52 protein-coding genes and 2 pseudogenes (1 of these 54 running past the window's edge) are annotated in these 57,671 nt (G+C 53.8%); 44 read left to right on the forward strand and 10 right to left on the reverse strand.

The features are described from left to right. Positions 1 to 715, forward strand: a pseudogene (locus VGM55_RS09150) (hypothetical protein); the annotation flags it as partial. Positions 716 to 717: 2 nt separating this feature from the next. Further along, positions 718 to 1,290 carry a tail fiber assembly protein gene (locus VGM55_RS09155; RefSeq protein ID WP_331635292.1) on the forward strand — a complete coding sequence of 191 codons (573 nt, stop codon included), beginning with the start codon at positions 718 to 720 and terminating at the stop codon, positions 1,288 to 1,290. 446 nt (positions 1,291 to 1,736) lie between these two features. On the opposite strand, the gene VGM55_RS09160 is transcribed toward VGM55_RS09155, so the two are convergent. After that, positions 1,737 to 2,273 carry an RNA polymerase sigma factor gene (locus tag VGM55_RS09160; RefSeq protein ID WP_331635293.1) on the reverse strand — a complete coding sequence of 179 codons (537 nt, stop codon included), beginning with the start codon at positions 2,271 to 2,273 and terminating at the stop codon, positions 1,737 to 1,739. A 658-nt stretch (positions 2,274 to 2,931) separates the two neighbouring features. On the opposite strand from VGM55_RS09160, the gene VGM55_RS09165 reads away from it, so the two are divergent. The 8 genes from VGM55_RS09165 (at position 2,932) to acpS (ending at position 12,585) form a co-directional block, all read left to right on the forward strand. Beyond that, positions 2,932 to 5,493 carry a dermonecrotic toxin domain-containing protein gene (locus tag VGM55_RS09165; protein ID WP_331635294.1) on the forward strand — a complete coding sequence of 854 codons (2,562 nt, stop codon included), beginning with the start codon at positions 2,932 to 2,934 and terminating at the stop codon, positions 5,491 to 5,493. 616 nt (positions 5,494 to 6,109) lie between these two features. Then, positions 6,110 to 7,909 carry a translation elongation factor 4 gene (lepA, locus tag VGM55_RS09170; RefSeq protein ID WP_331635295.1) on the forward strand — a complete coding sequence of 600 codons (1,800 nt, stop codon included), beginning with the start codon at positions 6,110 to 6,112 and terminating at the stop codon, positions 7,907 to 7,909. A gap of 14 nt (positions 7,910 to 7,923) precedes the next feature. After that, positions 7,924 to 8,898 carry a signal peptidase I gene (lepB, locus tag VGM55_RS09175; RefSeq protein WP_154187934.1) on the forward strand — a complete coding sequence of 325 codons (975 nt, stop codon included), beginning with the start codon at positions 7,924 to 7,926 and terminating at the stop codon, positions 8,896 to 8,898. A gap of 173 nt (positions 8,899 to 9,071) precedes the next feature. Beyond that, complete coding sequence (gene rnc / locus VGM55_RS09180; RefSeq protein WP_154187933.1) at positions 9,072 to 9,752, forward strand: ribonuclease III; 681 nt, start codon at positions 9,072 to 9,074, stop codon at positions 9,750 to 9,752. After that, complete coding sequence (era, locus tag VGM55_RS09185) at positions 9,749 to 10,657, forward strand: GTPase Era (RefSeq protein ID WP_154187932.1); 909 nt, start codon at positions 9,749 to 9,751, stop codon at positions 10,655 to 10,657. The genes rnc and era overlap by 4 nt, the downstream gene beginning before the upstream one ends. 4 nt (positions 10,658 to 10,661) lie before the next feature. After that, the gene (gene recO / locus VGM55_RS09190; RefSeq protein WP_154187931.1) at positions 10,662 to 11,399 is read left to right on the forward strand and encodes a DNA repair protein RecO; all 738 of its coding nucleotides are present in this window, start codon (positions 10,662 to 10,664) and stop codon (positions 11,397 to 11,399) included. 74 nt (positions 11,400 to 11,473) lie between these two features. Next, a complete protein-coding gene (gene pdxJ, locus VGM55_RS09195) occupies positions 11,474 to 12,205 on the forward strand; it encodes a pyridoxine 5'-phosphate synthase (protein ID WP_154187930.1) in 732 nt (243 codons plus the stop codon). Beyond that, entirely contained in the window at positions 12,205 to 12,585 is a 381-nt protein-coding gene (acpS, locus tag VGM55_RS09200; protein ID WP_154187929.1) for a holo-ACP synthase, read from the forward strand. Before pdxJ ends, acpS begins: the two co-directional genes overlap by 1 nt. Here acpS and VGM55_RS09205 read toward each other — a convergent pair. After that, positions 12,582 to 12,842 (reverse strand): YfhL family 4Fe-4S dicluster ferredoxin, encoded by a 261-nt coding sequence (locus tag VGM55_RS09205; protein WP_331635296.1) that lies wholly within the window; start codon positions 12,840 to 12,842, stop codon positions 12,582 to 12,584. The genes acpS and VGM55_RS09205 overlap by 4 nt on opposite strands. A 263-nt stretch (positions 12,843 to 13,105) precedes the next feature. Between VGM55_RS09205 and VGM55_RS09210 the strand changes: the two genes are divergently transcribed. The 7 genes and pseudogenes from VGM55_RS09210 (at position 13,106) to VGM55_RS09240 (ending at position 17,180) form a co-directional block, all read left to right on the forward strand. Next, complete coding sequence (locus VGM55_RS09210; RefSeq protein ID WP_331635297.1) at positions 13,106 to 13,852, forward strand: helix-turn-helix transcriptional regulator; 747 nt, start codon at positions 13,106 to 13,108, stop codon at positions 13,850 to 13,852. Positions 13,853 to 14,210: 358 nt separating this feature from the next. After that, a complete protein-coding gene (locus VGM55_RS09215) occupies positions 14,211 to 14,546 on the forward strand; it encodes an antitermination protein N (RefSeq protein ID WP_331635298.1) in 336 nt (111 codons plus the stop codon). 52 nt (positions 14,547 to 14,598) lie between these two features. Continuing rightward, on the forward strand, positions 14,599 to 14,898 hold the full coding sequence (locus VGM55_RS09220) for a hypothetical protein (protein WP_154187926.1): 300 nt from the start codon (positions 14,599 to 14,601) through the stop codon (positions 14,896 to 14,898). Next, on the forward strand, positions 14,898 to 15,389 hold the full coding sequence (locus VGM55_RS09225) for a lysozyme (RefSeq protein WP_154187925.1): 492 nt from the start codon (positions 14,898 to 14,900) through the stop codon (positions 15,387 to 15,389). The genes VGM55_RS09220 and VGM55_RS09225 overlap by 1 nt, the downstream gene beginning before the upstream one ends. After that, positions 15,386 to 15,844, forward strand: a complete 459-nt coding sequence (locus tag VGM55_RS09230; RefSeq protein ID WP_154187924.1) for a lysis protein — start codon at positions 15,386 to 15,388, stop codon at positions 15,842 to 15,844. The genes VGM55_RS09225 and VGM55_RS09230 overlap by 4 nt, the downstream gene beginning before the upstream one ends. Positions 15,845 to 15,894: 50 nt before the next feature. Then, on the forward strand, positions 15,895 to 16,773 hold the full coding sequence (locus tag VGM55_RS09235) for an esterase/lipase family protein (RefSeq protein WP_154187923.1): 879 nt from the start codon (positions 15,895 to 15,897) through the stop codon (positions 16,771 to 16,773). A 153-nt stretch (positions 16,774 to 16,926) separates the two neighbouring features. Beyond that, a pseudogene (locus tag VGM55_RS09240) lies at positions 16,927 to 17,180 on the forward strand (bacteriocin immunity protein). A 37-nt stretch (positions 17,181 to 17,217) separates the two neighbouring features. On the opposite strand, the gene VGM55_RS09245 reads toward VGM55_RS09240, so the two are convergent. Next, complete coding sequence (locus VGM55_RS09245; RefSeq protein WP_154187922.1) at positions 17,218 to 18,066, reverse strand: MurR/RpiR family transcriptional regulator; 849 nt, start codon at positions 18,064 to 18,066, stop codon at positions 17,218 to 17,220. A 209-nt stretch (positions 18,067 to 18,275) separates the two neighbouring features. Here VGM55_RS09245 and yfhb point away from each other — a divergent pair, with 209 nt between their 5' ends. After that, on the forward strand, positions 18,276 to 18,914 hold the full coding sequence (gene yfhb / locus VGM55_RS09250; protein ID WP_154187921.1) for a phosphatidylglycerophosphatase C: 639 nt from the start codon (positions 18,276 to 18,278) through the stop codon (positions 18,912 to 18,914). 96 nt (positions 18,915 to 19,010) lie between these two features. Continuing rightward, positions 19,011 to 19,481 carry a tRNA adenosine(34) deaminase TadA gene (gene tadA / locus VGM55_RS09255; protein ID WP_414648233.1) on the forward strand — a complete coding sequence of 157 codons (471 nt, stop codon included), beginning with the start codon at positions 19,011 to 19,013 and terminating at the stop codon, positions 19,479 to 19,481. Here the strand turns inward: tadA and mltF are convergent. Continuing rightward, complete coding sequence (gene mltF / locus VGM55_RS09260; protein WP_414648234.1) at positions 19,372 to 20,976, reverse strand: membrane-bound lytic murein transglycosylase MltF; 1,605 nt, start codon at positions 20,974 to 20,976, stop codon at positions 19,372 to 19,374. The genes tadA and mltF overlap by 110 nt on opposite strands. Before the next feature lie 194 nt (positions 20,977 to 21,170). Between mltF and purL the strand changes: the two genes are divergently transcribed. The 6 genes from purL to glnB all read left to right on the forward strand — a co-directional run bounded on the left by purL (position 21,171) and on the right by glnB (position 30,266). Then, positions 21,171 to 25,058 carry a phosphoribosylformylglycinamidine synthase gene (gene purL, locus VGM55_RS09265; RefSeq protein ID WP_331635300.1) on the forward strand — a complete coding sequence of 1,296 codons (3,888 nt, stop codon included), beginning with the start codon at positions 21,171 to 21,173 and terminating at the stop codon, positions 25,056 to 25,058. 169 nt (positions 25,059 to 25,227) lie between these two features. Next, entirely contained in the window at positions 25,228 to 25,734 is a 507-nt protein-coding gene (locus tag VGM55_RS09270; protein ID WP_154187918.1) for a DapH/DapD/GlmU-related protein, read from the forward strand. A 602-nt stretch (positions 25,735 to 26,336) separates the two neighbouring features. Further along, positions 26,337 to 27,773 (forward strand): sensor histidine kinase, encoded by a 1,437-nt coding sequence (locus tag VGM55_RS09275; RefSeq protein ID WP_414648231.1) that lies wholly within the window; start codon positions 26,337 to 26,339, stop codon positions 27,771 to 27,773. Beyond that, positions 27,766 to 28,527 (forward strand): two-component system QseEF-associated lipoprotein QseG, encoded by a 762-nt coding sequence (gene qseG / locus VGM55_RS09280; protein ID WP_331635301.1) that lies wholly within the window; start codon positions 27,766 to 27,768, stop codon positions 28,525 to 28,527. The genes VGM55_RS09275 and qseG overlap by 8 nt, the downstream gene beginning before the upstream one ends. Continuing rightward, positions 28,524 to 29,861 carry a two-component system response regulator GlrR gene (gene glrR / locus VGM55_RS09285; protein WP_331635302.1) on the forward strand — a complete coding sequence of 446 codons (1,338 nt, stop codon included), beginning with the start codon at positions 28,524 to 28,526 and terminating at the stop codon, positions 29,859 to 29,861. Before qseG ends, glrR begins: the two co-directional genes overlap by 4 nt. A 66-nt stretch (positions 29,862 to 29,927) precedes the next feature. Continuing rightward, positions 29,928 to 30,266 carry a nitrogen regulatory protein P-II gene (glnB, locus tag VGM55_RS09290; protein ID WP_002438074.1) on the forward strand — a complete coding sequence of 113 codons (339 nt, stop codon included), beginning with the start codon at positions 29,928 to 29,930 and terminating at the stop codon, positions 30,264 to 30,266. Positions 30,267 to 30,395: 129 nt separating this feature from the next. Here the strand turns inward: glnB and hmpA are convergent, their stop codons facing one another. Further along, a complete protein-coding gene (gene hmpA, locus VGM55_RS09295) occupies positions 30,396 to 31,586 on the reverse strand; it encodes an NO-inducible flavohemoprotein (RefSeq protein WP_331635303.1) in 1,191 nt (396 codons plus the stop codon). A 328-nt stretch (positions 31,587 to 31,914) separates the two neighbouring features. Between hmpA and glyA the strand changes: the two genes are divergently transcribed. After that, positions 31,915 to 33,168: a serine hydroxymethyltransferase gene (gene glyA, locus VGM55_RS09300; protein WP_154187913.1), complete on the forward strand. Its 1,254-nt coding sequence runs from the start codon at positions 31,915 to 31,917 to the stop codon at positions 33,166 to 33,168. Positions 33,169 to 33,445: 277 nt separating this feature from the next. Here glyA and VGM55_RS09305 read toward each other — a convergent pair whose 3' ends face one another. Next, positions 33,446 to 33,868: a DoxX family protein gene (locus tag VGM55_RS09305; RefSeq protein WP_154187912.1), complete on the reverse strand. Its 423-nt coding sequence runs from the start codon at positions 33,866 to 33,868 to the stop codon at positions 33,446 to 33,448. A gap of 102 nt (positions 33,869 to 33,970) precedes the next feature. After that, positions 33,971 to 35,164 carry an ROK family protein gene (locus VGM55_RS09310; RefSeq protein WP_331635304.1) on the reverse strand — a complete coding sequence of 398 codons (1,194 nt, stop codon included), beginning with the start codon at positions 35,162 to 35,164 and terminating at the stop codon, positions 33,971 to 33,973. 115 nt (positions 35,165 to 35,279) lie between these two features. On the opposite strand from VGM55_RS09310, the gene VGM55_RS09315 reads away from it, so the two are divergent. The 4 genes from VGM55_RS09315 to VGM55_RS09330 all read left to right on the forward strand — a co-directional run bounded on the left by VGM55_RS09315 (position 35,280) and on the right by VGM55_RS09330 (position 42,121). After that, on the forward strand, positions 35,280 to 38,552 hold the full coding sequence (locus tag VGM55_RS09315) for a DUF5107 domain-containing protein (protein ID WP_331635305.1): 3,273 nt from the start codon (positions 35,280 to 35,282) through the stop codon (positions 38,550 to 38,552). A 65-nt stretch (positions 38,553 to 38,617) separates the two neighbouring features. Beyond that, on the forward strand, positions 38,618 to 40,057 hold the full coding sequence (locus VGM55_RS09320) for a sugar porter family MFS transporter (RefSeq protein ID WP_154187909.1): 1,440 nt from the start codon (positions 38,618 to 38,620) through the stop codon (positions 40,055 to 40,057). Further along, a complete protein-coding gene (locus VGM55_RS09325; RefSeq protein WP_331635306.1) occupies positions 40,057 to 40,878 on the forward strand; it encodes an aldose 1-epimerase in 822 nt (273 codons plus the stop codon). Before VGM55_RS09320 ends, VGM55_RS09325 begins: the two co-directional genes overlap by 1 nt. A 103-nt stretch (positions 40,879 to 40,981) precedes the next feature. Further along, a complete protein-coding gene (locus VGM55_RS09330; protein WP_331635307.1) occupies positions 40,982 to 42,121 on the forward strand; it encodes a 3-phenylpropionate MFS transporter in 1,140 nt (379 codons plus the stop codon). On the opposite strand, the gene csiE is transcribed toward VGM55_RS09330, so the two are convergent. Continuing rightward, positions 42,118 to 43,398, reverse strand: coding sequence for a stationary phase inducible protein CsiE (csiE, locus tag VGM55_RS09335; RefSeq protein WP_331635308.1), 1,281 nt, complete (start codon positions 43,396 to 43,398; stop codon positions 42,118 to 42,120). The genes VGM55_RS09330 and csiE overlap by 4 nt on opposite strands. Positions 43,399 to 43,559: 161 nt before the next feature. Between csiE and VGM55_RS09340 the strand changes: the two genes are divergently transcribed. Both VGM55_RS09340 and VGM55_RS09345 read left to right on the forward strand, forming a co-directional pair. Next, positions 43,560 to 44,171 carry a DUF1007 family protein gene (locus VGM55_RS09340; RefSeq protein ID WP_331635324.1) on the forward strand — a complete coding sequence of 204 codons (612 nt, stop codon included), beginning with the start codon at positions 43,560 to 43,562 and terminating at the stop codon, positions 44,169 to 44,171. Next, positions 44,162 to 45,142: a nickel/cobalt transporter gene (locus tag VGM55_RS09345; protein ID WP_331635309.1), complete on the forward strand. Its 981-nt coding sequence runs from the start codon at positions 44,162 to 44,164 to the stop codon at positions 45,140 to 45,142. The genes VGM55_RS09340 and VGM55_RS09345 overlap by 10 nt, the downstream gene beginning before the upstream one ends. A gap of 102 nt (positions 45,143 to 45,244) precedes the next feature. On the opposite strand, the gene suhB is transcribed toward VGM55_RS09345, so the two are convergent. Further along, positions 45,245 to 46,051: an inositol-1-monophosphatase gene (gene suhB / locus VGM55_RS09350; protein ID WP_144244060.1), complete on the reverse strand. Its 807-nt coding sequence runs from the start codon at positions 46,049 to 46,051 to the stop codon at positions 45,245 to 45,247. Positions 46,052 to 46,170: 119 nt separating this feature from the next. Between suhB and trmJ the strand changes: the two genes are divergently transcribed. The 11 genes from trmJ to sseB all read left to right on the forward strand — a co-directional run bounded on the left by trmJ (position 46,171) and on the right by sseB (position 54,979). Continuing rightward, positions 46,171 to 46,908 (forward strand): tRNA (cytosine(32)/uridine(32)-2'-O)-methyltransferase TrmJ, encoded by a 738-nt coding sequence (gene trmJ / locus VGM55_RS09355; RefSeq protein WP_038483263.1) that lies wholly within the window; start codon positions 46,171 to 46,173, stop codon positions 46,906 to 46,908. A 129-nt stretch (positions 46,909 to 47,037) separates the two neighbouring features. After that, positions 47,038 to 47,526: a Fe-S cluster assembly transcriptional regulator IscR gene (gene iscR / locus VGM55_RS09360; RefSeq protein WP_038479956.1), complete on the forward strand. Its 489-nt coding sequence runs from the start codon at positions 47,038 to 47,040 to the stop codon at positions 47,524 to 47,526. Between the two features lie 115 nt (positions 47,527 to 47,641). Further along, entirely contained in the window at positions 47,642 to 48,856 is a 1,215-nt protein-coding gene (gene iscS / locus VGM55_RS09365) for a cysteine desulfurase (RefSeq protein ID WP_038479958.1), read from the forward strand. 42 nt (positions 48,857 to 48,898) lie between these two features. Continuing rightward, positions 48,899 to 49,285: a Fe-S cluster assembly scaffold IscU gene (gene iscU / locus VGM55_RS09370; RefSeq protein ID WP_038479961.1), complete on the forward strand. Its 387-nt coding sequence runs from the start codon at positions 48,899 to 48,901 to the stop codon at positions 49,283 to 49,285. A 75-nt stretch (positions 49,286 to 49,360) separates the two neighbouring features. After that, the gene (gene iscA / locus VGM55_RS09375) at positions 49,361 to 49,684 is read left to right on the forward strand and encodes an iron-sulfur cluster assembly protein IscA (RefSeq protein WP_038479966.1); all 324 of its coding nucleotides are present in this window, start codon (positions 49,361 to 49,363) and stop codon (positions 49,682 to 49,684) included. An 84-nt stretch (positions 49,685 to 49,768) separates the two neighbouring features. Beyond that, positions 49,769 to 50,284, forward strand: a complete 516-nt coding sequence (gene hscB / locus VGM55_RS09380; protein ID WP_154187902.1) for a co-chaperone HscB — start codon at positions 49,769 to 49,771, stop codon at positions 50,282 to 50,284. Between the two features lie 35 nt (positions 50,285 to 50,319). Next, positions 50,320 to 52,170, forward strand: coding sequence for a Fe-S protein assembly chaperone HscA (gene hscA / locus VGM55_RS09385; RefSeq protein WP_331635310.1), 1,851 nt, complete (start codon positions 50,320 to 50,322; stop codon positions 52,168 to 52,170). 1 nt (position 52,171) lies between these two features. Next, positions 52,172 to 52,507, forward strand: coding sequence for an ISC system 2Fe-2S type ferredoxin (gene fdx / locus VGM55_RS09390; RefSeq protein WP_008459424.1), 336 nt, complete (start codon positions 52,172 to 52,174; stop codon positions 52,505 to 52,507). An 11-nt stretch (positions 52,508 to 52,518) separates the two neighbouring features. After that, entirely contained in the window at positions 52,519 to 52,719 is a 201-nt protein-coding gene (gene iscX, locus VGM55_RS09395) for a Fe-S cluster assembly protein IscX (protein ID WP_038479976.1), read from the forward strand. Between the two features lie 66 nt (positions 52,720 to 52,785). Continuing rightward, positions 52,786 to 54,072, forward strand: coding sequence for an aminopeptidase PepB (pepB, locus tag VGM55_RS09400; RefSeq protein ID WP_331635311.1), 1,287 nt, complete (start codon positions 52,786 to 52,788; stop codon positions 54,070 to 54,072). Between the two features lie 130 nt (positions 54,073 to 54,202). Next, positions 54,203 to 54,979, forward strand: coding sequence for an enhanced serine sensitivity protein SseB (sseB, locus tag VGM55_RS09405; RefSeq protein WP_331635312.1), 777 nt, complete (start codon positions 54,203 to 54,205; stop codon positions 54,977 to 54,979). A 52-nt stretch (positions 54,980 to 55,031) separates the two neighbouring features. On the opposite strand, the gene sseA is transcribed toward sseB, so the two are convergent. After that, positions 55,032 to 55,877, reverse strand: a complete 846-nt coding sequence (sseA, locus tag VGM55_RS09410; protein ID WP_154187899.1) for a 3-mercaptopyruvate sulfurtransferase — start codon at positions 55,875 to 55,877, stop codon at positions 55,032 to 55,034. A gap of 239 nt (positions 55,878 to 56,116) precedes the next feature. On the opposite strand from sseA, the gene VGM55_RS09415 reads away from it, so the two are divergent. After that, positions 56,117 to 57,671, forward strand: partial view of an alpha-2-macroglobulin gene (locus VGM55_RS09415; RefSeq protein WP_331635313.1) — the start only. It continues 3,413 nt past the right edge of the window; only the first 1,555 of its 4,968 coding nucleotides appear in the window; the start codon lies at positions 56,117 to 56,119; its stop codon lies beyond the right edge, outside the window.

Raw genomic sequence — 57,671 nt, forward strand, 5'->3', positions numbered from 1 at the left:
GTGGCCTGGCGGTGGTGCCTTTCAGGGCCAGCTGGCTGACAGGCGAGCCCTGTTTTATTCCGCCGGTTACAGCGCCGGCGGGAACGTGTATCTGCCCATGACCAAAGCGACCGTGCAGACGTCGGGTACCGGGTATCAGGCCGCCATCAGCTACGGGGTGCTGGTCTCCGGAAAAAATGATTTTCCCTCTGGCTGTATTCATATTCTCGATGACCAGGGACGCGACCATATCTGGATGTTTAACCCCAATGATAACTCCTTTACCGCGAACGGCTCCATTCGCGCAGGCGCCAGCGTTTATGCAGGCAGGGCGATTTTCGAGCCTGGCGGTAATATCAATGGCGAAATCTGGGGTGGCTGGCTGAGCACATGGCTCGCTAATCAATTTACCGCGCGGGATAACAACATCAATACCCGTGCCACATGGGACTGGGCAAATGGTCAGCTTGCCGCACGGGATGACAATATTAACACCCGCTCGACATGGCAATGGGTGAATCAGCGTATAGATGAAGTTCAGAGCTGGACGCTACAGAACTTTGTATCCAGCGTGCAGCTGGGCGCGGTGATTTCCACCTGGTGGCCGGCCGCGGGCGGTGACGCGCCTGCGGGTTACGTGCTGACCGGCGGGGATTTTAATGAAGACCAGTCTTATGTTCGCTACAAACCGGTTCAGTTCTGGACACGTGGCGGGTGGGTGAATGCGCAGGGGTAAACATGCAAAATATTAAAAATTTCAGGGTTAAACAGCCCACTAAGAAAGACACTGAAAAGTACGGTGCTGCCGCTGCCGGCATTCGTTTTTTCGAGTCAGAAGACGGGCAGGACTGGTATGAGTGCCAGTCCCGGTTTGCGGATAACACGATAAAAATCATGTACGACAGCGAGAATGTGATTCGCTCCGTCATCGATAAGCCGGTGCCGGAGCGTGGCAACATTCATGCGGTTTCCATGTTTAGCCCCGAGGGGATGAGCGTTGCAGAAATCAGCGAGACGTTACCGGAGGGCTTCAGCATTAACCACGGGGAATGGGTATTCGACGGTAAAAAAGTTGTCCCGCGCAGCTGGTCGAAAGAGGAGTTAATTGCGCAGGCGCAGAAAACAAAATCAGCACTGCTTGATGAAGCCGCAGATGCGATAGCGCCGCTGCAGGATGCGGTGGATATCGAGATGGCAACGGCGGAAGAGTTGCAGGCGCTCAGGGCCTGGAAAACGTACCGCATCATGCTGAGTCGTGTGGATGTCAGTGCTGCGCCGGATGTTCAGTGGCCGGAAAAAATGAGCGGCTAAATACGCGAAAGGATCCCCCTCCACACATTTTGTACCGGAGGCTATATTTATTTCTTTTTTCTTCCCTGGCGAAAGAAGTAACGATCAAGACGGAGATATATCCCTAATGCGACGCATATAAACAGGGTAAGGAGAACGGGGACCAGCAGGCTTTTATCCGACATGGGCGAATGACTCCGGAACACTAATCAAGAAAATAGCTTAATCTGTCTGCTCTGATAGTTTCCAGAGCGTCACCAGGAGATAAAGCCCCTGCGAATTTAAGTTTATAACATACTGAGTATCAGATGGTTCTGGGTTTGTTTCAGATTATTCTGGTGATCCTGACCGCCGATTTTAGCCCACATTTTAAAAAATGAGTATGCATACTCTCACCCCGCCCATTGGTATTCATCAATCCACCGATAAAAGTGGATTGATGAACTTCTTACGGTTTCTGTGCTTATCTAAAGCATCTTATTCTTAATCAAAGCCCGGGAGCGGGAGAGGCGCGAACGGATTGTACCAATAGGTATTTTCATAACCTGAGCGACATCCTGGTAAGAGCTCCCTTCTTCCAACATAATCTTGAACATTTGCCGATTTTCCTCAGTAAGATTTTCAATTTCGTTTAAAGTTTTGCACACTAGCTCATTCTGAATATAAACGTCCTCTGGACAAAAGAACAAAGTATTTTCAAGGTCGTTGTCAAATGAGGAGAAAATGGTACCTTTTTTCTTTTCTCCATAGTAGTTTCTGATGAGGTTTAGCGCGATGCTGAATATCCATGTGGCAGGTTTCGAATGTCCTGCATAGTTGCAACGACAGAGTAGTGTTTTTAGACAGGTCATCTGAAAAATATCATCGGCATCAGCATAGTTGCTTACCCGACGACGGATAAAAGAATAAAGCTTGTTGAAAATTTCCTTAAGGGTTTCTCCCCAGACTCGATCGCACTCTTTCCTACAGCCTGGTAATTGACTGTCTATTCCCAAATAACACATGTACGCCTCCGGCGATATTGTTTATGTCCCGCATGTATTAGGGCAATTATCATGCCAGAGGTAATAACCAGATAAATCAGTTAATTAGAAATTGCAAAGGATGTTTTTGTGCAAGCTTTGATTCACAGAGACAGTGTGTCAATGAATAAACTTGCACAAAAAACTTATAAGGAGTTTTTCTCCGAACTCCCTACGTAAACATAAGGATCGTTTACAGTTGAAGGATGCGACCAGATGTATACATTGCAGACTCTGATCTCGGCATTGTTTTTCCTCGAGCTGAAATAGAGTAATTTTTTATATGCAATACATGTGGTTATTTGAAATAACACTTTGCCGCATCAAAGAAAAGGAACTGTGTCAACAAAAAAAGTACAAAACTAATACAATCAAAGAACATTTACCAAACACTCAAAGGTAAAAAATGAACATTCTAGCTACGCAATACTCAATATACTTCAGTCATAAATAATCGATCAAATCAGCCATATGGAGACAACATGTACACCTTTGATATGAACAGGTAAAATTTAATAGGATTTTAAATGCTCAAGTATGCAGATAGCTTATTTGATTAACATAAAGGTCAAAATTCTTAAGATCCGCTTCCAGAGTTTCACCCTAGAAAAGGCGTTGACCAATTTTAACGGAGAAAGTTATGTCATCATCGATTACAACAGTTGGAAACTCAGGTGTATCGTTTATAGGTCAGGGGTCAGAAGTTGAAAATATACCGGTAAAACAGCCTTTAACCAAGGAAGTTAATGCAAATTATATTAATGACATTGCAAAAAGAGAAACATTAAAGCTGGTTAACAAATTAAACTATGTTAAGGAGAAAACACCAAACCTTAGAGCGATAGCAAAGGAACTTCTTAAAGAACAGATAAAAATCAAAACTGGTATTGATGTTGATCCTGATAAACTGTGGCTTCACTCTTTCAATCAGGGGCAGTCATCCTCAACCAGTTTCACCGGCTGGGAGCACCTCTATGAAAAACCTACACATTCATTTACTTTAACTGATATGGTATTGAGGAATTTTAGCGCAAAAGAACAAATGGCATTGCCTGGTGGCTTAAATGCTTTAAAAGGGATTTATAGTGATGGGCCTGATAAAAGTAACTACGGGACACATAATGAATTCCGAATGACACCTGAACAGTTAAAAAATATTATATGGGATATGAATTTTCAAAAGAAAGTTAATGATAAGTTAAAAGACTTTTGGGGTGAAAATTCACTCGATGTTCAGGCATTAGCGAAAGCACAATTTTTGCTGGCAGCAAGAACAGCCAAAGCTTCAGGAGCAATAACCGAAGAGGATTATGGTATTGTCATGGCTGGTGCAGCATCCGATGTTTCAGAAACGGACCCTTTAAAATTTAATATATTCTATAGTAAGGCAAAGCAATCATTACCTGTCAAAGTGATGGTTTTTAATATTAACGGTCATGATGCAACAGATATTTTTTATTTTCAGAAAGGAGAGAAAATAATTTTATATATACCTGGGGAGGAGGATCCGTTTCATGTTTTTAAAAATAATCTTGCATTAAATCAATGGATTGATGAGCAAGGATCTGAACCGAATAAAATTAATAAACTTGCTAAGCATTTTTCTCTTAAGGATCGCCAGAATGGCATTTTAATGGGGGTTGATAGAGCGCTAAAAAAAATAGGCGAAGCTAAGCTTACCACTGCTAAATATTCTATAAACAAGATTTCTGGAGATGTGTTTACCCATGTTATGGAAGCTATGAGGCAGAGGAGTTACACAGATGCCGAGACTAAAATCACATCAAACAATGAAATTTTACAGAACATCTGGCTAAATGATTTGCGAGGATTTAATACCATTATCTCGCCATTATTAATTCTCTCTCCCAGTGGCGTATTTGGTTTTATTCTAGGTTCATTAGGTGCTCTGGGTGAATTAGGGATTAATATTAATAAGTCTATAAATGCTGACAGTGAAGAAGAGCGTAAGCAAGGATTTGCTAACAGTCTTCAATCTCTTTTTAATATTGTACTTTTTCATTCTATTTCATATGCATCGTCTAAATTACGAGGAGAGACTGTCAACCATGAGGTTCAACCTACTTCTCAACGTAACGGCAGTGAAAACTCAGAAAGAGGTGAATACCTGGATAGGATAATTGAAAGCTTAGATAAAGAAAATAAAATATTAGCAAAAAAAATAGATTCAGAAAAAAATAAAGGAGATAATAGTGAGGTTAGAGAACAGAAAGAAATTTTACAGCACAATAATATTGTGAGGCGTAAGCTCGAAAAAGATCGCGTAAAAATAATGATGCAACAAAATGGATATGAAATAACAGACGTGAAGGGACCAGTGGATGGATTTAAAGTATATGATATTTATGCAAAAAAAACACAAGGAAGTGATAATCTTTACGAACTCTTTTACTGGGATGAAATTCGATCCGGTATTTTCCCTTATGGGAGTGCAATTAAAACCCCTCAGTCTGGATGGATAAAGGTTGGGTTGGAAGGTGGTGGGAAATCACAGTCAAGCCTAAAGCCGAACCGACATGAGGAAATTGAAATGCAAGAAATCACAAAAACAACAACCAGCGATGTTCATAAAGAGACAATTAAATTTCCTGGAGTAAGCAACATAGAAACACAAAATAGGTTACGTAGCTTAGAGGCTAGGTTGAAACACCAAACCAGATATGATAATGAAAGCAAGCAGTATTACATTGAAACGACTTTTAAAGAGGGTGAAAATGAGCCTGGACGATTTGTAAATACTTTCTCAGAGAAAGAGTGGAATTTTGACTCAAACTATAAAAATCCTGGCAGTAATCGTCAAAGACAACCTGCGCATCAATATCAGGCGAGTGATATCGCTATTATTCAATACAATAAAGTTTCAGCAGAAAATGGTTTCTACGGTGAACTTCCTGAAAAAATTATTCGAAACAATGTTGTGAACCTAGAATTTTATACAGATTATGGAGATGCCGAATATGGTTTTAACAAAGAATTCATAGAAAGGGAAGGAGAGGATGTGGATGGTAATCATATTACTTTAATTAAAAAAGATAAATTTTTGGGTACAACAACAGGCAGGCATACGAAAAAAATCATGGACTACTTTGGGCTAACGGCCACTCAAATAAGAGTAGAGTTTGCTGACGACAGACCTACATTCATTATAGATGTAAGCGTGCAGAATGAACGGGTAGTGTGATTGTTGGCATTAATTCCCCCCCTTTCTCTCCAGCGGTTCTCCTGGCAAAATGACGGCAACAAAAAACCGGCTGGGTGGTCGGGTTGGATGTCTCATAAGTGAGAGGCGATTAGTGCAAGATTCTTCCAGCATAAGAAGAACATAATAATTGAAATTAATGGATACGCTAAATTTAGCAAAATAATCACGTAATAAACTGAAATGTGTAGTATTTTTTCTTGCCTGATCTCTCATGCTCAGGGAGAGAGATAACCCGCCATTTTCCATCCCAGAATCCAGGAACGCAGCAACGATCGCCAGTAGTGCCTTTAATCGCAAACGTGCGCATATCTGCAGACGGAACCGGAAGCTTTTCGCTAGGCCGAGGGAAGTAAATCCTCACGCCGGATATGAGATATGCTATTTATGGGATTTTTCGTTGTGCCGAGTGTTTCCTTCCCATCATCAATCAACCAGTAGTTAGTGGTAAAGCCTTTAACCCTATGACGTGGTGACGAGTTAGTCACTACCGTGTAATATGCAGGCCATTCGTTGGTGGGGTGGTTATCGTGGAGTGTCCACCGCCGTGTCCATCAAAAAGAAACAATTCGCATAGCGAGATGATAAATTCATATTTATGAAGAAGATAAGAAATTTTTCTATTATTGCCCACATCGACCACGGTAAATCGACGCTGTCTGACCGTATCATCCAGATTTGCGGCGGCCTGTCCGACCGTGAAATGGCCGCGCAGGTCCTCGACTCCATGGATCTGGAACGCGAACGTGGTATCACCATCAAAGCGCAGAGCGTTACGCTCGACTATAAAGCCGGCGACGGTGAAACTTACCAGCTCAACTTCATCGATACCCCTGGGCACGTTGACTTCTCTTATGAAGTTTCCCGTTCGCTTGCGGCCTGTGAAGGTGCGCTGCTGGTGGTCGATGCCGGGCAGGGCGTTGAAGCTCAAACTCTGGCGAACTGCTACACCGCGATGGAAATGGACCTGGAAGTGGTTCCGGTTCTGAACAAAATTGACCTGCCGGCGGCCGACCCAGAGCGCGTAGCCGAAGAGATTGAGGACATCGTCGGCATTGACGCCGCCGATGCGGTTCGCTGCTCCGCGAAAACCGGCGTTGGCGTACCGGACGTATTAGAACGCCTGGTGCGTGATATCCCGGCACCTGAAGGTGATCCTGACGCGCCGCTGCAGGCGCTGATTATTGACTCCTGGTTCGATAACTACCTCGGCGTTGTTTCCCTGATCCGCGTGAAAAACGGCACGCTGCGTAAGGGCGATAAAGTTAAAGTGATGAGTACTGGCCAGGTGTATAACGCCGATCGCCTTGGCATCTTCACGCCGAAGCAGATTGACCGTACCGAACTGAAGTGCGGCGAAGTAGGCTGGCTGGTTTGTGCAATTAAAGACATCCTGGGCGCGCCGGTGGGGGATACCCTGACGTTGTCACGTAACCCGGCAGAAAAAGCACTGCCAGGTTTCAAAAAAGTGAAGCCGCAGGTTTATGCTGGCCTGTTCCCGGTTAGCTCCGACGACTACGAAAACTTCCGCGATGCGCTCGGCAAACTTAGCCTGAACGACGCCTCCCTGTTCTATGAACCAGAAAGCTCAACGGCGCTGGGCTTCGGTTTCCGCTGTGGCTTCCTCGGCCTGCTGCACATGGAGATCATTCAGGAGCGTCTGGAGCGTGAATACGATCTCGACCTGATCACGACTGCGCCTACCGTTGTTTACGAAGTGCAGACCACGAACAAAGAAATTGTGTACGTGGATAGCCCATCCAAGCTACCGCCGTTAAACAATATCGATGAACTGCGTGAGCCAATCGCTGAATGTCACATGCTGCTGCCGCAGGAATTCCTCGGTAACGTCATTACGCTGTGTATCGAAAAACGCGGCGTGCAGACCAACATGGTTTACCACGGTAACCAGGTGGCGCTGACTTATGAAATTCCAATGGCGGAAGTAGTGCTCGACTTCTTTGACCGTCTGAAGTCCACTTCCCGCGGCTATGCGTCGCTGGATTACAATTTCAAACGTTTCCAGGCTTCCAACATGGTGCGCGTTGATGTACTGATAAATGGCGATCGCGTCGATGCGCTGGCGCTTATCACGCATAACGATAACGCGCCTTACCGTGGGCGTGAACTGGTTGAGAAGATGAAAGAACTTATCCCTCGCCAGCAGTTCGATATCGCGATTCAGGCTGCCATCGGCAACCACATCATCGCGCGTTCCACGGTGAAACAGCTGCGTAAAAACGTACTGGCAAAATGCTACGGCGGTGACGTAAGCCGTAAGAAAAAGCTGTTGCAGAAACAGAAAGACGGTAAGAAGCGTATGAAGCAGGTCGGTAACGTCGAGCTGCCTCAGGAAGCGTTCCTCGCCATTCTGCATGTCGGCAAAGACGGCAAATAATCTAAGGAGTTGGCATGGCGAATATGTTTGCTTTGATCCTCGTGGTAGCCACGCTGGTGACGGGCATTTTATGGTGTCTGGATAAGTTTATCTTTGCACCAAAACGTCGTGAAAAACAGGCGGCAGCGCAGGCTGCAACCGGTGATGCACTGGACAAAAAGACGTTGAAGAAAGTCGGCCCGAAACCGGGCTGGCTCGAAACCGGCGCTTCCGTGTTCCCGGTACTGGCGATTGTACTGGTGGTACGTTCATTTATTTATGAGCCGTTCCAGATCCCATCCGGTTCGATGATGCCAACGCTGTTAATCGGCGATTTTATTCTGGTAGAGAAGTTTGCTTACGGAATTAAAGACCCGATTTATCAGAAGACTTTAATTGAAACCGGGCACCCTAAACGCGGCGATATTGCCGTATTTAAATATCCGGAAGATCCGCGCCTGGATTATATTAAGCGCGTTGTCGGCTTACCTGGCGATCGTGTCAGCTACGATCCGCAGTCCAAAGAAGTCACCGTTCAGCCGAACTGCAGTTCCGGCCAGGCCTGTGGCAACGCGCTTCCGATCACCTATTCCAACGCGGAAGCCAGTGATTTTGTGCAGACGTTTGCCCGCCGCAATGGCAGTGAAGCGACCTCCGGTTTCTTCCAGATGCCTAAAGACCAGACCCGTGATGACGGTGTACGTCTAAGCGAACGCAAAGAGACGTTGGGGGATGTCACGCATAACATTCTGACGGTGCCAATTGCACAGGATCAGGTTGGGATGTATTACCAACAGTCGGGTCTACCGCTGGCGACGTGGATTGTTCCGCCGGGTCATTACTTCATGATGGGTGATAACCGCGACAACAGCGCCGACAGCCGTTATTGGGGCTTTGTTCCGGAGCAAAATCTGGTCGGTAAAGCGACGGCAATTTGGATGAGTTTCGAAAAACAAGAAGGTGAGTGGCCAACAGGTGTTCGTTTGAACCGAATTGGTGGCATTCATTAAACAATTAAATCCCACAAACTAACGACATCCCCTGTCGTTGTGTATAGAATATTCCCGCCTTTAAAGATTGGCTCCCGAAAGGGGGCCACGGCACACGAAACAGCGTTGGTTTCTTTTTTTCAGGTCTGTTCCGTGTGCTGAATAGTTGACGCATTCATTAATTTTGGTATCGCATGAATCCCATCGTAATAACCAGGCTGCAGCGTAAGCTGGGCTACACTTTTCAACATCAGGATCTGTTGCAACAGGCATTAACCCACCGGAGTGCCAGCAGCAAACACAACGAGCGTCTTGAGTTTTTGGGTGACTCCATTCTCAGCTACGTTATCGCGAATGCGCTGTATCACCGTTTTCCTCGCGTAGATGAGGGCGACATGAGCCGCATGCGCGCGACGCTGGTGCGTGGCAATACGCTGGCGGAAATCGCTCGTGAATTTGAGCTGGGCGAGTGCCTGCGTCTTGGGCCTGGAGAGCTGAAAAGTGGAGGCTTCCGTCGCGAATCGATTCTTGCCGATACAGTGGAAGCGCTGATCGGTGGGGTCTTCCTCGACAGTGATATTCAGAACGTTGAGCGTCTGATCCTCTCGTGGTATCAGACCCGTCTCGACGAAATCAGTCCAGGCGACAAGCAAAAAGATCCGAAAACGCGCTTGCAGGAATACCTGCAGGGTCGCCATCTGCCGCTGCCGTCTTATCTGGTAGTGCAGGTGCGTGGTGAGGCGCACGATCAGGAATTTACCATTCACTGTCAGGTGAGTGGCCTGCCTGAGCCAGTCGTAGGGACTGGTTCAAGCCGCCGTAAGGCGGAACAGGCTGCAGCTGAGCAGGCGCTGAAAAAGCTGGAGCTGGAATGAGCGAAGAAAAAACCTATTGCGGCTTCGCGGCCATCGTTGGCCGTCCGAACGTCGGCAAATCCACGCTGCTGAACCAGCTGCTTGGGCAGAAAGTTTCCATTACCTCGCGTAAGGCGCAGACCACGCGTCACCGTATCATGGGCATCCATACCGAAGGGCCGTATCAGGCAATTTACGTCGATACCCCAGGGCTGCATATGGAAGAAAAGCGCGCCATCAACCGTTTGATGAACCGTGCCGCGAGCAGTTCTATCGGTGATGTCGAGCTGGTTATCTTCGTGGTTGAAGGTACCCGCTGGACGCCGGACGACGAAATGGTGCTCAACAAATTGCGCGACAGCCGTGCGCCGGTCATTCTGGCGGTGAACAAGGTCGACAACGTTCAGGACAAGAGCATTCTGCTGCCGCATCTGCAATTCCTCGGTAGCCAGATGAACTTCCTCGACATCGTGCCAATTTCTGCGGAAACCGGAATGAACGTCGATACCATCGCCGGGATCGTGCGTAAGCATCTGCCGGAAGCTATTCACCATTTCCCGGAAGAGTACATTACCGACCGCTCCCAGCGCTTTATGGCCTCTGAGATCATCCGTGAAAAACTGATGCGTTTCCTGGGCGCCGAACTGCCATACTCCGTGACCGTGGAGATTGAGCAGTTTGTGACTAACGAGCGCGGCGGCTACGACATCAACGGGCTGATCCTCGTTGAGCGCGAAGGGCAGAAGAAGATGGTGATTGGCAACAAAGGCGCCAAAATCAAAACCATCGGTATCGAAGCCCGTAAAGACATGGAAGAGATGTTCGAAGCCAAAGTGCACCTCGAACTGTGGGTGAAAGTGAAGTCCGGCTGGGCCGACGACGAGCGTGCGCTGCGCAGCCTCGGTTATACCGACGACCTGAGCTAATCTCATGGAAGGCTGGCAACGGGCTTTTGTCCTGCATAGTCGCCCCTGGAGTGAAACCAGCCTTCTACTCGACCTGTTTTCCGAAGAGTCCGGACGCGTCCGCCTGATTGCCAAAGGTGCGCGCTCCAAACGTTCTAATCTGAAAGGCGCTTTACAGCCTTTTACCCCTCTGCTGGTTCGCTGGGGCGGCCGTGGCGAAGTCAAAACGCTGCGCAGCGCCGAAGCGGTCTCTCTGGCCCTTCCCCTTAGTGGTATCTCACTCTACAGCGGCTTGTACGTGAATGAGCTGGTGGCTCGCGTGCTTGAGCAGGAAACCCGCTTTTCCGAGCTGTTTTTTGACTATCTCCACTGTATCCAGGCCTTAGCCGGAGCTACCGGTACACCGGAGCCTGCGTTGCGCCGTTTTGAGCTGGCGCTGCTGGGGCATCTGGGTTACGGCGTGGACTTCCTGCACTGCGCCGGCAGCGGCGAGGGTGTTGATGACACCATGACCTACACCTACCGCGAAGAGAAAGGCTTTATTGCCAGCATAGTGATTGGCAACAGCAGCTTTACCGGGCGCCAGCTCAGAGCGCTTGCCGAACGCGAATTTCCGGACGCCGACACGCTGCGCGCCGCCAAACGTTTCACCCGCATGGCCCTCAAGCCTTATCTGCAGGGCAAGCCCCTCAAAAGCCGCGAGCTGTTTCGCCAGTTTGTGCCTAAAAAAACGCCACCTGAACCTTCGGATAGCTCACAGTAATCACAGAACGTAGCCAGGCTTTCCCCGGCAGGTGTACACTGCCCGGCATCTGTCTGCGAACTCTGAGGATTGTCATGGCTCAATTACTGTTAGGCGTCAACATCGATCACATCGCTACCCTGCGTAACGCGCGCGGCACGGCGTACCCGGACCCGGTTCAGGCTGCGTTTATCGCGGAGCAGGCGGGAGCAGACGGTATTACCGTTCACCTGCGTGAAGATCGCCGCCATATCACCGACCGTGACGTTCGCGTTCTGCGTGAAACCCTCGATACCCGCATGAATCTTGAAATGGCCGTCACCGAAGAGATGATCGGTATTGCCTGCCAGACGAAGCCGCATTTCTGCTGCCTGGTACCGGAAAAGCGTCAGGAAGTGACCACCGAAGGCGGCCTTGATGTCGCCGGCCAGCTGGACAAGATGCGTGATGCCTGCCAGCGCCTGGCTGACGCAGGTATTCTGGTCTCTCTGTTTATTGACGCCGACCACGCGCAGATTGACGCCGCGGTTGCCGTTGGCGCGCCTTACATTGAAATTCACACCGGCTGCTACGCGGACGCAGAAGATGAAGCGACCCAGGCCAAAGAACTGGCGCGTATCGCCGAAGCGGCGAGCTATGCGGCGGCTAAAGGATTGAAGGTTAATGCGGGCCACGGCCTCACCTACCACAACGTCCAGGCTATTGCGCGTATTCCTGAAATGCATGAGCTGAACATTGGCCACGCGATTATCGGTCGTGCGGTGATGAGCGGTCTTAAAGAGGCCGTGGCAGAAATGAAACGCCTGATGCAGGAAGCGCGTCGCTAATGGCGATTCTTGGCCTCGGCACGGATATCGTGGAGATTGCGCGCATTGAGAGCGTAATCTCCCGCTCGGGTGACAGGCTGGCGAAACGCGTGCTGAGCCAGAACGAATGGGCTCAGTATCAGGCTCATCAGCAGCCGGTGCGTTTTCTGGCTAAGCGTTTTGCGGTAAAAGAGGCAGCGGCTAAAGCGTTTGGCACCGGCATTCGCAACGGGCTGGCGTTTAATCAGTTTGAAGTGTTTAACGACCCGCTTGGCAAGCCTCAGCTGCGGTTTTGGGAAGAGGCGGAACGGCTGGCGGCAAAAATGGGCGTGCGCTCGGTGCACGTTACGCTGGCGGACGAACGTCATTACGCCTGCGCGACGGTGATCATCGAAAGCTAGAGTTTATCCGCATGATGGAGCAGCACGAACTTATCCCACAGCTGCTCTTCATTTTCTTTGTGCGCCGGGTCGCTGATAATCGTCCCGGGAATGGGGCAGACTTTCTGGCAGGTCGGGGTTTCGTAATGGCCAACGCATTCCGTGCAGCGGTCGGTATCGATCTGGTAGATAGCCTCCCCCATCGAGATAGCCTGGTTCGGGCACTCCGGCTCGCACATATCGCAGTTGATGCACTTCTTCGTAATTAATAACGCCATTTCAACCTGTTACCTGAACCCGCCGATCCAAAAGATATATTCATGTTACGCACTCGAAAAATTGCAAAAAACATGTATATTTAACCAGTATTAAGTTTGGTTAAACGAAGCTGCTTAAGCAAGGAAGTTTCGATGGCGCGCACTTTACCACAAAAGCAGATCATCCCCAATGACACTGAGCCTTTAAGTTTTGTGCTTTGTGTACTTTCAGTACGTGTTATCATTGAACTATTGGTCACGAAAAACACGGTGGGATCGTACTTATGGTACAGAGAGAACAACTGCGCGAAGCATTCTCCCGCAGGCTGGCGCAGGCCTGCAGCGAAGCAAACCTCGATGAGTTTGGGCGCGGTATGGCAATAGCGCGCGCGCTGGGCGTTTCCTCCAAGGCCGTCAGCAAGTGGCTTAATGCTGAAGCCATCCCCAGACAGGACAAAATGTACGAACTGGCGACCTTTCTTAAGACGGACGTTCTCTGGCTGCAGCACGGGAGCGAAAGTGGCTATGTCCCCGAAGGGCGTGAAAATGCGGCCCATTCAGAGGAGGCGGTAATCTACAATTTCCAGCCGCCTGAAGAGCAGGGGTTCCGCATCGATGTGCTGGATATCGAAGCCAGCGCAGGTCCTGGGCGGCTGATTTCCAGCGAAGTGACAGAAACAATCAACCACATTGTTTACGACAGCCAGGAGGCGCTGGAACTGTTCGGCCACCGTCCGGCGTCGACGATCAAGGTAATTACCGTCACCGGCGACAGTATGTCCGGTACCATTGAGCTGGGTGATTACATCTTTGTCGATATCGCCAAGGACTACTTCGACGGGGACGGGATTTACGTGTTTCTTTATAAGGGCCAGCTGCTGGTGAAGCGCCTGCAGATGACCCACGACTGCCTGCTGGTCCGTTCTGACAACCCTAAATATGCCGACTGGCGCATCAGCGAAGAGAACGAACAGCATCTCAAAATTATTGGCCGGGTGATGTATAGCCATTCGATTCGCCGTCACGCCTGAGGTAACTCATCCTTCAAGCTGCAGCCGTGTTGGCTGCACTCTCCAGCCCCAGTCACTTACCCAGGTAAGCTCCTGAGGCTGGCGCCCTTGCCGCAACTAGAATGCTAATTCTTTACAATAATAGTGTTATTAATCAATGGTTAACCATTGTTCTGAACTTTTTTCGAAATAATTCGTACTTTTGGTTCTTGACGTAATTGTACTATTGGTTCAATATCAATTCATCGGCAGGACGCACCGACTCACAAGGCAAGTGAACGCTCCTTAACATCAGGCCCTGAAAAAGGGCGCATACACCAAAGCAAGAAGCTTTGGGATATCAGAGAGATATCACCAAAGTTGATTGACAGGAGGTTGTATGGACGCACAGACACGTCGTCGCCAGCGCCGCGAAGCTAAGCAGGCCGTCTGGAAAGCCGCTAACCCACTTTTAGTGGGGGTGATGGCAAAACCTGACGTAAGGCCCATTCTCTCGTTAACCCGCAAACTTACGTCCCGGCCTGACAAAGCGCTGGAGGTCATTAACATTTATGGCCTGCAAATCATCCAGGAGGCAGAGCATCATCAGCGGCTGCGCCAGAGGTTAGACGCCAGGCAAAAAAGCGTTTATCAGGCCGCGCCGCGCACCGAATCCGGCTTACCGGAAGCGACCGGCAAGCAAACCCAACGCGGAAAATCTATTCCGCTGATTTAACACCGCTTCTTTACCCCAACGGCAGTTCGACACTTCAACCGAAGGTTCTCCCATGAATGACCAACCCGCAAATCTGGTCACGCAGTCTTTTGCGTGGCTGGCGGCGCTTGCCGCCGGTCTGGGTATCACGACACAGGATATGGTCTACATGATATTCGGACTGCTTAGCGTACTTATTTCACTGGCTTCGTGGCTGGGGGGCAGGATGGATGCCCGCCGACAGCACCTTGAAGACCAAAAGCGCACCCGTATCCTCCAGACGCTGGTGGATGACTTGCATACCCTAAACCGAGCCGAGCAGATTGAGATTATCAGGGCAGTCAGCGAGGTACTGAAAAAGGCAGGCAGCTAATGGCCCTCTCCCCTGGACTCAGAAAAGCATTATTCGGATTGTCAGGGGCGGGCGCTCTGACCATCGCAGGCTCGATACTGCCCGAACTTGAAGGCATGAGCTACACGCCTTATCACGACGTCGCCGGGGTGCTCACGGTGTGCTACGGCCATACCGGCAAAGACATTATTCCCGATAAAACTTACAGCTCATCAGAGTGTAGGGCCTTGCTTGATAACGATCTCCGTCCCGCAGCGCAGGTGGTCTCAATAGCGGTTACCGTCCCTGTTAGTGAGTACCAACGCGCGGCATTAATCAGTTTTACCTATAACGTCGGCACGACTGCTTTTCTGCACTCCTCCGTGCTCAGGACGTTAAACGGCAGAAATTACGAGCAGGCCTGCGCTGGCTTGAAAAAATGGATATGGGCGGGCGGTAAACAGTGGCAAGGGCTTATCAACCGCCGTGAGGTGGAGTATCAGCTTTGTACCTGGCCGGAGGCGGAAAAATGAAGCCGGTAACCACGATTGTGCTGGCGGTTTTTGCCCTGCTTATCGCCAGCAGCTGGTGGTTTCATCAGCGCTATGATGTTCAAAAGCAAAGAGCTGAGACTGCTATACAGCAGCTTGCTCAACAGAAGACTGCGCTGCAAAACCTTGTGCAACGCCAGCGGGCGGTCGCGGGGCTTGATGCTCACTATAGCGAGGAGTTAACCGATGCCAGGCTCACCATTGAAACTCTGCAGCGTGATGTGGCTGCTGGCGCTCGGCGGCTGCGCGTCAGCGCAACCTGCAAAACAGTGCCTCGTCCCACCTCCACCACCGGGCTGGATGATGCTGGCGCCCCCGGACTTACTGACGCCGCTGAACGGGATTATTTTCGTCTCCGGGAGCGCATTGAAACGAGCAACAAGCAGCTAGCGGGGCTGCAGGAGTACATCCGCAACCAGTGCCTTATTAACCCCTGAAGCCTCGCTAAGCGAGGCTTTTTTATTCCTACGTCAAAGAGGTCATTCCTATGTCTACATCCCTGAAGTACCCGATTGTTCTGGTCCACGGTCTGTTCGGTTTCGACAAAATTGGCGGGATCTATCCCTACTTCTACGGCATCAAAGAGGCGCTGGAGAAAGCCGGAGCGAAGGTCTACATCGCCACGATTTCCGCGTTGAACAGCAATGAAATGCGCGGTGAGCAGTTGCTGGAATTTGTGCGTAAAGTTCTGGCCGAAACCGGTGCGGCGAAAGTTAACCTGATTGGCCACAGCCAGGGGCCATTGGCCTGTCGTTATGCGGCGGCAACTCATCCCGAACTTATCGCCTCGGTCACTTCCGTGAATGGCGTTAACCACGGCTCAGAAGTGGCCGATCTGGTTCGCCTGGCGCTGAAGCCTGGGCATCTGCCGGAGTCAATCGCTAATGCCGCTCTGTCGGCCTTTGGCCAGCTGCTTTCTGCCCTGGCCGGTGAGCCTCGCCTGCCTCAATCCGGCGTCGACGCCCTGGATGCGTTGACCAGCGAAGGCGTGGCTGCCTTTAACAAGAAATACCCGCAGGGGCTTCCGGCAGAGTGGGGCGGCCAGGGGAAAGAGCTGGATAATGGCGTTTACTACTACTCATGGAGCGGGATTATCGACTACAACCCGTTGAATCAGGGGGCGAACAATCTCGATCCGCTGCACGTGGCCATGCTGGCGTTTTCCATCCTGTTTACCAACGAGCGTTTCCAGAACGACGGCCTGGTCGGCCGCTACAGCAGCCACCTGGGCAAAGTGATTGGCTCTGATTATTCGCTGGATCACGTCGACGCCATTAACCAGCTGGCTGGCGTGGTTGCCAACAACACCGATCCGGTAAAGCTCTACGTCGACCACCTCGCTCACCTGCAGGCGAAAGGGCTTTAAGCCTGAACTTAAACTGTCCAACTTTATGGAATCAGTTCAGTTGGGCGGTTTTTTGAATATTTATCTGATGTATTAGCGCCCGTTAACTTTTCAGCCTGCGGGCGCTAAACCATACATCAACACGTCATATTGAAATTCATGAGGGAAATCAAAATGGCGAGTAAAACTTTGGCAGATTGTACAGAACAAGATTTCATCATTGTTGTTGTAAAATAAAGAAAAAAGAATTTTCTACCGAGGCTGAACATGATGAGGTTCTTTATCAGTTTCACCAATTGACCGAACATCCAGACGGGCGGGATCTGATTTACCATCCTGAACCTGGTGCTGATAACTCTCCATCTGGTATTGTTAAAACGGTAAAAGAATGGCGAGCTCAAAACGGCAAGCCGGGATTTAAGTCTTAACGATCACAACTGGTTTCCTCGTCGCCGGGAGCCAGGGCTAAACCAGCTTCTTCACCAGCGCCTCGCTCTGGCGGATCCTCTCCGGCGCGTTTTCCAGATCCTGCTGCACCAGAGCCATAAATAGCAGGTCGGTCAGCATCATCTGGGCGCTGGTGGAGGAAATAGCCGCGCTGCGCGTGGCCTGTTCTTCTGCGATGGTGTAGAGACACAAGCTGGCGCGCTGCTGCAGGGCGTTAGGCGTGAATCCGGTCATCGCGAGGATTTTCGCGCCTGCGTTCAGCGCTTCATCGGCCGCCAGATTGATCTCCCGACGTTCGCCCGAATAGGAAATGGCGAGCAGCACGTCTTCCGGGGTCATTGCCTGTACGGTCGCAAGCAGAGCATGCATGTCCTGCTCGGCGACGGCGTGAATGCCAATCTTCATCAACTTCCACGAAAAATTCTTCGCTACCAGGCCTGATGCGCCTATTCCCACCAGCAGCACGCGCCGCGCATTGCGCAGCAGCGAAACGCTCGCCAGCAGCTTCTCTTCCGCATTGATATCCAGCGTGGCGTGCATCGCCGCGATATTCTCTTTAATCAATTTCTCCCCAACAAGCCGCAGCGGATCATCCCCTAATATTTGGTTGTGTACCGGGACGGAGTGAGGGTTTTGGCCGCTGGCGAGCGCTTCGCTGATGGCTAACTTCATCGCCGGAAAGCCTCTGAACCCCAGTTTCTGCGCGAATTTTACGACGCTCGACTGGCTAACGCCGGCTTCTTCCGCCAGCTGCTGTGAACTGAGATGGCGTGCTCGATCGGGCTCAGCGAGCAGGAAGTCAGCGAGCTTGCGGTCACTCTGGGCCAGCATGGCGTAACGGCTTCGAATGCGCAGTAAACAGTTCATTTCACCTCCGGGACGGCAATTCCGATGACGGGTTGCCATTATAAGCATCTGAGCGAATTATAAATTCCATTATAGAACAATGTTATCGAATTAAATATTCTGACGTGCCGTGTGAACCCGACCAGGGTGGCTCGCGGAAAACTACGGGGCTATCTGTTAGGCTTTAAGGGAGCACCATTTTGTGAACGCGAGTCTTAAAGGAGCCCGTATTGACTACCCACAACCCGCGCCGCGTCGTCTTTTTTGACCTGGATGGCACCTTACATCAGCAGGATATGTTCGGCAGTTTTTTGTTTTATCTCCTGCGGCGTCTGCCGCTAAACGTGCTGCTGGTGGCTGTATTGCTACCTCTGATCGGAGGCATGATGCTGATTAAAGGGAGCGCAGCCCGCCAGCCGATGAGCATCCTGCTATGGGGCGCAACGTTCGGGCGGAGCGAGGCCCGGCTGCAGCGGATGCAGAACGATTTTGCTGCCTGGTTTCGCAAGAAGGTGAAGGCATTTCCCGTTGTTCAGCAGCGGCTCACTGACTACTTGCTCAGCGCGGATGCTGACGTCTGGCTGATAACAGGTTCACCTCAGCCGCTGGTTGAGAAGGTCTATTGTGATACACCGTGGCTGCCTGAGGTGAAGCTTATTGCCACCCAGATTGCGCGAGCACACGGAGGATGGGTCGTCACCCTGCGTTGTCTGGGCCATGAAAAAGTGGTTCAGCTGGAGCAGCACATAGGTGCCCCGCTGCGGCTTTATAGCGGCTACAGCGACAGCCATCAGGACAATCCACTGCTCTATTTCTGCGAGCACCGCTGGCGCGTCACGCCTCAGGGAGAGCTCCAGCAGCTCGAGTGAGGGCGTTTCGAATCCGGTAAGCGGTGTGTATAATGCGCCGCCCACTTATGCGCGGAGAGCGTTGTGTCAGAGACAGAATTTACCCATGAACACTGGATGCGCCATGCTTTAACGCTTGCCCGGCGTGCATGGGATGAAGGGGAAGTGCCCGTTGGCGCGGTATTAGTGCATAACAGTCAGGTGATAGGCGAAGGCTGGAACCGGCCTATCGGTCGCCACGATCCTACGGCTCATGCGGAAATTATGGCGCTGCGCCAGGGTGGACTGGTACTGCAAAACTATCGTCTGCTGGATACCACGCTCTACGTCACCCTCGAACCCTGCGTCATGTGTGCGGGAGCCATGGTTCATAGCCGCATTGGCCGCCTGGTGTTTGGCGCGCGTGATGCCAAAACGGGCGCAATTGGCTCGCTGATGGACGTTCTCGGCCACCCTGGGATGAACCATCAGGTGCAGGTTAGTGAAGGGGTGCTTGCGTCAGAGTGCTCAGCCATGTTGAGCGATTTTTTTCGCGCACGTCGTCTTGAGAAAAAGGCGCTAAAGGAAAAGGGCCGTAAGGCGGAGTAGCCATTTCTACCGGGGTTACTGCAGGGTAGGCCTCGGCAAACCTCTCTTCCTGTGCGGCCTTTTTCTCTTTCTCCTGCAAATACCCTTCCAGACTTAGTTGATACTTGCGTATGTTTTCCACGTACGCATAAGCCTCGTGCCCACGGGCATAGCCATATGTTGTTTTACTGTAGTATGGCTTGAGGCTCAGCAGCGGCAGACGTGTCTTAACGTCTGCCCAGCTGTCCGGATTTCCTTTTTGCTTCGCCGTCAGCTGGCGGGCATCCAGCATATGGGCGTAACCCATGTTATAAGCCGCAAGCGCGAACCAGATGCGCTCATATTCCGGTACCGTGGCAGGCACTTTGCTCATCATATCTTTCAGATAACGGCTGCCACCGCTAATGCTCTGCTCGGCATCGAGTCTGTCGGTGATCCCAAGGCTTTGGGCCGTGTTTTTAGTCAGCATCATCAAGCCGCGTACGCCGGTAGGGGAGGTAGCATGAGTATCCCAGTGGGACTCCTGATAGGAAATGGCTGCCAGCAGCGGCCAGTCGATTTCGTCGGCGTACTTTTCGAACAGGGGCTGAAGATCCGGAAGTACGGAATCAACTGAATTAAGGAAAGTGCGGGTATCGACATAATCAAAATCGCCGATATGACCAAGGTATTTTTCCTCAAGTCTTGCCAGCGTGCCGTCGCTGCTAATCTGATTATAGAAATCGAGCAGCGCGGCGCTCATGCTGTCGTCGCTGCTACGTGTTGAAAACCAGGTGACGGGCTGTTCGTCGGTAACGTCGAGTGCGACGGCCAACTGAGGATGAACTCGCTGGAAAAGGCTGATGGCGATGGAGTCGGAAATCGTAAAGGCAATGTCGCCGTCCACAACCTGCTGTAACAGCTGATTACTGGTCTGTTTGGCGTCAATACTCCAGCTCAGATCGGCGTACTGGCTCTCTTTGAGCTTTTGAAGATCGCTGACTACTGCCTGGCCTGAAGACAGCACCAGCTGCGAGGGTTTTACGCCGCCGAGCGTTTTCGGGCGCGGACTCCCAACGCGATACACCATCTGCTGCGAGACGGAATAATAGGTTGGTCCGGCCTGATAGTCGCGGCTGCGACTGGAGTTATACACCAGGCCTGCTGCGAGCAGGTCGGCGTTATCATTATCCAGGTCATCAAACAGCGCGTTAATATTTGGCCGCACGACGATTTTTAGTTTTACGCCCAGATAGTCTGCGAACTGCCTGGCGAGTTCATAGTCAAGGCCGGTGGCTTTACCGTTAATCATCGTCCAGGTAAGCGGCGATGAAATTGTACTGACGCGCAAAACCCCCCGCGCTTTAATCGCGGCGATGCGGTTTTCGGTCTGGTTCAAGCCTGGAATGGAGGGCCATAATGCCACTGCCAGCAACAAGGTGACGACACCGATAAGCAGATAATTAATCTTTATTCTTTTCAAATAGATAACATTCTGCAGCAGGTTAAGTCTCAGCCAACAATAAACATGATTTATATGAACCCTGTAAGTGGATGAAACGCATTTTGCGTAAGAAAACGCCAGTAAGCAACTTTTAAGAATATATCGTTTAATTTTCGTGCAATAAAAACTTCTGCTGTTATTTCTACGCAAACGGTTTCGTCATGGCGGAGGATTCTCTATAATGACGCCCGTTTTCCCCCCTTCGCCCTGAAGACGAGAGATCTTTAATGATGGAAATTCTGCGTGGTTCGCCTGCTCTTTCGGCATTTCGTATTAACAAACTCCTGGCCCGTTTTAACGATGCTAACCTCCCGGTAAGCGACATTTATGCCGAGTATGTTCATTTTGCCGACCTCGATGCACCGCTGAACGTTGATGAGCATGCCCGCCTGCAACGGCTGTTGAAGTATGGTCCAACCCTCGCAGAGCATACGCCTGAAGGAACTTTACTGCTGGTCACACCGCGCCCTGGCACCATCTCCCCCTGGTCTTCTAAAGCTACCGACATCGCCCACAACTGCGACCTACCTCAGGTTAAGCGCCTTGAGCGCGGCGTGGCCTGGTACATTACCGGCAGTACGCTGACCGCTGAGCAACTGCAGGAGGTTGCTGCGCTACTGCATGACCGCATGATGGAGAGCGTGTTTACTTCCCTGAACGATGCAGAGCAGCTGTTTGCACAACACCAACCGGCTCCGGTGCAGAGCGTTGACCTGCTCGGCAAAGGGCGTAACGCACTGGTAGAGGCGAATATCCGTCTGGGCCTGGCGCTGGCGGAAGACGAAATCGACTACCTGCAGGATGCGTTCAGCAAGCTTGGGCGCAACCCGAACGACATCGAACTGTATATGTTTGCGCAGGCGAACTCCGAACATTGCCGTCATAAAATCTTTAACGCCGACTGGATTATCGACGGGCAGAAACAGACCAAGTCACTGTTCAGGATGATCAAAAATACCTTCGAGAAAACGCCGGATTACGTGCTGTCTGCCTATAAAGACAACGCAGCGGTCATGGAAGGTTCGGCCGTCGGCCGTTTCTTCGCCGACCGTGAAGCGGGGCGCTATGACTTCCATCAGGAAGAAGCGCATATTCTGATGAAGGTTGAAACCCACAACCACCCGGCCGCTATCTCTCCGTGGCCGGGCGCGGCAACCGGCTCCGGCGGTGAAATCCGCGACGAAGGCGCTACCGGGCGTGGCGCTAAGCCAAAAGCGGGCCTGGTCGGCTTCTCCGTTTCCAACCTGCGCATTCCGGGCTTTGAACAGCCGTGGGAGCAGGACTTTGGTAAGCCAGACCGCATTGTTACGGCGCTGGACATCATGACCGAAGGCCCTCTGGGCGGGGCGGCATTCAACAACGAATTTGGCCGTCCGGCGCTGACCGGCTACTTCCGTACCTACGAAGAGCAGGTTAACAGCCACAACGGGGTGGAGCTGCGCGGTTACCACAAACCTATCATGCTCGCCGGCGGTATCGGCAACATCCGCGCCGACCACGTGCAGAAGGGCGAAATTACCCCTGGCGCTAAGCTCATAGTGCTGGGTGGTCCGGCAATGAATATCGGTCTGGGCGGCGGAGCTGCCTCGTCAATGGCCTCCGGCCAGTCCGACGCCGATTTAGATTTTGCTTCCGTGCAGCGCGACAACCCGGAAATGGAACGTCGCTGCCAGGAGGTTATTGACCGCTGCTGGCAGATGGGCGAAGACAACCCGATTCTGTTTATCCACGACGTTGGTGCCGGCGGTCTTTCAAACGCCATGCCGGAGTTGGTCAGTGACGGTGGTCGCGGTGGTCGCTTTGAACTGCGCGACATCCTCAACGATGAGCCGGGCATGAGCCCGCTTGAAGTCTGGTGTAACGAATCTCAGGAGCGCTACGTGCTGGCCGTTGCCCCAGAGCAGCTGCCGCTGTTTGACGAACTTTGCCGCCGCGAGCGCGCGCCGTATGCGGTGATTGGCGAAGCGACCACTGAGCAGCACCTGACGCTCAACGACAGCCACTTTGATAACCAGCCTATTGATATGCCGCTGGACGTGCTGCTGGGTAAAACGCCGAAGATGGAGCGTAACGTCGAGACGCTGAAAGCGAAAGGCGATGCCTTCAACAGCAGTGAAATCTCTATTGCCGATGCGGTGAAACGCGTTCTGCATCTGCCGACTGTAGCTGAAAAAACCTTCCTCGTGACCATCGGCGACCGTACGGTAACCGGTATGGTGTCCCGCGATCAGATGGTTGGCCCGTGGCAGATCCCGGTAGCAAACTGCGCGGTCACTACCGCCAGCCTGGACAGCTACTACGGCGAAGCAATGTCTCTCGGCGAACGTGCGCCGGTTGCGCTGTTGGACTTTGCGGCCTCCGGTCGCCTGGCCGTTGGCGAAGCCCTGACGAACATCGCGGCAACCCAAATCGGTTCCCTGAAGCGCATCAAGCTGTCTGCAAACTGGATGGCCGCAGCCGGTCACCCGGGCGAAGACGCTGGCCTGTATGAAGCGGTTAAGGCCGTGGGCGAAGAGCTTTGCCCGGCACTGGGGATAACCATCCCGGTCGGCAAAGACTCCATGTCGATGAAAACCCGCTGGCAGGAAGGGAACGAGCAGCGTGAGATGACTTCTCCGCTGTCGCTGGTGATTACCGCCTTTGCTCGCGTTGAAGATGTACGTGGCACCGTTACGCCACAGCTGAGCACCGAAGATAACGCCCTGCTGCTGATCGATTTAGGCAAAGGCCACAACGCGCTGGGCGCCACCGCGCTGTCTCAGGTTTATCGCCAGCTTGGCGACAAACCTGCGGACGTGCGCAGCGTTGAGCAGCTTAAAGGCTTCTGGGACGCGATGCAGGCGCTGGTTGCAGACCGCAAACTGCTGGCCTGGCACGACCGCTCCGACGGCGGTCTGCTGGTCACTCTGGCGGAAATGGCCTTTACCGGCCACTGCGGCGTAGATGTTGATATTGCAAGCCTTGGCAGCGATCGTCTGGCCGCATTGTTTAACGAAGAGCTGGGCGGCGTGATCCAGGTTCGAGCAGAAGATCGTCAGGCGGTTGAGGCGCGGCTTGCTGAACACGGGCTGGCAGACTGCGTGCATTATCTTGGTAAGGCCGTTGAAGGTGACCGCTTCACCATCAGCGCTGATGGCCACGCGGTATTCAGCGAAAGCCGCACCACGCTGCGTATGTGGTGGGCAGAAACCACCTGGCAGATGCAGCGCCTGCGTGATAACCCGGACTGCGCCGACGAAGAGCACAATGCGAAGGCTAACGACAACGATCCTGGCCTGAACGTGAAGCTGAGCTTCAATATCAAAGAAGATATTGCGGCCCCGTACATCGCAACCGGCGCACGCCCTAAAGTGGCTATCCTGCGCGAGCAGGGCGTTAACTCCCACGTTGAGATGGCCGCCGCCTTCCACCGTGCGGGCTTTGATGCCATCGACGTTCACATGAGCGACCTGCTGGCAGGCCGCACCGGCCTGGAAAGCTTCCACACGCTGGTGGCGTGCGGCGGCTTCTCTTACGGTGACGTGCTGGGCGCCGGGGAAGGCTGGGCGAAGTCCATCCTATTTAATGCCCGCGTACGCGATGAGTTTGAAACCTTCTTCCATCGCCCGGAAACGCTGGCGCTTGGCGTCTGTAACGGCTGTCAGATGATGTCCAACCTGCGTGAACTGATTCCAGGCAGTGATTTGTGGCCGCGCTTTGTGCGTAACCAGTCCGACCGTTTCGAAGCGCGCTTCAGCCTGGTTGAGGTGACTTCAAGCCCGTCTCTGCTGCTGCAGGGTATGGCCGGTTCCCATATGCCTATCGCGGTTTCTCATGGCGAAGGTCGCGTTGAAGTACGTGGCGCCGCTCATCTTGCTGCGCTTGAGAGCAAGGGGTTGGTGGCGCTGCGCTTCGTGGATAACTTTGCGAACGTGACGGAAACCTACCCGGCTAACCCGAACGGCTCGCCGAACGGGATCACGGCGGTGAGCAACGAAAGTGGGCGTGTCACCATCATGATGCCGCACCCTGAGCGCGTGTTCCGTACCGTGAGCAACTCCTGGCACCCGGCAGAGTGGGGCGAGGACAGCCCGTGGATGCGTATCTTCCGCAACGCGCGTAAGCAACTGGGCTGATTACTGTCTCCCAACCCTCTTCCTAAATGGGAGAGGGTTTTTAAGATGGCGAAATTTTTTGGGGCAGGCTTTAGCAATCAGAAAATTATTCTTTAAGGCTGGAGAAAAAAAGTTGAACGGGTTGATACTGGTTTGTATGGTTGAGCCAAAATAATGAAAGACTAAAACTATGCTAACGTATTTCCTGTGTAACTTTGCTAAATCTGTAAAAGTCCCCGTAGCCCGCAATCTAATCAACAGCAAGAGCCTATCCCGCAAGAAACGTAATCGCCTTTTGGCTAAATCCGGCGTAAGTTTTCGAGGGGAAAGCACCGTAACAACACCTTTCTTCTATGAGTTTGGCCACATCTCCATTGGTCACAACGTATATATAAATGCGGGCTGTGTGTTTCTGGACAATGCTGCTATAAAGATTGGCGATAATTCATTGATAGGACCTAACGTAACGCTGTCGACGGCAAGTCATCCATGTGACCCCGTACAAAGAAACACTACGGTAATTTCAGCGCCAATTACTCTCGGCAGGAATGTTTGGCTGGGGGCTGGGGTCGTTGTATTACCCGGCGTGACAATCGGAGAAAATAGCATTATTGCAGCAAACAGTGTCGTCAATGTTAATGTGCCGGAAAACGTGCTTTACGCGGGTGCTCCTGCAATATTTAAACGTCACTTGTAACGCTCGCAGGGATGCAGCACAACATCTCCGTACCGGGATAGCCATTCACGATGCCACAGTAGCGCTGCTCAATCCGCTACGCCGGATAATGCGCTTGAACGAGGGATCCATCTGTCACTAAATCCCGACACTCGTGCTTTTTGTGTGTCTCCAATTGGAGACGTATAACGCATTGATTTTTAAAGGCATAGGGAAATCTATTATAGGGTGTTGTAAAACGGCGACACTGCGAACGAAAAATAGTCAGAATATATCTTTTGGAATTTCTCGTTATCTTTATTTTAAACAATAAGTTAACTGTCATTGATAAAATATGGCATGATGTGTGCATGATAAGCGTCAGTGGCTCATTCAATCTCTTATGTCAGCGTCTTCTCAGACAGACTACATAAACCGCCGAATGACGCACAAAAAGGTGCCTGCCGTCCAATTTTTGATAACTGCCTTCGGGCTTATCATGCTCCGGGCGAAACGTTGAGTAAGGCGCCGCCTAATTCTAAAGAAAAGGCAGGGTTTTTGACCCTGCCTTTCCTGTTTCTGGTAAACACACCTTTCCACCACGCGCAATCGCGGCTAGCATCGTGTCATTCAGGTAATGTGAGATGAAGCTATTGAACCAGTGGCATTTTTTTCCTCGATCTTTGCGCCAGCTAGTCATGATGGCCTTCTTATTGGTTCTGGTGCCGCTGCTGGTGCTTGCCTGGCAGGCGTGGCAGAGTTTGAATGCGTTAAGTGCTCAGGCCGCCCTGACCAACCGCACCACGCTGATCGACGCTCGACGCAGTGAAGCGATGACCAATATTGCTCTGGAGATGGAACGCAGCTACCGACAGTACTGCGTGCTGGATGATTCACGTCTTGCCCAGCTATACCTGGGCCAGCGCCAGCGCTATGCACAAATGCTTGAAGCACATTCTTCCGTATTACCCGATCCTAAAATGTACGAGTCGCTTAGCCAGTCTTTAAGCGACCTTGCCGAACTGAAATGTAAAAACAGCGGGCCGGAATCCGTCGCAGCTAACCAGCTTGAGCAGTTCGCCTCGGCGAATGCCGAAATGGTTCAGGCAACACGCACGGTGGTGTTTTCCCGTGGCCAGCAGTTGCAGCAGGAAATCGCCGAACGAGGCCAGTTTTTCGGCTGGCAGGCTCTGGTGCTGTTTCTGCTCAGTTTTGGGTTGGTTATCATCTTTACCCGTATGATTATCGGCCCGGTAAAAGGTATTGAGCGCATGATCAATCGGCTAGGGGAAGGGCGAACGCTTGATAACCGCGAGGTATTTAAAGGGCCCAGGGAGCTGCGTTCCGTAGGGCAGCGCATTGTTTGGCTGAGTGAACGTCTTTCCTGGCTTGAATCCCAGCGCCATGAGTTTTTGCGCCATCTTTCTCACGAATTAAAAACCCCGCTTGCCAGTATGCGAGAGGGAACGGAGTTACTGGCCGATCAGGTCGCCGGGCCGCTGAATGCCGATCAGAAAGAGGTGGTTGAAATACTCGATAGCAGCAGTCGCCACTTACAAAGACTGATTGAGCAACTTCTGGATTACAATCGCAAACTGGCCGACGGAGCCGTATCGCTGGAAAGGGTTGATGTTGCATCGATTGCGGAAATGGTTATCTCTGCTCACAGCCTTCCGGCACGAGCTAAAATGATGCATACCGAGATTCAATTAAGTCCAAAAGCTTGCCTTGCGGAGCCTACGCTACTGATGAGCGTGCTGGACAATCTCTACTCCAATGCTGTGCACTATGGCAGTGAATCCGGTACCATTTACCTACGCAGTTCGCAGGCTGGTGCGACTTTGTATATTGAGGTTGCTAATACCGGTGCACCGATTCCGGCAGCGGAACAAGAGATGATTTTTGAGCCTTTCTACCAGGGAAGTCACCAGCGGAAGGGCTCAGTAAAGGGAAGTGGCCTGGGGCTAAGTATCGCCAGGGATTGCATTCGACGTATGAACGGAAAACTTAGCCTGATTAACGATAACAGCGCGGAAGTGTGTTTCCGTATCGAATTACCGGTTTTCCCTGAGAATGATTAAAACGATGAATGTATTTTTATTGCGTGATCTACGCCGTGGGGCATTGCCTCGTCTTCTTTGCTGGGTATCCGGCGCAGTGGCTGGTGCCGCGTTACTCACAGGCTGCGCGCCCGCAACCGTATCAAGCAGCCTTAATGAGGCCCACAAACTGCATATACCGGAGCAACAAATTCCAGACTACCTGTCCACGGACTGTACTGAAATATGGGCGCTGACGGGGCATGATGTTATCAGCAACCCGCTTTACTGGCTGCGTGGAATGGACTGTGCTCAACGCCTGCCTCCGGCTGAAGCGCGTGCGGAAGCTCGTCAGTGGCCAGCGGAAACCTGGCAGGATACGTTCAGGCGCGGCATTCTGCTGTCCACGGCGAAAATTACGCCGACCGAGCGCCGCCGCTACATGACCCAGCTCGACAGCATGACCAATGAAGTACCGGCGCAGGTTCGCTCGCTGTTTGAGATTTGGCGGGATGGCCAGTCTTCCCTGCTCAAACTGTCGGATGAGCGCACGCGCTATAGCAAACTTCAGCAATCAACAGACGGCGAGCTGGATACGCTACGTGAGCAGCAGCAACGCCTGCGGAGTCAACTCGATCTCACGACGCGCAAGCTGGAAAATCTTACCGATATCGAACGTCAGCTATCGAGCCGAAAACCGGGGAGCAGCCTTGTGCCCGATACACACAGCTCTGATGACAACGATGACGACGCCAGCAGCGCTACAGACAAACCGCAGCAGGAGGCAAAACCATGACGCAGAGGAAACCCGCGCGCTTATTGTTAGTGGATGACGACCCTGGACTTTTAAAGCTGTTAGGGATGCGTCTTTCCAGCGAAGGTTATACGGTCTCAACGGCAGAAAGTGGTGCTGAGGGGCTGAAGGTCCTGGCGCGTGAAAAAATCGATCTGGTGATAAGCGATCTTAAAATGGATGAAATGGACGGCATGGCGCTGTTCGCGGAGATCCAAAAAGGTCAGCCTGGCATGCCGGTGATCATTCTGACCGCACATGGCTCGATTCCTGACGCGGTAGCCGCCACCCAGCAGGGCGTGTTCAGCTTCCTGACCAAGCCGGTAGACAGGGACGCGCTTTATCAGGCGATCGACAATGCGCTGGAGCACACGGTGATTGCCGGGGATGACATGTGGCGGGACACCATCGTGACCCGTAGCCCGATTATGCAGCGCTTGCTGGAGCAGGCGCGTATGGTGGCACAGTCCGACGTTAGCGTTTTGATTAACGGGCAGAGCGGTACCGGGAAAGAGATCCTGGCTCAGGCAATACACAACGCCAGTCCGCGCAGTAAAAAAGCCTTTATCGCCATTAACTGTGGTGCACTGCCGGAGCAGCTGTTGGAGTCAGAACTGTTTGGTCATGCGCGTGGGGCGTTTACCGGCGCGGTCAGCAGCCGCGAAGGGCTGTTCCAGGCTGCTGAAGGCGGGACGCTGTTTCTCGATGAAATCGGCGATATGCCGATTCCGCTTCAGGTTAAGCTGCTGCGCGTTCTGCAGGAGCGGAAAGTTCGGCCGCTGGGCAGTAACCGCGACCTGGACATTGACGTGCGCATTATCTCCGCCACGCACCGCGACCTGCCTAAGGCGATGGAGCGCGGTGAGTTTCGTGAAGATCTCTTCTATCGTCTGAACGTCGTAAACCTGAAGATACCTGCGCTGCATGAACGCGCTGAGGATATCCCACTGCTGGCGAATCATTTATTACGCCAGTCCGCTGACCGGCATAAGCCGTTTGTTCGCAGCTTTTCTACCGACGCCATGAAACGGCTAATGACGGCGAGCTGGCCAGGTAACGTGCGCCAGTTAGTCAACGTCATCGAGCAGTGCGTGGCGTTGACGTCGGCACCGGTGATCGGTGAAGCGCTGGTGGAGCAGGCGCTGGAAGGTGAAAACACCGCATTACCGACATTTGTCGAAGCGCGTAACCAGTTCGAACTAAACTACTTACGTAAGCTGCTGCAAATAACCAAAGGGAATGTCACCCATGCGGCACGTATGGCGGGGCGTAACCGAACCGAATTTTATAAATTACTGGCCAGGCATGAACTCGAGGCCAATGACTTTAAAGAGTAGGCTGTGGTAGTGTGAGCAACCGATTACTAACAGTACGAGACGCCGCGCGGGGACACCGGTAATACCATGAAAAAAATTGATGCGATTATTAAACCTTTCAAACTGGATGATGTGCGTGAAGCGCTGGCTGAAGTAGGTATTACCGGCATGACGGTGACCGAAGTCAAAGGCTTTGGCCGTCAGAAAGGCCACACCGAGCTGTATCGCGGTGCCGAATATATGGTGGATTTTCTGCCAAAAGTAAAAATTGAAATCGTGGTCACCGACGACATCGTTGATACCTGCGTGGACACTATTATTCGTACTGCCCAGACCGGCAAGATCGGCGACGGTAAGATTTTCGTCTTCGATGTGGCACGCGTAGTGCGTATTCGTACCGGTGAAGAAGACGACGCGGCGATTTGATTTAGGTTTTTACCCTCACCCTGGAAGGGAGAGGGGAAAACGACTTACTTGCCTCTTTGGCATAAACGGTTTTTTTTACCCCCTCGCCCCTTTGGGGAGAGGGCTGGGGTGAGGGGAATTAGTACTGAACTACATCACCTTGTGCGGGCCAAAACACTCATAGTGAATGCTGTCTTTATCCACGCCAATCTTCACCAGCTGTTCCGCGGCAAAGCGCATAAAGCCTATCGGGCCGCAGAGGTAGAACTGCATCGCCGGGTCGCTTAATTGCCCTTCAATTTCCAGCAAATTCATCAGCCCTGTGCGGTTAAAACGCGCCTGTTCACGATCCAGTGCGGACGGCTCGCGGTACCAGACATGGCTTTCAAACTTCGGCAGCTTAGCGCCAAGCCCTTTCACTTCTTCGTTAAACGCGTGGACCTCGCCATGTTCGGCAGCGTGCAGCCAGTTTACCTGCGCCTGATGGCCGCTGTTGGCCAGCGTGTCGAGCATCGCGAGCATTGGCGTTTGGCCAACGCCTGCGGAAATCAGCGTCACCGGCGTTTCTGGTTTGACGTCCATAAAGAAATCACCTGCCGGTGAGGCAAGATGCACGCGATCCCCCGCCTGAGCATGATTGTGCAGCCAGTTTGAGACCATACCTTTATTTTCACGCTTAACGGCGATGCGGTAGCTTTTGCCGTTCGGCTGGCGGGTCAAAGAGTACTGGCGAATTTCCTGATGCGGAAAACCGGCAGGCTTCAGCCAGACGCCAAGGTATTGCCCCGGTTGATAATCCGCCACCGGGCCGCCGTCGAGAGGAATCAGTTCAAAGCTGGTTATCAGGGAACTTTGCTCTTTTTTCTCAACGATGGTGAAGGGGCGTGTGCCTTCCCAGCCCCCCTGTTTAGCCGCATTGTCCTGGTAAATTTCTGACTCGCGGGTAATAAATACCTGAGCCAAAACGCCATAGGCTTTGCCCCAGGCATCCAGCACTTCCTGGCCAGGACTGAACAGTTCGTCGAGCGTTGCCAGCAGGTGGCCGCCAACAATGTTGTACTGCTCTGGCTTTATCTGGAAGGTGGTGTGCTTCTGGGCGATTTTCTCTACCGCAGGCAGCAGCGCGGCAAGGTTTTCAATGTTTGTTGCATAAGCGCAAATGGCGTTGAACAGCGCTTCACGCTGGTCGCCGTTGCGCTGGTTGCTCATGTTAAAGATCTCTTTCAGCTCAGGGTTATGACTGAACATCCGCTCGTAGAAATGTGCGGTGAGTTTTGGGCCGGTTGCGGCCAACAGAGGGATAGTCGACTTAACAACAGCGATGGTTTGTGCGTCTAGCATGGCGGTCTCCATAAACAGCTTAATGTATAAATTGCATTTAAAATGCATCTTATAGAAATGGCCTTATGTTGTAAATGGGTTATCGTTGTTAACGACTGAGGTCACAGAACATGAAAAATACGCATCTCGTTGATGAAGAAATATCCGCCAAAATAACGCTTCTTTTATTGCCTGAAAGCCTGATTTCATGCCTGGGTAATCGTTTGCGTAAAAACCTCTGTCAAGCCCTATCACCAGGAAGGGTTTCGGTTTACACTGTTGCCCGTCGCCCAAAAGGGCCCCCTCATTGCAGTAAAATTTTTACCGTTAGCTGAGTCAGGAGATGCGAATGTTAAAGCGTGAAATGAACATTGCCGATTACGATGCCGAACTGTGGCAGGCCATGGAGCAAGAGAAAGTACGTCAGGAAGAGCACATTGAACTGATCGCCTCCGAAAACTACACCAGCCCACGCGTGATGCAGGCTCAGGGTTCTCAGCTGACTAACAAATATGCTGAAGGTTACCCTGGCAAACGTTACTACGGCGGTTGCGAATACGTGGATATCGTTGAGCAGCTGGCCATTGACCGTGCGAAAGCGCTGTTTGGCGCCGACTATGCAAACGTGCAGCCGCACTCTGGCTCCCAGGCTAACTTCGCGGTATATACCGCGCTGCTGCAGCCGGGCGATACCGTGCTGGGTATGAACCTGGCGCAGGGCGGCCACCTGACTCATGGCTCCCCGGTTAACTTCTCCGGAAAACTGTACAACATCATCCCTTACGGTATTGATGAGTCCGGTAAAATTGACTACGAAGACATGGCGAAGCAGGCTAAAGAGCACAAGCCGAAGATGATCATCGGTGGCTTCTCTGCCTACTCCGGCATTGTTGACTGGGCAAAAATGCGTGAAATCGCAGACAGCATCGGCGCTTACCTGTTCGTTGACATGGCGCACGTTGCGGGTCTGATTGCCGCAGACGTTTACCCGAACCCGGTTCCACACGCTCACGTTGTGACCACGACCACCCACAAAACCCTGGCGGGTCCACGCGGTGGCCTGATCCTGGCGAAGGGTGGCGACGAAGATCTTTACAAGAAACTGAACTCTGCCGTATTCCCAAGCGCGCAGGGCGGCCCGCTGATGCACGTGATCGCCGCGAAAGCCGTAGCGCTGAAAGAAGCCATGGAGCCAGAGTTCAAGGTTTACCAGCAGCAGGTTGCCAAAAACGCCAAAGCGATGGTGGAAGTGTTCCTGAACCGTGGCTACAAAGTGGTCTCCGGCGGGACTGAAAACCACCTGTTCCTGCTGGATCTGGTGGACAAAAACCTGACCGGTAAAGAAGCGGATGCTGCCCTGGGCCGCGCCAATATCACCGTGAACAAAAACAGCGTACCGAACGATCCGAAGAGCCCGTTCGTGACTTCCGGTATCCGTATCGGTTCTCCGGCTGTGACTCGCCGCGGCTTTAAAGAAGCAGAAGTGAAAGAACTGGCCGGTTGGATGTGTGACGTTTTGGACAACATCAATGACGAAGCGGTCATTGAGCGCGTTAAAAGTAAAGTGCTGGATATCTGTGCCCGCTTCCCGGTTTACGCATAATCGTTAAACTGGAATGAAAAAAGGCTCCCGGTTGGGAGCCTTTCGCATTTATGGAGCAAGGTCTGGCTTGAACCGGCCTTGCCGCCGGGGATACTACCGTTTCTTTCAGGCCCCATTTTTTGGCGCAGGTTTCCCATGCGTTTGTTGCCTGTTGCCGGCATTTCATGCGATCGAGAGATGTCTTGTGGAACACTTTGTAAATGTTTTGCCCCAAATAGTACGGCTGTTTGTCACCGATAAAAAAGGCCGCGCGAGCGGCCTGGGTAATGGATGATTTTTAGCGCCTGTCTACGGAAATTGCGCCCGGACCAGCGACCGCAAGCAGCAGGAATCCGCCAGCTATGCTGATGTTTTTATAGAAGTTAATCATATTCGGCATCACCGCGTCGCCGGTCATATTCCAGTAGTGGTGGCCGATAATCGCCGTCCCGAGGGTATAAAACACAAACAAAATGGCCAGCGGACGGGTAAAGAACCCAATAATGACCAGGATAGCGGCAACGACTTCCATAAAGACCGCAATTGTGGCAGCAAGCGTTGGTAAGGGAGTACCAAGATGGGCCATATACTCAACGGTGCCGCTGAATCCGCTGATCTTCGGCAGGCCGAAAATAATGAACAGCAGAATCAACGCAATACGAGCAATAAGCAGGATCAGAGAACGTGATTGACCAAAATCGAAATAGCGTAGTGTGTTCATAGCGGGCTCGCCTGTAGTGGACTCAAGTTAAAGTTAATACACAAAACCCGAGCCTGCCATTGCCGCTACGTCTCTACCATATTGTTTGTGTTAGTGAATGTTTTATTCCATCAACTCGGCTTCAGCATATAAATACCCTATCCCCATGACCTGCTGCGCGCGCGTAAGTTGGCCGAAATTTATCTGCGTAGCATGAGTGTTTAAGGCATCGCCATGATCGAACGGTGTAAAGCCGATGCGCTGCTTAATCGTGTTCAGCCAGCCGTCACCAAACTCACAGCTGCGTCCATAGAACCAGATTTGATTAATGTTGAGGATATTAAGGAAGTTATACAGGCTAAGCCCAATCGCATTGGCTGAATCTTCCACCCAGCGAGCCACTCTTTCATCACCTGCATGCAGCGCCTGAACCAGCTGCCGGGAGGTTAGCCTTTCCGGGTCATGATGCTGCGCCTCGGGATGCGTTTTGAGCCAGATGCGGGCCTGTTTTTTTAGCGCACTTAGCGAGGCCACGGTCTCCAGGCAGCCATAGCGGCCGCAGTCGCACGCCATGCCGTCGGGGTTGACGATAGTGTGGCCAATCTGTCCGCTGCCGTAGAGATTGCCGCGATAAATTTGCCCGTTGATAACGAACGACGAGCCGATGCCGTAGTCGACATTGAGCACACAAAAATCCTCCCGATTCCCGGCGTTTTGCCATTTCTCCGCCAGCGCCAGCATCACGCAGTCGTTATCCAGCAGCACCGTGACGCCGAGCTTTTCTTCCAGCAGATACTTAATTTCCACCGCCTCGCGCCACGGAGCTTGGGGCATGGTCTGCGACACGCCGGTAACCGGATCGACCTGCCCATGGATCCCCAGCGCAAGGTTAATGGTTTTCTTCGGCCAGCTTTTGCGCCGCTGATGCCAGATGGCTTCAATTACGGTTAATAAAGCCTGGGGAGACGGGGCGGAAATTGAACGACGTTCAAACGCCTCTATTGGCGAGAGCTGCGCGCTACAGAGCTGGCTTTCAATGCTGGTGGGGGTGACGTTCATGCAAAGAATGTAATCCCCCTCCGGTGGGATCTGATAGCTGCCGCCGTTAAGCCCCCGGCTGCTGAGGTTTTCGCTGGAATGGCTGAGCTTTCCCTCTTCCACCAGTTCTTCAAGGATGTTGCTCACCGCAGGTATGGACAGCCCGGTATGCTGGGCAAACTGCGATTTACTCAGCCGCTTGTGCCGCCATACCAGCTTCATCAGGGTTTGCCGATTGAGCTGGCGCACCCGCTGATTGTTGAGACCTGACTCCTGCATTTCACTAAACCTCGTTAACTGTATTGCGTGAGCATTAAGCGATTAAATCATAAGAGGCTGTTTCAAACTGTTGGCAACACCCCATTCACTATTATTTGTTTACTGGAGAGTTGCTATGTACGGAGCGGTAAAAGTCTGGCAGGAAACGATTTCACTCCCCACATGGACCACCGGCGCAGAAGACCCTAACCCGATGTTCCTCGAGCATCGCGTCTACCAGGGCTCTTCCGGGGCGGTTTACCCTTACGGTGTGATTGATACGCTGACCGGCAAGCGCGAAATGCGTGAGTATCAGGCGGTATGGCTGGAGAATGATTTTATTCGCGTCATGCTGCTGCCGGAGCTGGGCGGACGAATTCATCGCGCCTGGGATAAAGTGATGGAGCGCGACTTCGTTTACTACAACGAGGTGGTAAAACCTGCTCTGGTTGGCCTGGTGGGGCCGTGGATTTCCGGCGGGATCGAATTTAACTGGCCGCAGCACCACCGCCCGACCACCTTCATGCCGGTGGACGTCACCTTCCAGCAGCACGAAAGCGGGGCGCAAACCGTCTGGCTGGGTGAAGTTGAACCTATGCGCGGCCTGCAGGTGATGACCGGCTTTACGCTTTACCCTGAAAAAGCGCTGATTGAAATTACCGGTATAGTCTTTAACGGCAACGCCACGCCGCGCCACTTCCTGTGGTGGGCTAACCCGGCGGTGAAGGGCGGTGACGAGCACCAAAGCGTGTTCCCGCCGGACGTTACCGCGGTGTTTGACCACGGCAAACGCGACGTTTCCGCTTTCCCGATTGCCCACGGCACCTATTACAAGGTGGATTACTCCGCAGGCGTGGACATCTCCCGCTACAAAAATATTCCCGTGCCAACCTCCTTTATGGCCGATAAGTCCGATTACGATTTCGTGGGGGCCTATCACCACGGCGAGCAGGGCGGGCTGCTGCACATTGCCGATCACCATGTGTCACCGGGCAAAAAGCAGTGGACCTGGGGCAACTGCGACTTTGGCCTGGCCTGGGATCGCAACCTGACCGACACCAACGGCCCGTACATTGAGCTAATGACCGGCGTGTTCACCGACAACCAGCCGGACTTCACCTGGCTGGCGCCGTTTGAAGAAAAAGTGTTTGTGCAAAACTTCCTGCCTTACAGCAAGCTGGGCACGCTGCAAAATGCCAATACCGAGGCGGCAATCAAGCTCGAACGCCAGCAAGGGAAGTTAGCGCTTGGCGTCTATGCGATTTCCCCGCTGGAGCAGGTCACGCTGCGCCTTGAAAGCGATGGTCAAATCCTATGGCAATCTCCGTTGAGCCTGAAGCCGGCGGAAGCCTGGCAGCATCAGCTGGCGGACGACTGGCCACAGCGGTTAACGCTCACCTTGCTTAACGAACGTGGCGAAGCGCTGCTGAGCTACCTTGAGCACATTGCTGAAGAGCTGCCTCTGCCGCAGGCGGCGCAGGCGCCGGCTAAGCCCGAACAGATTGATAACTGCGACGAGCTTTATTTCATTGGTCAGCACCTGGAGCAGTATCTTCACGCCAGCCGTTCGGCCTTCGACTACTACCAGCGAGCGCTGGACATTGATCCGCTCGATTACCGCAGCAACGTCGCGCAGGGGACGCTCGAATTTAACCGGGGTAACTGGCAGAAGGCGAAAGAGCATGCCGATGCGGCGCTGAAACGCGCCCATCGCCTGAACAAAAACCCGCAAAACGGCGATGCCAGCCAGCTGCGAGGCTCGGCGAAAGAGCGTCTGGGAGACGACGAAGGAGCCTTCGACGATTACTACAAGGCAAGCTGGAGCGGCAACTGCCGGGATGCAGCATTTTATGCCCTGGCACGCCTGGCGATGCGCAAAGGGGAAACCGCTCGCGCATTAACGCTGGTGTCCCAAAGCCTGCAGTTCAACGCCTCTAATAACCTTGCGATGGCGCTAAAAGCGCTGGCGCTGCATCAGCAGGGTGAAAAAAACGCCGCGCTGGCGTGGACTGAACAGCAGCTGGCAGCCTGGCCGCTGAGCTATGCCCTGCATTATGCCCGCTGGGCCATTACGCAAAACGAAGGCGACAAGCAAAAACTGCTGCAGGTCACCGGGCAGCGTGGCACTAACGCCAGCGTGCTGGCCGGCTGGCTGATGAGCTTTGGCGCAGAAACCGCCGCCCGTGAGCTGCTGGCGGTACTCAATGCTCAGGAGGCCATGCCGCTGCTGTGGCAGGCCTCGCTCGAATCCGACCCGCAACGACAGCAGCGCTATCTGGCTCAGGCTCGCGAAAGATTTACCGCCCGCGTTCGTTTCCCTAACACGCTGGATGAAGTGCAGATGCTGATGCGTTTGCCGCAGGATGGCTTTGCGCAATATCTGCTGGGCTGCTTCTGGTACAGCAAGCGCCGCTACGCTGAAGCTCTTGGCTGCTGGGCGTTCTGCGTAGAGCAGATGCCGGAGTTCGCCGCCGTCCAGCGCGTGCTGGCTATCCATGCCTGGAATAAAGAACAGGACGCGAAACGAGCTGAAGCCCTGCTGCAACGTGCGGTGGAGCTTGAGCCAGAGAATGCCCGCTTCCTGTTCGAACTCGACTTCCTGCTTAAGCTGAACGGCCGCTCGTCGGATGAGCGTCTGGCTCGCCTTGAGGCGAAACGTGAGGTGGCGCTGAAGCGTGACGATCTGACCGCCGAGTTACTCAGCCTGTGGCACCTTCACGGCAAGCATGGCGAAGCCGCTAACGTCCTGGCGGAGCGCAAGTTCCATCCGTGGGAAGGGGGCGAAGGCAAAGTGACGGGGCAGTATCTGATCAACCAGCAGCGTCGTGCCCTCGCAAACATGGCTGACGGCAAATATGGCCAGGCGGAGGAATTGCTACAACAGGCGCTGAGCTACCCGGAAAACCTCGGTGAAGGTCGCCTGGTCGGGCAAACCGATAACGATATCTGGTATCTCCTTGGCCGCTGCGCGCAGCTTCAGCAGCGTAACGAGCTGGCCAAATCTTGCTACCACGAGGCGTTGAAAGGCGGGAGCTCTTTAGCCGCTGGGCGCTATTACAACGATCAGCCGGTGGATTACCTCTTCTATCAGGCTATGGCCCGCAAGCAACTGGGCGAGATCGAAGTGGCTCACCAGCAGTTCAGGGCGTTTATCGACTGGGCTCAGGAGCACAGGGAAGACGTGGTTGAGGCCGACTTCTTCGCCGTTTCTCTGCCGGACCTGATTGCGCTTAACGGAGATTCGCGCAGGCAGCATCGTCAGCATTGTCTGTTTGTTGAGGCGCTTGGGCAACTCGGCCTGGGGAATATCGCCACGTTCAATCAACTGGTGAAGGAATTGCTGGCGATTAACCCGGCACACGACAAAGCGCATCTGCTGCGTCAGGCCCTTAGTACCGGCGTGTTCTAACCATAATTCGCGGGCGACGATGAGCGCCCGCCCCTTACCCTACAAATACAAGATGAGGATCGACCATGGAACGTATGCAATCGCAATTACGCATGGGTTACGTCTGGACCATCTGTCTGGTGGCCGCCTGTGGCGGGCTGTTGTTTGGTTATGACTGGGTGGTTATCGGCGGGGCAAAACCTTTTTACGAAGCCTATTTCTCGATTACCGATCCGGCCGTTTCCGGCTGGGCGATGAGTTCCGCGTTAGTGGGCTGTGTTATCGGGGCGCTGTTCTCCGGCTGGTGCGCCGATAAGTTTGGCCGCAAAATCCCCCTTATTATTGCCGCGCTGCTATTTACCATCTCAGCCTGGGGCACGGCGGTTGCAAGCAACTTCGACCTGTTTGTTGTATGGCGTATTGTCGGCGGGGTGGGCATCGGCCTGGCTTCGGCGCTTAGCCCGATGTATATCGCAGAAATTAGCCCGGCCGCGCAGCGCGGGCGTTTTGTCGCGGTCAACCAGCTCACCATTGTTATCGGAGTGCTGGCGGCGCAGCTTATCAATCTGATGATCGCCGAACCGGTCGCCAGCCACGCAACGATGCAGGAAATCAGCGCGAGCTGGAACGGACAGGCGGGCTGGCGCTGGATGTTTGGCTCGGGCGTAGTGCCTGCTGCGGCGTTTTTGATCCTGATGTTCTTTGTGCCTGAATCACCGCGCTGGCTGGTGCGTGCCGGGAAAAGCGAACGCGCTCACCAGATGCTGAGCCGCATCGGCAGTAAAAGCTATGCCGATGAAACGCTAAAAGATATTCAGGAAACGTTAAGCAAGGACACGCAAAAAGTATCGTGGTCCGCGCTGTGGGAGCCGAAGGTTCGCCCGATCATCGTGATTGGTATGGTGCTGGCGGTGTTCCAGCAGTGGTGCGGGATTAACGTCATCTTCAACTATGCGCAGGAGATATTTGCCTCCGCCGGGTTTGATATTAACAGCACGTTGAAATCGATTGTGGCTACCGGTTTGATTAACCTGGTGTTTACCGTGGCCGCGCTGCCGCTGGTGGACAAAATCGGTCGCCGTAAACTGATGCTGTTCGGTGCCGCAGGGTTGACCATTATCTATGCGCTGATTGGTGCGGCTTACGGCCTTGGCATTCTGGGGTTGCCGGTGCTGATTCTGGTGCTGGCCGCTATCGCTACCTATGCCCTGACGCTGGCGCCGGTGACCTGGGTGCTGCTGTCGGAAATTTTCCCCAACCGCGTTCGCGGCCTGGCGATGTCGCTGGGCACATTAGCGCTGTGGGTGGCCTGTTTCCTGCTGACTTACACCTTCCCGCTGCTCAATGCAGGCCTGGGCGCATCCGGTAGCTTCCTCCTTTATGGCGTTATCTGCGCCGCTGGATTTATTTACGTGCGTCGTTTCGTGCCGGAAACCAAAGGCGTGAGCCTTGAAGCGCTGGAGCAGCAGCTGGCCGAAGGGCGAGTACATGCCTCGCCAGCGCCTACGGCAAAGGCGCTACGTTAATGGACGTGCTGCATCTGCAAAATGCTTTTCTCCGTTTAGCCGTCGCCCCGCAAGGGGCGTCAGTCCTCAGCTTTGAATCTCTGACGCACGGGAAAGCGGTTTTTCATCCGGCTAAACCGGCCCTGTTTCCCATGCTGCCGCTGGCGAATCGGGTTGCCGGGAACGCCTTTCAGCTGCACGGCGAGCGGATTTTGCTGCCTGACAGCCCTGCCGACGAGCATTTCTTTCTGCACGGAGACGGCTGGCTAAAGCGTTGGGACGTTGAGCATCACGATGAAGATCGTTTGACATTAAGTTTGTGTCGCCAGCATGCCTGCGGCTTTCACTATCTGGCGAATCTGAGCTACCGGCTGGCGGGCAACCGGCTGTTAGCCCAGCTTGAGTTAACGCACACCGGCGATAAGCCGATGATTTACGGCCTGGGGCTGCATCCGTATTTTGCGCTGGAGCCGGGCAGCCGGGTGCAGTTTTCCGCCAGCGGCTTCTGGCCCGAAGGCGAACGTCATTTGCCTTTGGCCTGGGAAGGAACGTTCACCCCTCAAACTGATTTTTCCCGCGCCAAAACGCCGGAGAACAAATGGCTTAACGTGGGGTACTCAGGCTGGAGCGGGCTCGCCCTGATTGAGCATTCGGACATGCGAGTTTGCCTGCGCAGCCCTACGCCTTATTTAATGGTGTTCAGAATGGCAGACCAGCCGTTTATTTGCCTGGAGCCTCAAACGCACCCGGTCAACGCGCACAACCAGGCGGGAATGCCCGGTTTAGTGATGCTGGAATCCGGCCAGTCAACGAACCTGGCGATGGAGGTTGAGGTGAGCTAGCGCGTAATATCCACTGCTTTGATGTGTGTTATCGCTCTGTTAATGTTTGCTTGCATGCTGGCCGACTATCCCCGACACTATCGCCTCCAAAACGGGAGGGATCATGGTTTTGCATTCCACGCGCTGGCTGGCGCTCAGCTACTTTACCTATTTCTTTAGCTATGGCGTGTTTCTGCCCTTCTGGAGCGTCTGGCTCAAAGGCGTCGGGCTTCCCCCTGAAACTATCGGATTACTGTTAGGCTCAGGGTTAATCGCCCGTTTCCTCGGCAGTTTGTTGTTAGCTCCACGCGTGACCGATCCTTCCCGTCTTGTTTTTGCCCTTCGTTTATTAGCCCTTGCCACCTTAATTTTTGCTGCCGGTTTCTGGTTAGGCCATGCCGCACTTTGGCTACTGTTGACGATGGTAGGTTTTAACCTGTTTTTCTCGCCATTGGTGCCGCTAACCGATGCGCTGGCGGGTACCTGGCAGCGGCAAATCACTATGGATTACGGCCGTGTGCGGTTGTGGGGGTCGCTGGCATTTGTCATCGGCTCGGCGATTACCGGCAAGCTGGTGAGCGAATTCAGCTATCAGGCTATTCTGGTGTTGCTGACTATCGGCGCGGCGTCAATGCTGATCGGCATGATGCTGCGGCCTTCCATTATGCCGCAGGGCGAAGCCCGGCATCAGGCGTCGGCGGGCTGGCCTGCCTGGAAAGCATTGATCCGAAGCGCCTGGCGTTTTCTGGCCTGCGTTTCGCTATTGCAAGGGGCACACGCGGCCTACTACGGCTTTAGCGCCATTTACTGGCAGAGCTCAGGTTATTCTGCTTCGGTGGTGGGCTATTTATGGTCGCTTGGCGTAGTGGCAGAAATCGTTATCTTCGCCCTCAGTAACAAACTGTTCCGCCGCTGGAGCGCCCGGGATCTGCTGCTGCTGTCCACCGTTACCGGTATTGTTCGCTGGAGCCTGATGGCATCCACCACTGAACTTCCGTGGCTGATTGTCGCGCAGATCCTGCACTGCGGCAGCTTCACCGTTTGCCACCTGGCGGCGATGCGCTATATCTCTGCACGTAAAGGCGGCGACGTGATTCGCCTGCAGGCCGTTTATTCCGCCGTGGCGATGGGCGGGGGTATCGCCGTGATGACGATTTTCTCTGGCTTCCTCTATCAGCACCTGCAGGGGGGAATGTTCTGGGTAATGGCGTTGGTCGCCATGCCTGCGCTATTCCTGCGGCCAAAAGTGACCGCAGGCAGCTAGGCCTCAAGTAGCTCTTTTATCCGCTGCTGCTGGTGATCTCCCAGCGGCAGCGTGGCATGAATGAGTGGGGGAGAAAACAGCGGTAGCGAGGTGGCATAAGGCGTAATGACCAGCACCACTTCTCGCGGCGCGCCCTGGCTTTGAAATTGCTGTACCGCCAGATGTTTAATATTCAACGGCAGCAGGGTTAACTCGCGCAGCTGCTGCTCGATTTTCTCTTCCAGAGCCTGGTCATCGCCGGTCAGCAGGAGTACCTGCTTTTCCTGAATATCACTTTCCTGCATCAGCCATGCGCCAAAGATCACCGCCACCAGGCCCGTTTCCGCATCGGAAAATTGGATACCGTAATGTTGTTCAAACTCAGCAAGCACCTCTCGCGAGGTTCGCATCAGGCGCGGATAGAGGCGGGTTATCTCTTCGGGCAGGCTGTGGTCAATACCAATGTTGAACTGACAGCGATTAAGCGCCTGGGCCAGGTGAATGTAAAGCTGGTCGCTTAACCCCTGCTCGTCGCTAAAAGAGAGCCCAGCCTGCCTGCGGAACCGCTCGATCATCCGCGCTATCTCGTTGTGTAAACGCGCGTCTTGTTCGTGCTCATCATTAATCGGGTCAGGGATCCTGAGTAGCTGAAACAGCAGCGCCAGGAAATGCTGTTCGTCGATATCCGCGGGCTGCATTACGCGGCGCTTCCAGTGGCGAGCGATTTCCTGGGCGACAAAAAACTCAGGTCGCTGCTGGTTCCATTCGCGCTGCTGCTGCGTCAGGATGGGGGCGTTGCCGGAATGATGCTGGTGCAGACAGTATTGTAAAAACAGCGTCAGAAACTGGCTGTCCCGGCTGTCGTACTGCCTTTTTAACCGGCGGGCGCACAGATTGACCAGCGCACGTAAATTGGTTTCATCATACAGCGCCTTGATTATTCCGAGCTGGTTTAGCTGAGATTTTAACGCCGGGCTGAAGTGCTGCTGCACAAACTGCGGGCAAAGACGTAGCGATCTTCTCAGCCAGTGCAGCAGGCAGAGTCGACGGTCGAGCGCTGTGCCTTCAATCCGATAGCTGCCGTCCTGCAACTGAGCCAGGGAGAGACGGTGATAACTCTGGATCTCGTGGCCCGTGTCGGCTATATCTTGCAGGGTTTGCGTCTGGTCCACGCCATTAATGCTGGCAATGAGCTCCGGCGTAACGCTCTGATCCGGAAGGTAGAGCATTAAAAGCAGGTGGCAACGGCGCTGTGAACTGGAGAGCACAGATGGTGGCGGCGTCAGTAAAGTCATCATCTGGCAGTCCTGGATTTGGTGTCAGAAGTTAAGAATAGCTAAAGTTTTTGGTGCATATATTGGCCTTTTTAGTTTTTCATCACGGAATTTCGGCTGGCTCACAGAATTTAAATCTTGAGGGAAGCATGAGCGACAAAAGAATCAGCCTGAAGGGAGTAGCCATGCTGGTGGTGGGGCTTTCGGCGGCGAGCGTGCAGGCACATCCCCACAGTTTTATCTCTATTGTCACCACGCCCGTGGTTGAGCAGGGGCAGCTGACGGGGTTAAAAATGCAGTGGACGATGGACGATATTACTTCAGCAGATCTGTTGTATGACGCAGGCGACGCAAAGCCGGATTCTCCGGTGTGGAAAAAGCTGGCCGCCGAGGTGATGGCCAACGTGCTGGGGCAGCACTATTTTACCGAGTTCTGGCATAACAAAGAGAAGGTGAAGTTTGGCAATTTGCCGCCGCAGTATGGCCTGAGCCGCAGCAATCATCAGGCGCTGCTGACGTTTGTGCTGCCGCTGGCGCACCCTCAGCCGCTGAAAGGGCAGACTTATCGCTTCTCGACCTTCGACCCGACCTATTTTGTCGACATGAGCTACGACCACGATACGGACGTGCATTTGCCGCAGACGCTGGCCTCAAGCTGTAAAATTTCCGTTCATACGCCGAAACCGAGCGAAGAGACGCTGCTGTTCGCGCAGTCGCTGGATAAAGCCGATGCGCCGCCGGAGGACATGGACCTTGGCAAGCAGTTTGCTCAGGAGGTGACGCTAACATGTCAGTAATTGCCGTATCTTCTCCCGTCCGCCGTTGGGCCCACCTGTGGCCGCTGGCGCTGTTTATTCTGCTTGCCGCCGCCGGGCTTTACGCCCTGTGGCTCTACTGGCCACAAATCCTGCTTAGTTCCGCCGGCTGGCAGCGCTCAATCAATCAGGAATTGAGCGGGCTGCTGCGTCAGGTGGCCGAAAACCCTGCCCGGGCGGGCCTGTCGCTGCTCTCGTTCAGCTTTGTGTATGGCGTGCTGCATGCGCTGGGGCCGGGACACGGAAAAATTGTTATTACGACCTGGCTTGCTACGCACCCTTCAAAGCTCAAAAGTAGTCTGGGGCTGACTTTTGCCGCCTCTTTATTACAGGGGCTGGTGGCTATTGCGCTGGTGGTTGTGGTGCTGGGCGTGTTGGCCCTGCCGTCGCGCCAGCTTCATCTCAGCAGTTTTTGGCTTGAGAAAGGTAGCTATCTGCTGGTCGGCGCGCTGGGCGTTTTGCTGAGCTGGCGTGCTTTACGCCGCTTACGCGTTCAGCTGCGCCACAAACCTAAATTTACCTCGTTTACGCCGCATCATGTGCATGACGCTAACTGCGGCTGTGGGCATCAGCACGTCCCGGATGAAAAACAGCTGGCAGCGGGGAGCGACTGGCGGGCCAGGCTGATGATCGTCCTGTCTATGGGCATGCGTCCTTGTTCAGGCGCGATTATGGTGCTGCTGTTCAGCAAGGTTATCGGGGTCTTTAGCTGGGGCGTGCTTTCTGCGCTGGCGATGGCGGCGGGCACCTCAATCACGATTTCCGGCCTGGCGCTGCTGGTGCACAGCTTCCGCTCGCTGGCGGTTCGGTTAAGCGGCAATCGGGCGCCGGTACTTTGGCGGCAGGTGGGCTGGTCAACGCTGGCGCTGGCGGGGGGCGTGATCCTGGTCGTGGCCGCGCTGATTATGTGGCTGAGTGCACAGCCGATGGCGAGAGGTATTCGGCCTTTCTGACCGTGCTTGAGAATAAGGGCATAAAAAAATCCCCTCGCCGCAAAGGCTGAGGGGATTTTTGTTTTTGCCTCTTATCTGATAACGAAGGGGAGGCAAAAAAGCTTAGCGCTTCAGCGCCTCGCTCAGTTCATCACGCATGGTTGCCAGCATGGCTTTCACTACGCGCGGGTTACCTGCCACGATGTTGCCGCTTGTCAGGTAGTTATGGCCGCCGGTGAAATCACACACGATGCTGCCCGCTTCACGAGCCAGCAGTTCGCCTGCGGCGAAATCCCATGGCTTCAGGCCAATTTCGAAGAAACCGTCCACGCGGCCAGCGGCAACGTAGGCCAGGTCCAGCGCAGCGGAACCGGTGCGACGGAAGTCTGCACACTGGGTGAACAGTTTGCCAACGATGTTGATGTAAGAAGGAGCGTGCTGCTTCACTTTGAACGGGAAGCCGGTCGCCAGTACGGTGCCGTCCAGGTCGCGAGCGTTGCTGCCGCGAAGACGGTAGCCGTTAAGCTGAGCGCCCTGGCCGCGGGTAGCGGTGAACAGTTCGTTACGCATTGGATCGTAAACAACGGCAACTTCAGTGCGGCCTTTAATACGAACAGCGATAGAAACGGAGAAGTGTGGCAGACGTTTGATGAAGTTGGTGGTGCCATCCAGCGGATCGATAACCCATTGCACGTCCTTATCTTCGCCTGCATGTTCACCGCTTTCTTCGGTGATGATGGTGTGCTGCGGGTAAGATTTGCGGATTGTTTCGATAATAATCGCTTCCGCGGCTTTATCGACGTTAGTCACAAAGTCATTGCTGCCTTTCTGACTGCTTTCTACGGAGTCTGGTGTTTCGTAGTGTTTGGCAATTACATTACCCGCCTTGCGCGCAGCACGCACGGCGATGGTCAACATAGGATGTTGCATCGGTCTCTCTCGCTGGATGTTAAAGAACGGAAATCGCGGCGGAGTATAGCAGAGCGTTCGGAATATGTCCCAGGGATATGATAAGATATTGCGATATTCTTCCCAGGCTGTGAATGATAATGCTGCAAAACGTACGAATCGTGCTGGTTGAAACCTCCCATACCGGCAACATGGGCTCCGTGGCTCGTGCTATGAAAACCATGGGCTTAACTAACCTTTGGCTGGTTAATCCGCTGGTAAAACCTGACTCCCAGGCCATCGCCCTGGCGGCCGGTGCCAGCGACGTGATTGGCGATGCTCAGATTGTCGATACCCTCGATGAGGCGCTGGCAGGATGCAGCCTGGTGGTCGGCACCAGCGCGCGCTCCCGTACGCTGCCGTGGCCGATGCTTGACCCGCGCGAATGCGGCCTGAAAAGCATCAGCGAAGCGCAGCATGCGCCGGTCGCTATCGTGTTTGGCCGCGAGCGCGTGGGCCTGACCAACGAAGAGCTGCAGAAGTGCCATTACCACGTCGCCATTCAGGCAAACCCGGAATACAGCTCGCTTAACCTGGCTATGGCGGTGCAGATCCTCGCCTATGAAGTGCGTATCGCCTGGCTTGCTACCCAGGAGCAGCCGGAAGCCCCTAAAGAAGACGAAGACGCGCCTTATCCATTAGTGGATGACCTGGAGCGTTTCTACGTGCATCTCGAAAAAGCGCTGCAGGAAAGCGGTTTTATTCGCCCAACCCATCCGGGGCAGGTGATGAGCCGACTGCGTCGTCTGTTTACCCGCGCACGCCCGGAAAGTCAGGAATTAAACATCCTGCGCGGCATGCTGGCGTCGTTGGAAAACCCGAAAAAATCGGGCCAATAATACTTGAGTAAAATGGTAGGTTAAATAGTTGACCATTTTACTCAGGAATGTCAGACTTGCGTCCTGCTATGTGACAATCACACTTTTAAAAACCCCCGGGTCGAGGGGCTATTTGAGGTTAAGTAAGACATGAGACTGACATCAAAAGGGCGCTATGCCGTAACCGCGATGCTTGACGTTGCGCTGAACTCTGAATCGGGCCCGGTTCCATTGGCTGATATTTCTGAGCGTCAGGGTATTTCACTCTCCTATCTGGAGCAGCTGTTCTCCCGCTTGCGTAAAAATGGCCTGGTAGCCAGCGTGCGCGGTCCTGGCGGTGGTTATCTGTTAGGTAAAGACGCGGGCAGCATCGCCGTGGGCGAAGTGATCAGCGCCGTTGATGAGTCCGTAGACGCTACCCGTTGTCAGGGTAAAGGCGGCTGCCAGGGCGGCGATAAGTGCCTGACCCACGCGCTGTGGCGCGATCTGAGCGACCGCCTGACCGGCTTCCTGAACAACATCACCCTCGGTGAACTGGTGAATAACCAGGAAGTTCTGGACGTGGCCGACCGTCAGCACAATGAAAATCATCGCAGCACCCGTTCTCAAGACGCGATTGACGTCAAACTGCGCGCATAAGCAGAAGAACAAGAATTTTAGAATCAGGTTGGGGGAGCGGTGCTCCCTGTCTATAACGGCAGCATATTTTAAGCCTGATTCTTCGCATTGAAGTGATGTACGGAGCTTAAGAGCAATGAAATTACCGATTTACCTCGACTACTCCGCAACCACGCCGGTTGACCCGCGTGTTGCTGAGAAGATGATGCAGTTTTTAACGATGGACGGAACCTTCGGTAACCCGGCCTCCCGTTCCCACCGTTTTGGCTGGCAGGCTGAAGAAGCCGTTGATATCGCCCGTAACCAAATCGCTGAGCTGGTTGGTGCCGATCCGCGTGAAATCGTTTTCACCTCCGGTGCGACCGAGTCAGACAACCTGGCTATCAAAGGTGCCGCCAACTTCTATCAGAAGAAAGGCAAGCACATCATCACTGTAAAAACCGAACACAAAGCCGTGCTGGACACCTGTCGCCAGCTTGAGCGTGAAGGGTTTGAGGTGACTTATCTGGCGCCGCAGAGCAACGGTATCGTTGACCTGAAGCAGCTGGAAGCCGCCATGCGTGAAGACACTATTCTGGTGTCCATCATGCACGTGAATAACGAAATCGGCGTGGTGCAGGATATCGCGGCTATCGGCGAAATGTGCCGTTCCCGTGGCATTATCTTCCACGTTGACGCCACCCAGAGCGTGGGCAAACTGCCTATCGACCTGAGCCAGCTTAAAGTGGACCTGATGTCCTTCTCTGGCCACAAAATTTACGGGCCGAAAGGTATCGGTGCGCTGTACGTGCGTCGTAAACCGCGTATCCGTATCGAAGCACAGATTCACGGCGGTGGTCACGAGCGCGGTATGCGTTCCGGCACGCTGCCTGTGCACCAGATCGTCGGCATGGGCGAAGCTTACCGTATCGCAAAAGAAGAGATGGAGACCGAAATGGCCCGTCTGCGCACGCTGCGTAACCGTCTGTGGAACGGCGTGAAAGATATGGAAGAAGTTTACCTGAACGGTGACCTGGAGCACGGCGCGCCAAACATCCTGAACGTCAGCTTTAACTACGTTGAAGGTGAGTCGCTGATCATGGCGCTGAAAGACCTCGCGGTTTCTTCAGGTTCTGCCTGTACTTCCGCTAGCCTCGAGCCATCCTACGTGCTGCGCGCGCTGGGAATGAGCGATGAACTGGCTCACAGCTCCATCCGTTTCTCTCTGGGTCGTTTTACCACTGAAGAAGAGATCGATTACACCATCGAGCTGGTACGTAAATCCATCGGCCGTCTGCGCGACCTTTCTCCGCTGTGGGAAATGTTCAAGCAGGGCGTGGATATTAATTCCATCGAATGGGCTCATCACTGATCGTTCGTCAGGACGTCGATTTCAGATTCTGGAGAAGTAAAAATGGCTTACAGCGAAAAAGTAATTGATCACTACGAAAACCCACGCAACGTCGGTTCTTTCGACAACAGCGACGATAGCGTTGGTTCCGGCATGGTGGGTGCACCGGCCTGTGGCGACGTGATGAAGTTGCAGATCAAAGTCAACAATGAAGGTATCATTGAAGACGCGCGTTTCAAAACCTACGGCTGCGGCTCGGCGATTGCTTCCAGCTCGCTGGTGACCGAGTGGGTGAAGGGCAAGTCTCTGGACGAAGCGCAGGCGATCAAAAACACCGACATCGCAGACGAACTCGAACTGCCGCCGGTGAAGATTCACTGCTCAATCCTTGCAGAAGACGCAATTAAAGCGGCTATCGCGGATTACAAAAGCAAACGTGAAACAAAATAACTCTCACTAATTCGAGCTTGCTGTCCGGCAGCGGCTCGAAGTATGACGAGTTAAATATCTGATTGAGGTTGTTGTATGTCGATTACCCTTAGCGACAGCGCTGCTGCCCGTGTAAATGCCTTCCTGACCAACCGTGGTAAAGGGTTTGGTTTGCGTCTGGGCGTGCGCACTTCAGGCTGCTCTGGGATGGCTTATGTTCTCGAATTTGTAGACGAACCGCTGGTGGATGACACCGTGTTCGAAGACAAAGGCGTGAAGGTGGTTGTCGATGGTAAAAGCCTGCAATTTTTAAACGGGACCGAGCTCGACTTCGTGAAAGAAGGCCTTAACGAAGGGTTTAAGTTTACTAACCCGAACGTGAAGGACGAGTGTGGCTGCGGCGAAAGCTTCCACGTCTGATCCTGCGCATCTCCCCACCGGCTTCGGCCCGTGGGGATTTTGCTTTACCACACAGCACTTACCTGATCTGAACCCGAGTCTGCTATGGATTATTTTACCCTGTTTGGGCTAACGCCAGGCTATACCCTGAACACCGAGCTTCTGGCGAGCCGTTACCAGGAACTGCAGCGCCAGTTCCATCCGGACAAATACGCCAACCGCCCTCAGGCGGAACGGCTTCTGGCCGTTAGCCAATCCGCAACCATCAACCAGGCCTGGCAAACGCTGCGTCACCCGCTTGCCCGCGCCGAATACATCCTGTCCCTGAACGGCTTCGATCTGGCTAATGAACAGCATACCGTGCGCGACACCGCGTTCCTGATGGAACAGCTGGATCTGCGCGAAGAGCTGGATGATATCGAACGGGTAAAAGATAGTGATAGGCTTGAAAGCTTTGCCTCTCGCGTAAAAACGATGGTGAAAAACCGCAGCGCGCAGATGGTACAGCAGCTGGATGACCAGCAGTGGGAACAGGCGGCGGACACCGTTCGCAAGCTGCGTTTCCTCGACAAATTACAGAGCCAAATTGAACAACTAGAAGAAAAGCTGCTCGACTTTTAACGCCTGAACTCAGGCCCGATTTTTGGAAGCGATACATGGCCTTATTACAAATTAGTGAGCCAGGCATGATGGCCGCGCCGCACCAGCGCAGGCTGGCCGCAGGCATCGACCTTGGCACCACCAACTCGCTGGTGGCTACCGTTCGTAGCGGCCAGGCGGAAACGCTTGCTGACCACGAAGGCCGCCACCTGCTGCCTTCCGTCGTTCACTACCAGCAGCAGGGGCATCTGGTCGGTTTTGACGCGCGCGCGCTTGCCGCTCAGGATCCTGCTAACACTATCAGCTCGGTAAAACGCATGATGGGCCGCTCGCTGGCGGACATCCAGACGCGTTATCCTCATCTTCCTTATCGCCTGCAGGCCAGTGAAAACGGCCTGCCGATGATTGAAACGCTCGCCGGTCTGCTTAACCCGATTCGCATCTCTGCCGATATCCTGAAATCACTCTCTGCCCGCGCCACTGAAACGCTGGAAGGGGAACTGGATGGCGTGGTTATCACGGTCCCGGCATATTTTGATGACGCACAGCGTCAGGGCACCAAAGACGCCGCACGCCTCGCTGGCCTGCACGTTCTGCGCCTGTTGAACGAACCTACCGCCGCGGCTATCGCTTATGGTCTGGACTCAGGCAAAGAAGGCGTGATTGCCGTCTACGATCTGGGTGGTGGTACTTTTGATATCTCTATCCTGCGCCTTAGCCGCGGTGTGTTTGAAGTGCTGGCTACCGGCGGTGATTCCGCCCTCGGCGGCGATGACTTCGACCACCTTCTGGCCGACTGGCTGCGCGAACAGGCCGGTATTGCCGATCGCAGCGACGACCGCGTACAGCGCCAACTTCTGGACACCGCTATTGCAGCAAAAATCGCGCTCAGCGATGCGGCAACTGCTAGCGTGGAAGTGGCTGGCTGGCAGGGCGAAGTCACTCGCGAACAGTTTAACAACCTTATCTCTTCGCTGGTAAAACGTACCTTGCTGTCCTGCCGTCGCGCGTTAAAAGACGCGGGCGTAGAAGCAGAAGACGTGCTGGAAGTGGTGATGGTCGGCGGCTCGACTCGTGTACCTCTGGTGCGTGAGCGCGTAGGCGAATTCTTTGGCCGCACCCCGTTAACGTCTATCGACCCGGATAAAGTCGTTGCCATCGGTGCGGCAATTCAGGCCGACATTCTGGTGGGCAACAAGCCGGACAGCGAAATGCTGCTGCTGGACGTGATCCCGCTGTCGCTTGGCCTGGAAACGATGGGTGGCCTGGTTGAGAAGGTTATTCCGCGTAACACCACCATCCCGGTGGCGCGCGCGCAGGAGTTCACCACCTTCAAAGACGGGCAGACCGCGATGGCTATCCACGTGCTGCAGGGCGAGCGCGAACTTGTTCAGGATTGCCGTTCACTGGCTCGCTTTACGCTGCGCGGCATTCCTGCAATGTCCGCTGGCGGGGCCCATATTCGCGTCACCTTCCAGGTAGACGCCGATGGCCTGCTGAGCGTGACGGCAATGGAAAAATCTACCGGCGTTGAATCCTCAATCCAGGTGAAACCTTCTTATGGCCTGAGCGATGGCGAAATTGCCAGCATGATTCAGGACTCCATGAGTTACGCCGAGCATGACGTGCAGGCGCGCATGCTGGCCGAGCAAAAAGTCGAAGCTGCCCGCGTGCTGGAGAGTTTGACCAGCGCGTTGACGGCGGATGCCGCGCTGCTAAGCGCCGCAGAGCGTGCCGACATTGATGCCGCGATGGCCGCGTTAAGCGCTGCCGCCGCGAGTGACGATGCCGACGCTATTCAAAATGAAATCAAAAACGTAGACAAGCAAACCCAGGAATTCGCCGCACGTCGTATGGATCAGTCGATCCGTAAAGCGTTGACCGGCCATTCCGTGGACGAGGTTTAATATGCCAAAGATTGTTTTTCTGCCTCATCAGGACCTGTGTCCGGATGGCGCAGTTCTGGAAGCGAAGCAAGGTGAAACCATTCTCGACGTTGCGCTGCGCAACGGTATTGAGATTGAACACGCCTGTGAGAAGTCCTGTGCCTGCACCACCTGTCACTGCGTTGTGCGTGAAGGTTTTGATTCCCTCGCGGAAAGCACCGAAGACGAAGACGACATGCTGGATAAAGCATGGGGTCTGGAGCCGGAAAGCCGCCTGAGCTGTCAGGCTCGCGTCAGCGACGAAGACCTGGTGGTTGAGATGCCGCGTTACACCATTAACCACGCACGCGAACACTAACGGGAGTCGCCATGGGACTGAAGTGGACCGACAGCCGCGAAATCGGCGAAGCGCTGTACGACAGCCGTCCGGATCTCGATCCTAAGACGGTGCGTTTCACCGATATGCACCAGTGGATCTGCGAGCTGGAAGAGTTTGATGACGATCCGAGCGCTTCTAACGAGAAAGTACTGGAAGCGATTTTGCTTGTCTGGTTAGATGAAGCTGAATGATACACGGGCTGCCTTGGGCGGCCCGTTTTTGCATTTTGCCTGTGCTGAACAATGAAGGATTGGAAAATGACTGAAGCGATGAAAATCACCCTTTCCACGCAGCCAGCGGACGCACGCTGGGGCGAAAAGGCGACGTATAGCATTAACAATGACGGCATTACCCTACACCTGACCGGCAAAGACGATCTCGGTCTTATCCAGCGCGCAGCGCGCAAAATTGATGGCCAGGGGCTGAAGCACGTTCAGCTGGCTGGCGAAGGCTGGGACGTAGAGAAGAGCTGGGCCTTCTGGCAGGGCTATCGCGCACCAAAAGGCACCCGCAAAATTGACTGGGCCGTGCTGAGCGAAACCGAGCAGAAAGAGCTGGATAGCCGCCTGAAAGTGATTGACTGGGTTCGCCACACCATCAACACCCCGGCAGAAGAGCTGGGCCCGGAGCAGTTGGCTTCCCGCGCCGTTGATCTATTGTGCGACGTTGCCTGTGACCACGTTTCTTACCGTATCACCAAGGGCGAAGATCTGCGTGAGCAGAACTACGCCGGGATCCACACCGTTGGCCGTGGTTCTGACCGCGCGCCCGTGCTGCTGGCGCTGGACTTCAACCCAACTGGTAACCCGGACGCACCGGTTTACGCAAGCCTGGTCGGGAAGGGCATTACCTTTGACTCCGGCGGCTACAGCATCAAACAGACTGCGTTTATGGATTCTATGAAATCCGACATGGGCGGTGCAGCAACCATTACCGGCGCACTGGCTCTTGCTATCACCCGCGGCCTGAACAAGCGCGTGAAGCTGTTCCTGTGCTGTGCGGATAATATGATCAGCGGCAACGCCATGAAGCTCGGTGACATCATCACCTACCGTAACGGCAAAACCGTTGAAGTGATGAACACCGATGCCGAAGGCCGCCTGGTGCTCGCCGATGGCCTGATTGATGCTGCAGCTCAGAAACCAGAACTGATCATCGACTGCGCGACCCTGACCGGGGCGGCGAAAACGGCCTTGGGCAACGATTACCACGCGGTATTCAGCTTTGACGAAAAACTGGCTGCCCGTCTGCTGACAAGCGCCGCCGAAGAAAACGAGCCGTTCTGGCGTCTGCCGCTGGCGGAATTCCACCGCAGCCAGCTGCCGTCTAACTTCGCCGAGCTGAACAATACCGCGAACGCCTCTTATCCGGCGGGTGCAAGCACTGCGGCAGGTTTCCTGTCTCACTTTGTGGAAAACTACCACCAGGGCTGGGTACACGTTGACTGCTCTGCAACTTACCGTAAAGGCGCGGTTGAGCAGTGGTCTGCCGGTGCCACCGGTCTGGGCGTACGTGCGATCGCCAATCTGTTGTTAGCGAAGTAATATTGCCCCTCACCCCGGCCCTCTCCCCATAGGGGAGAGGGGGAAAGACAGTCCTGAGCAGTCCCCTCTCCCTCCCAGGGAGAGGGGTAGGGTGAGGGTAAAACCTCTTAAGCTTTATCCCGGAATCACAATGTCAGAAACAAAAAACGAACTAGAAACCCTGCTTGAGCAGGCGGCAACCGAACCGGCCCACCGCCCGGCATTTTTCCGCACCCTGCTGGAATCCACCGTTTGGGTGCCGGGCAACGCAGCGGAAGGTGAAGCTATCGACGCTGACAGCGCGGTTGAACTGCAGCACTGGGAAAAAGAAGACGGTACTTCGGTGATCCCTTTCTTCACATCCCTGGAAGCCCTGCAGGAAGCCGTGAGCCATGAGCAAGCGTTTGTGGTGATGCCCGTGCGCACTTTATTTGAAATGACGCTGGGTGAAGCTTTGTTCCTTAACGCCAAACTGCCGACCGGCAAAGAATTTACGCCAAACGAAATCAACCATTTGGTCAGCGCAGAGAGTGACCCTCTGAGCCAGCAGGAAGTGCTGGAGGGCGGTACCTCGCTGCTGCTTTCAGAAGTTGCCGAGCCGCCGGCACAGATGGTCGACTCGCTGACGACGCTGTTTAAAAACCTGAAAACGGTCAAACGGGCGTTTATCTGCTCTATCAAGGAACAGGCTGACGAAGAGCCAAATCTGCTGATCGGTATTGAAGCTGACGGTGACATAGAGGCGATTATTCGCCAGGCCGGGAGCGTGGCCACCGATACATTACCGGGCGATGAGCCGGTTGATATCTGCCAGGTTGTTGAGGGCGAGAAGGGCATCAGCCACTTTATGATTGCCCATATAACCCCGTTCTACGAACGCCGCTGGGGTAGCTTCCTGCGCGACTTTAAGCAAAACCGTATTATCTGACGGCTGTTTGTCATCAATTTGAAGGGAGGCGCTTATGCCTCCCTTTTTGTTTTTATTGCGCAGGTTCAACCGGCAGGTCAGGGCGGGCGCCCCATTCACTCCAGGAACCATCGTAAAGCGACACGCCGTTCACGCCCAGTGTGGTCAGCGCCAGAACCACAACAGCGGCGGTAACGCCGGAACCACAGCTGGCAATGATTGGCCGCTCGAAGCTTACGCCCTGGCGCTCGAAGATTTCGCTCAGTTTGTCCGTGGTCTTCAACTGGCCGTTTTCCACAAGGTCCACCCACGGCACGTTAAGCGCCCCAGGAATATGGCCGCGTTTCAGGCCCGGGCGCGGCTCATCGGCTAGCGCGTTGAAACGTGGCGCAGGGCGGGCATCAACAATCTGAGCGGTGCCTTCGTGGCTGACCAGCAGCACGTCGGTAAGGCGTTTGATCACCAGCGGATCGAAGTTAACCTCGAACTCACCTTCCGGCAGCTCCACGTCCCCTTGTTCCAGAGGCAACGCTTCACGTTGCCATTCCGCCAGCCCACCGGCCAGAATCGACACTCTTTCGACGCCGAAGGTGCGCAGCATCCACCAGGCACGTGGTGCTGAGAACAGATTACCTTCATCGTAAACCACCAGGTGCTTATCGCTGCTGATGCCAAGCTCGCGCATGGCAACGGCAAAGGCTTCTGCACGTGGCATCATATGGGGAAGAGGGCTGGTGTGGTCGGAGAGCGCTTCGATGTCAAAATAGACCGCACCTGGCAGATGCCCTGCACGGTACTCGCCCGGCAGATCGCGATGCTCCTGTCCTGGCGGTGCCATACGGGCATCTAAAATCTGGATATCGTCATCGTCAATATGTTCTGCGAGCCAGTCGCCCGCGACGAAGAAAGAGGTGGACATAGTGAGCCTCCGGTTCATCAAAGAAAAATGGATTGTCGGTGTTTTTCTATAACCCGGCAAGCGGCCTTGCCTGACACCGCGAGGTACTTCGTAAAACTTATTGAATGCAGTCGCTAATTTACCGTTGCCTGCGAGACATCGCGCAAGGCAGAGGATTCTGACTTTCGCTTTTCTGGCTAATCCGCATAATACTTGCTCTACGTAATGTTTAGCGGCCCTTATTGGCCAGGGATGAAAGAATGAATGCACTACGTTTGACGAGCCTCGCCGCGCTGGTTTGCGGCCTGCTGGCGCTTTCCGGCTGTGACGATAAAAACAATCAGCAAACCGTTCAGCCCACCGCCTCTGCTGCGGCGGAACAAAGCAGCAAAGCTGAAACTAAACCGGATGCCGCCCAGCTAGAAAAACTGGCGCAGCAGTCCGCAGGGAAGCCGCTGAAACTGCTTGATGCCTCCGAAGTTCAGCTGGACGGTGCCAGCACGTTAGTGCTGACGTTTTCCATTCCGCTCGATCCCAATCAGGACTTCAATAAAGTCGCCCATCTGGTGGATAAAACCAGCGGCAAAGTGGACGGTGCATGGGAGCTTTCCAGCGACCTGAAAGAGCTTCGCCTGAGGCACCTGGAACCAAAACGCACGCTGATCGTGACCGTAGACAGCGGCCTGCTTGCGCTCAATAAAGCGACGCTGGATGCCAGTTTCGAAAAACAGATCGCCACGCGTGACGTGCAGCCGAGCGTCGGCTTTGCCAGCAAAGGCTCGTTACTGCCCACCAAAGTGATTGCGGGTTTGCCTGTTATGGCGCTTAACGTCGATAAAGTTGACGTCAATTTCTACCGCATTAAGGACAGCTCGCTAAGCGCGTTTGTCAGCCAATGGCAGTATCGTAACTCGGTCTCTAACTGGGAGTCCGACAATCTTCTGAAGCTGGCCGATCTGGTTTACACCGGCCGTTTTGACCTTAATCCTGCCCGCAACACCCGCGAGAAGCTGATGTTGCCGCTGGGCGATATCAAGCCCCTGCAGCAGCCCGGCGTTTATCTGGCGATCATGAATCAGGCGGGTCATTACGCCTACAGCAATGCCGCAACGCTCTTCACGCTGAGCGATGTGGGTATTTCGGTGCACAAATATCACGACAGGCTGGACGTCTTTACCCAGAGCCTGGAAAACGGTGCCGCGCAGTCGGGCGTTGAAATTGTGCTGCTGAACGAAAAAGGGCAGACGGTTGGGCAAGGTAAAAGCGACGGTGACGGCCATGCCACGCTTGAAAAGCTGAATAAAGGCACGTTACTGCTGGCGCGCAATGGCGAGCAAACCACGCTGCTGGATCTCAGCCGCCCGGCGCTGGACCTGGCCGAGTTTGATATCGCCGGTGAACAGGGCTACAGCAAACAGTTCTTTATGTTTGGCCCAAGAGATCTCTATCGCCCGGGAGAGTCGGTCATCGTTAATGCCCTGCTGAGGGACGGAGACGGTAAACCGCTGCCGCCGCAGCCGGTGAAGCTTGAGGTAGTGAAACCGGACGGTCAGGTTGCCCGCACCGAAGTCTGGCAGTCGGCCAACGGGCTTTATCAATTTACTTATCCTCTGAGCGACAGCGCGGCAACCGGGAACTGGCAAATGCGGGTCAACACCGGGGATAACCAGCCTCGCAGCTGGACGTTTAAAGTTGAAGACTTTATGCCGGAGCGTATGGCGCTGAATCTCACGGCGCAGAGTGCGCCGATATCCCCTGAAGATACCGTCAACTTTGACGTTGCCGGGCGCTATCTCTATGGGGCTCCAGCCGCGG

Origin of the sequence: Cedecea sp., assembly GCF_036500665.1 — a bacterium.
GTDB lineage: Bacteria > Pseudomonadota > Gammaproteobacteria > Enterobacterales > Enterobacteriaceae > Cedecea.

Coding starts and splice junctions, on each gene's coding strand:
- hscB (WP_154187902.1), top strand. CDS start 49,769: ATGGATTATTTTACCCTGTTTGGGCTAACGCCAGGCTATACCCTGAAC.
- qseG (WP_331635301.1), top strand. CDS start 27,766: ATGATTAAAACGATGAATGTATTTTTATTGCGTGATCTACGCCGTGGG.
- VGM55_RS09160 (WP_331635293.1), bottom strand. CDS start 2,273: ATGTGTTATTTGGGAATAGACAGTCAATTACCAGGCTGTAGGAAAGAG.
- pepB (WP_331635311.1), top strand. CDS start 52,786: ATGACTGAAGCGATGAAAATCACCCTTTCCACGCAGCCAGCGGACGCA.
- csiE (WP_331635308.1), bottom strand. CDS start 43,398: ATGATGACTTTACTGACGCCGCCACCATCTGTGCTCTCCAGTTCACAG.
- VGM55_RS09320 (WP_154187909.1), top strand. CDS start 38,618: ATGGAACGTATGCAATCGCAATTACGCATGGGTTACGTCTGGACCATC.
- VGM55_RS09345 (WP_331635309.1), top strand. CDS start 44,162: ATGTCAGTAATTGCCGTATCTTCTCCCGTCCGCCGTTGGGCCCACCTG.
- iscU (WP_038479961.1), top strand. CDS start 48,899: ATGGCTTACAGCGAAAAAGTAATTGATCACTACGAAAACCCACGCAAC.
- pdxJ (WP_154187930.1), top strand. CDS start 11,474: ATGGCTCAATTACTGTTAGGCGTCAACATCGATCACATCGCTACCCTG.
- iscR (WP_038479956.1), top strand. CDS start 47,038: ATGAGACTGACATCAAAAGGGCGCTATGCCGTAACCGCGATGCTTGAC.
- glnB (WP_002438074.1), top strand. CDS start 29,928: ATGAAAAAAATTGATGCGATTATTAAACCTTTCAAACTGGATGATGTG.
- VGM55_RS09245 (WP_154187922.1), bottom strand. CDS start 18,066: ATGAACTGTTTACTGCGCATTCGAAGCCGTTACGCCATGCTGGCCCAG.
- VGM55_RS09230 (WP_154187924.1), top strand. CDS start 15,386: ATGAAGCCGGTAACCACGATTGTGCTGGCGGTTTTTGCCCTGCTTATC.
- VGM55_RS09315 (WP_331635305.1), top strand. CDS start 35,280: ATGTACGGAGCGGTAAAAGTCTGGCAGGAAACGATTTCACTCCCCACA.
- VGM55_RS09275 (WP_414648231.1), top strand. CDS start 26,337: ATGAAGCTATTGAACCAGTGGCATTTTTTTCCTCGATCTTTGCGCCAG.
- VGM55_RS09205 (WP_331635296.1), bottom strand. CDS start 12,842: ATGGCGTTATTAATTACGAAGAAGTGCATCAACTGCGATATGTGCGAG.
- VGM55_RS09210 (WP_331635297.1), top strand. CDS start 13,106: ATGGTACAGAGAGAACAACTGCGCGAAGCATTCTCCCGCAGGCTGGCG.
- era (WP_154187932.1), top strand. CDS start 9,749: ATGAGCGAAGAAAAAACCTATTGCGGCTTCGCGGCCATCGTTGGCCGT.
- trmJ (WP_038483263.1), top strand. CDS start 46,171: ATGCTGCAAAACGTACGAATCGTGCTGGTTGAAACCTCCCATACCGGC.
- hmpA (WP_331635303.1), bottom strand. CDS start 31,586: ATGCTAGACGCACAAACCATCGCTGTTGTTAAGTCGACTATCCCTCTG.
- tadA (WP_414648233.1), top strand. CDS start 19,011: ATGCGCCATGCTTTAACGCTTGCCCGGCGTGCATGGGATGAAGGGGAA.
- sseB (WP_331635312.1), top strand. CDS start 54,203: ATGTCAGAAACAAAAAACGAACTAGAAACCCTGCTTGAGCAGGCGGCA.
- VGM55_RS09165 (WP_331635294.1), top strand. CDS start 2,932: ATGTCATCATCGATTACAACAGTTGGAAACTCAGGTGTATCGTTTATA.
- VGM55_RS09305 (WP_154187912.1), bottom strand. CDS start 33,868: ATGAACACACTACGCTATTTCGATTTTGGTCAATCACGTTCTCTGATC.
- lepB (WP_154187934.1), top strand. CDS start 7,924: ATGGCGAATATGTTTGCTTTGATCCTCGTGGTAGCCACGCTGGTGACG.
- rnc (WP_154187933.1), top strand. CDS start 9,072: ATGAATCCCATCGTAATAACCAGGCTGCAGCGTAAGCTGGGCTACACT.
- purL (WP_331635300.1), top strand. CDS start 21,171: ATGATGGAAATTCTGCGTGGTTCGCCTGCTCTTTCGGCATTTCGTATT.
- VGM55_RS09270 (WP_154187918.1), top strand. CDS start 25,228: ATGCTAACGTATTTCCTGTGTAACTTTGCTAAATCTGTAAAAGTCCCC.
- recO (WP_154187931.1), top strand. CDS start 10,662: ATGGAAGGCTGGCAACGGGCTTTTGTCCTGCATAGTCGCCCCTGGAGT.
- VGM55_RS09155 (WP_331635292.1), top strand. CDS start 718: ATGCAAAATATTAAAAATTTCAGGGTTAAACAGCCCACTAAGAAAGAC.
- fdx (WP_008459424.1), top strand. CDS start 52,172: ATGCCAAAGATTGTTTTTCTGCCTCATCAGGACCTGTGTCCGGATGGC.
- iscX (WP_038479976.1), top strand. CDS start 52,519: ATGGGACTGAAGTGGACCGACAGCCGCGAAATCGGCGAAGCGCTGTAC.
- glyA (WP_154187913.1), top strand. CDS start 31,915: ATGTTAAAGCGTGAAATGAACATTGCCGATTACGATGCCGAACTGTGG.
- VGM55_RS09225 (WP_154187925.1), top strand. CDS start 14,898: ATGGCCCTCTCCCCTGGACTCAGAAAAGCATTATTCGGATTGTCAGGG.
- glrR (WP_331635302.1), top strand. CDS start 28,524: ATGACGCAGAGGAAACCCGCGCGCTTATTGTTAGTGGATGACGACCCT.
- suhB (WP_144244060.1), bottom strand. CDS start 46,051: ATGCAACATCCTATGTTGACCATCGCCGTGCGTGCTGCGCGCAAGGCG.
- hscA (WP_331635310.1), top strand. CDS start 50,320: ATGGCCTTATTACAAATTAGTGAGCCAGGCATGATGGCCGCGCCGCAC.
- VGM55_RS09220 (WP_154187926.1), top strand. CDS start 14,599: ATGAATGACCAACCCGCAAATCTGGTCACGCAGTCTTTTGCGTGGCTG.
- iscS (WP_038479958.1), top strand. CDS start 47,642: ATGAAATTACCGATTTACCTCGACTACTCCGCAACCACGCCGGTTGAC.
- sseA (WP_154187899.1), bottom strand. CDS start 55,877: ATGTCCACCTCTTTCTTCGTCGCGGGCGACTGGCTCGCAGAACATATT.
- VGM55_RS09215 (WP_331635298.1), top strand. CDS start 14,211: ATGGACGCACAGACACGTCGTCGCCAGCGCCGCGAAGCTAAGCAGGCC.
- iscA (WP_038479966.1), top strand. CDS start 49,361: ATGTCGATTACCCTTAGCGACAGCGCTGCTGCCCGTGTAAATGCCTTC.
- VGM55_RS09330 (WP_331635307.1), top strand. CDS start 40,982: ATGGTTTTGCATTCCACGCGCTGGCTGGCGCTCAGCTACTTTACCTAT.
- VGM55_RS09325 (WP_331635306.1), top strand. CDS start 40,057: ATGGACGTGCTGCATCTGCAAAATGCTTTTCTCCGTTTAGCCGTCGCC.
- lepA (WP_331635295.1), top strand. CDS start 6,110: ATGAAGAAGATAAGAAATTTTTCTATTATTGCCCACATCGACCACGGT.
- VGM55_RS09235 (WP_154187923.1), top strand. CDS start 15,895: ATGTCTACATCCCTGAAGTACCCGATTGTTCTGGTCCACGGTCTGTTC.
- VGM55_RS09340 (WP_331635324.1), top strand. CDS start 43,560: ATGCTGGTGGTGGGGCTTTCGGCGGCGAGCGTGCAGGCACATCCCCAC.
- VGM55_RS09310 (WP_331635304.1), bottom strand. CDS start 35,164: ATGCAGGAGTCAGGTCTCAACAATCAGCGGGTGCGCCAGCTCAATCGG.
- acpS (WP_154187929.1), top strand. CDS start 12,205: ATGGCGATTCTTGGCCTCGGCACGGATATCGTGGAGATTGCGCGCATT.